Annotated in this window: 53 protein-coding genes (2 of these 53 running past the window's edge); 23 read left to right on the forward strand and 30 right to left on the reverse strand. The window is 63.7% G+C overall.

Annotation, left to right across the window (positions count from 1 at the left end; all coding sequences use genetic code 11):
- The 5 genes from EU803_RS01115 to EU803_RS01135 all read right to left on the reverse strand — a co-directional run.
- On the reverse strand, window positions 1-301 hold the 5' end (the start) of the coding sequence (locus tag EU803_RS01115) for a Crp/Fnr family transcriptional regulator (protein WP_165352744.1). Its footprint begins 377 nt before the window's first position; only the first 301 of its 678 coding nucleotides appear in the window; it begins with the start codon at window positions 299-301; its stop codon lies off the left edge, out of view.
- Window positions 298-3,195, reverse strand: a complete 2,898-nt coding sequence (locus EU803_RS01120) for an adenylate/guanylate cyclase domain-containing protein (protein WP_165352745.1) — start codon at window positions 3,193-3,195, stop codon at window positions 298-300. The genes EU803_RS01115 and EU803_RS01120 overlap by 4 nt, the downstream gene beginning before the upstream one ends.
- 25 nt (window positions 3,196-3,220) lie before the next feature.
- Window positions 3,221-6,187, reverse strand: a complete 2,967-nt coding sequence (locus EU803_RS01125; protein WP_129679013.1) for an NAD(P)-binding protein — start codon at window positions 6,185-6,187, stop codon at window positions 3,221-3,223.
- 557 nt (window positions 6,188-6,744) lie between these two features.
- Complete coding sequence (locus EU803_RS01130) at window positions 6,745-7,662, reverse strand: hypothetical protein (RefSeq protein ID WP_129679014.1); 918 nt, start codon at window positions 7,660-7,662, stop codon at window positions 6,745-6,747.
- Window positions 7,663-7,902: 240 nt separating this feature from the next.
- On the reverse strand, window positions 7,903-8,418 hold the full coding sequence (locus EU803_RS01135) for a tail fiber protein (RefSeq protein ID WP_129679015.1): 516 nt from the start codon (window positions 8,416-8,418) through the stop codon (window positions 7,903-7,905).
- Between the two features lie 272 nt (window positions 8,419-8,690).
- Between EU803_RS01135 and EU803_RS01140 the strand changes: the two genes are divergently transcribed.
- Window positions 8,691-12,713, forward strand: coding sequence for an Ig-like domain-containing protein (locus EU803_RS01140; protein WP_129679016.1), 4,023 nt, complete (start codon window positions 8,691-8,693; stop codon window positions 12,711-12,713).
- Window positions 12,714-12,776: 63 nt separating this feature from the next.
- Here the strand turns inward: EU803_RS01140 and EU803_RS01145 are convergent, their stop codons facing one another.
- On the reverse strand, window positions 12,777-13,091 hold the full coding sequence (locus EU803_RS01145) for a hypothetical protein (protein WP_129679017.1): 315 nt from the start codon (window positions 13,089-13,091) through the stop codon (window positions 12,777-12,779).
- Window positions 13,092-13,323: 232 nt separating this feature from the next.
- On the opposite strand from EU803_RS01145, the gene EU803_RS01150 reads away from it, so the two are divergent.
- From EU803_RS01150 to EU803_RS01200, 11 genes are all read left to right on the forward strand, one after another.
- Window positions 13,324-14,175: a CoA ester lyase gene (locus EU803_RS01150; RefSeq protein WP_129679018.1), complete on the forward strand. Its 852-nt coding sequence runs from the start codon at window positions 13,324-13,326 to the stop codon at window positions 14,173-14,175.
- On the forward strand, window positions 14,172-14,720 hold the full coding sequence (locus EU803_RS01155) for an NnrU family protein (RefSeq protein ID WP_129679019.1): 549 nt from the start codon (window positions 14,172-14,174) through the stop codon (window positions 14,718-14,720). The genes EU803_RS01150 and EU803_RS01155 overlap by 4 nt, the downstream gene beginning before the upstream one ends.
- A 5-nt stretch (window positions 14,721-14,725) precedes the next feature.
- A complete protein-coding gene (locus EU803_RS01160) occupies window positions 14,726-14,929 on the forward strand; it encodes a DUF1737 domain-containing protein (RefSeq protein ID WP_129679020.1) in 204 nt (67 codons plus the stop codon).
- Window positions 14,926-15,954, forward strand: a complete 1,029-nt coding sequence (locus EU803_RS01165) for a MaoC family dehydratase (RefSeq protein ID WP_129679021.1) — start codon at window positions 14,926-14,928, stop codon at window positions 15,952-15,954. The genes EU803_RS01160 and EU803_RS01165 overlap by 4 nt, the downstream gene beginning before the upstream one ends.
- Window positions 15,955-16,157: 203 nt before the next feature.
- On the forward strand, window positions 16,158-16,553 hold the full coding sequence (gene sdhC / locus EU803_RS01170; protein WP_129679022.1) for a succinate dehydrogenase, cytochrome b556 subunit: 396 nt from the start codon (window positions 16,158-16,160) through the stop codon (window positions 16,551-16,553).
- Between the two features lie 10 nt (window positions 16,554-16,563).
- Window positions 16,564-16,935: a succinate dehydrogenase, hydrophobic membrane anchor protein gene (sdhD, locus tag EU803_RS01175; RefSeq protein WP_129679023.1), complete on the forward strand. Its 372-nt coding sequence runs from the start codon at window positions 16,564-16,566 to the stop codon at window positions 16,933-16,935.
- Window positions 16,936-16,947: 12 nt separating this feature from the next.
- On the forward strand, window positions 16,948-18,753 hold the full coding sequence (gene sdhA, locus EU803_RS01180) for a succinate dehydrogenase flavoprotein subunit (protein ID WP_129679024.1): 1,806 nt from the start codon (window positions 16,948-16,950) through the stop codon (window positions 18,751-18,753).
- Entirely contained in the window at window positions 18,753-19,043 is a 291-nt protein-coding gene (locus EU803_RS01185; protein ID WP_129679025.1) for a hypothetical protein, read from the forward strand. The genes sdhA and EU803_RS01185 overlap by 1 nt, the downstream gene beginning before the upstream one ends.
- Before the next feature lie 12 nt (window positions 19,044-19,055).
- Window positions 19,056-19,430: a hypothetical protein gene (locus EU803_RS01190; RefSeq protein ID WP_129679026.1), complete on the forward strand. Its 375-nt coding sequence runs from the start codon at window positions 19,056-19,058 to the stop codon at window positions 19,428-19,430.
- Between the two features lie 29 nt (window positions 19,431-19,459).
- The gene (locus tag EU803_RS01195) at window positions 19,460-20,239 is read left to right on the forward strand and encodes a succinate dehydrogenase iron-sulfur subunit (protein ID WP_129679027.1); all 780 of its coding nucleotides are present in this window, start codon (window positions 19,460-19,462) and stop codon (window positions 20,237-20,239) included.
- A 205-nt stretch (window positions 20,240-20,444) separates the two neighbouring features.
- A complete protein-coding gene (locus EU803_RS01200) occupies window positions 20,445-21,287 on the forward strand; it encodes a DUF1989 domain-containing protein (RefSeq protein ID WP_129679028.1) in 843 nt (280 codons plus the stop codon).
- A 3-nt stretch (window positions 21,288-21,290) separates the two neighbouring features.
- Here EU803_RS01200 and EU803_RS01205 read toward each other — a convergent pair whose 3' ends face one another.
- On the reverse strand, window positions 21,291-22,610 hold the full coding sequence (locus EU803_RS01205) for an aminotransferase class I/II-fold pyridoxal phosphate-dependent enzyme (protein WP_129679029.1): 1,320 nt from the start codon (window positions 22,608-22,610) through the stop codon (window positions 21,291-21,293).
- A gap of 99 nt (window positions 22,611-22,709) precedes the next feature.
- On the opposite strand from EU803_RS01205, the gene EU803_RS01210 reads away from it, so the two are divergent.
- Window positions 22,710-23,588 (forward strand): LysR family transcriptional regulator, encoded by an 879-nt coding sequence (locus tag EU803_RS01210; protein WP_129679030.1) that lies wholly within the window; start codon window positions 22,710-22,712, stop codon window positions 23,586-23,588.
- On the opposite strand, the gene deoD is transcribed toward EU803_RS01210, so the two are convergent.
- Window positions 23,568-24,272, reverse strand: coding sequence for a purine-nucleoside phosphorylase (gene deoD, locus EU803_RS01215; RefSeq protein ID WP_129679031.1), 705 nt, complete (start codon window positions 24,270-24,272; stop codon window positions 23,568-23,570). The two genes, EU803_RS01210 and deoD, sit on opposite strands and share 21 nt — an antisense overlap.
- 64 nt (window positions 24,273-24,336) lie before the next feature.
- On the opposite strand from deoD, the gene EU803_RS01220 reads away from it, so the two are divergent.
- On the forward strand, window positions 24,337-24,849 hold the full coding sequence (locus EU803_RS01220; protein WP_165352746.1) for a DUF4329 domain-containing protein: 513 nt from the start codon (window positions 24,337-24,339) through the stop codon (window positions 24,847-24,849).
- Here the strand turns inward: EU803_RS01220 and EU803_RS01225 are convergent.
- The 3 genes from EU803_RS01225 to EU803_RS01235 form a co-directional block, all read right to left on the reverse strand.
- Complete coding sequence (locus tag EU803_RS01225; RefSeq protein WP_129679033.1) at window positions 24,846-25,193, reverse strand: H-NS histone family protein; 348 nt, start codon at window positions 25,191-25,193, stop codon at window positions 24,846-24,848. The two genes, EU803_RS01220 and EU803_RS01225, sit on opposite strands and share 4 nt — an antisense overlap.
- A gap of 121 nt (window positions 25,194-25,314) precedes the next feature.
- Window positions 25,315-27,282, reverse strand: a complete 1,968-nt coding sequence (locus EU803_RS01230; protein ID WP_129679034.1) for a protein meaA — start codon at window positions 27,280-27,282, stop codon at window positions 25,315-25,317.
- A gap of 167 nt (window positions 27,283-27,449) precedes the next feature.
- Window positions 27,450-28,604 carry a Hint domain-containing protein gene (locus EU803_RS01235; protein WP_129679035.1) on the reverse strand — a complete coding sequence of 385 codons (1,155 nt, stop codon included), beginning with the start codon at window positions 28,602-28,604 and terminating at the stop codon, window positions 27,450-27,452.
- Window positions 28,605-28,615: 11 nt separating this feature from the next.
- Between EU803_RS01235 and EU803_RS01240 the strand changes: the two genes are divergently transcribed.
- The 7 genes from EU803_RS01240 to EU803_RS01270 all read left to right on the forward strand — a co-directional run bounded on the left by EU803_RS01240 (window position 28,616) and on the right by EU803_RS01270 (window position 35,610).
- Window positions 28,616-30,025 (forward strand): 1-acyl-sn-glycerol-3-phosphate acyltransferase, encoded by a 1,410-nt coding sequence (locus EU803_RS01240; protein WP_129679036.1) that lies wholly within the window; start codon window positions 28,616-28,618, stop codon window positions 30,023-30,025.
- 120 nt (window positions 30,026-30,145) lie between these two features.
- Window positions 30,146-31,435, forward strand: a complete 1,290-nt coding sequence (gene ccrA, locus EU803_RS01245) for a crotonyl-CoA carboxylase/reductase (protein WP_129679037.1) — start codon at window positions 30,146-30,148, stop codon at window positions 31,433-31,435.
- Between the two features lie 184 nt (window positions 31,436-31,619).
- Complete coding sequence (locus tag EU803_RS18700; protein WP_129679038.1) at window positions 31,620-31,835, forward strand: hypothetical protein; 216 nt, start codon at window positions 31,620-31,622, stop codon at window positions 31,833-31,835.
- On the forward strand, window positions 31,780-32,577 hold the full coding sequence (locus tag EU803_RS01255; protein ID WP_129679039.1) for an autoinducer binding domain-containing protein: 798 nt from the start codon (window positions 31,780-31,782) through the stop codon (window positions 32,575-32,577). The genes EU803_RS18700 and EU803_RS01255 overlap by 56 nt, the downstream gene beginning before the upstream one ends.
- A gap of 95 nt (window positions 32,578-32,672) precedes the next feature.
- Complete coding sequence (locus EU803_RS01260) at window positions 32,673-33,308, forward strand: acyl-homoserine-lactone synthase (RefSeq protein ID WP_129679040.1); 636 nt, start codon at window positions 32,673-32,675, stop codon at window positions 33,306-33,308.
- Between the two features lie 41 nt (window positions 33,309-33,349).
- Window positions 33,350-34,885: an AAA family ATPase gene (locus EU803_RS01265; RefSeq protein ID WP_129679041.1), complete on the forward strand. Its 1,536-nt coding sequence runs from the start codon at window positions 33,350-33,352 to the stop codon at window positions 34,883-34,885.
- Window positions 34,882-35,610 (forward strand): SDR family oxidoreductase, encoded by a 729-nt coding sequence (locus EU803_RS01270; RefSeq protein ID WP_129679042.1) that lies wholly within the window; start codon window positions 34,882-34,884, stop codon window positions 35,608-35,610. Before EU803_RS01265 ends, EU803_RS01270 begins: the two co-directional genes overlap by 4 nt.
- Before the next feature lie 40 nt (window positions 35,611-35,650).
- On the opposite strand, the gene EU803_RS01275 is transcribed toward EU803_RS01270, so the two are convergent.
- From EU803_RS01275 to EU803_RS01345, 15 genes are all read right to left on the reverse strand, one after another.
- The gene (locus EU803_RS01275) at window positions 35,651-36,400 is read right to left on the reverse strand and encodes a TIGR02186 family protein (RefSeq protein WP_129679043.1); all 750 of its coding nucleotides are present in this window, start codon (window positions 36,398-36,400) and stop codon (window positions 35,651-35,653) included.
- On the reverse strand, window positions 36,400-37,320 hold the full coding sequence (locus EU803_RS01280; RefSeq protein WP_129679044.1) for a sulfite exporter TauE/SafE family protein: 921 nt from the start codon (window positions 37,318-37,320) through the stop codon (window positions 36,400-36,402). The genes EU803_RS01275 and EU803_RS01280 overlap by 1 nt, the downstream gene beginning before the upstream one ends.
- A gap of 135 nt (window positions 37,321-37,455) precedes the next feature.
- Window positions 37,456-38,259, reverse strand: a complete 804-nt coding sequence (locus tag EU803_RS01285) for a purine-nucleoside phosphorylase (protein WP_129679045.1) — start codon at window positions 38,257-38,259, stop codon at window positions 37,456-37,458.
- Window positions 38,243-39,229: an ABC transporter permease gene (locus EU803_RS01290; protein WP_129679046.1), complete on the reverse strand. Its 987-nt coding sequence runs from the start codon at window positions 39,227-39,229 to the stop codon at window positions 38,243-38,245. The genes EU803_RS01285 and EU803_RS01290 overlap by 17 nt, the downstream gene beginning before the upstream one ends.
- 18 nt (window positions 39,230-39,247) lie before the next feature.
- Complete coding sequence (locus tag EU803_RS01295) at window positions 39,248-40,342, reverse strand: ABC transporter permease (protein WP_129679047.1); 1,095 nt, start codon at window positions 40,340-40,342, stop codon at window positions 39,248-39,250.
- Between the two features lie 3 nt (window positions 40,343-40,345).
- Window positions 40,346-41,950 carry an ABC transporter ATP-binding protein gene (locus EU803_RS01300; protein ID WP_129679048.1) on the reverse strand — a complete coding sequence of 535 codons (1,605 nt, stop codon included), beginning with the start codon at window positions 41,948-41,950 and terminating at the stop codon, window positions 40,346-40,348.
- 101 nt (window positions 41,951-42,051) lie between these two features.
- Complete coding sequence (locus EU803_RS01305; RefSeq protein WP_129679049.1) at window positions 42,052-43,047, reverse strand: BMP family ABC transporter substrate-binding protein; 996 nt, start codon at window positions 43,045-43,047, stop codon at window positions 42,052-42,054.
- Window positions 43,048-43,321: 274 nt separating this feature from the next.
- Complete coding sequence (locus tag EU803_RS01310) at window positions 43,322-43,735, reverse strand: GNAT family N-acetyltransferase (RefSeq protein WP_129679050.1); 414 nt, start codon at window positions 43,733-43,735, stop codon at window positions 43,322-43,324.
- Window positions 43,732-44,313 carry a tRNA (adenosine(37)-N6)-threonylcarbamoyltransferase complex dimerization subunit type 1 TsaB gene (tsaB, locus tag EU803_RS01315; RefSeq protein ID WP_129679051.1) on the reverse strand — a complete coding sequence of 194 codons (582 nt, stop codon included), beginning with the start codon at window positions 44,311-44,313 and terminating at the stop codon, window positions 43,732-43,734. The genes EU803_RS01310 and tsaB overlap by 4 nt, the downstream gene beginning before the upstream one ends.
- Window positions 44,310-44,600, reverse strand: coding sequence for a hypothetical protein (locus tag EU803_RS01320; protein WP_129679052.1), 291 nt, complete (start codon window positions 44,598-44,600; stop codon window positions 44,310-44,312). Before EU803_RS01320 ends, tsaB begins: the two co-directional genes overlap by 4 nt.
- Window positions 44,601-44,604: 4 nt before the next feature.
- Window positions 44,605-45,171 (reverse strand): NifU family protein, encoded by a 567-nt coding sequence (locus EU803_RS01325; protein WP_129679053.1) that lies wholly within the window; start codon window positions 45,169-45,171, stop codon window positions 44,605-44,607.
- Between the two features lie 96 nt (window positions 45,172-45,267).
- Complete coding sequence (locus EU803_RS01330; RefSeq protein WP_129679054.1) at window positions 45,268-45,888, reverse strand: CPBP family glutamic-type intramembrane protease; 621 nt, start codon at window positions 45,886-45,888, stop codon at window positions 45,268-45,270.
- Window positions 45,888-46,343 (reverse strand): universal stress protein, encoded by a 456-nt coding sequence (locus EU803_RS01335; RefSeq protein ID WP_129679055.1) that lies wholly within the window; start codon window positions 46,341-46,343, stop codon window positions 45,888-45,890. Before EU803_RS01335 ends, EU803_RS01330 begins: the two co-directional genes overlap by 1 nt.
- An 88-nt stretch (window positions 46,344-46,431) precedes the next feature.
- A complete protein-coding gene (locus EU803_RS01340) occupies window positions 46,432-47,481 on the reverse strand; it encodes an AbrB family transcriptional regulator (protein ID WP_129679056.1) in 1,050 nt (349 codons plus the stop codon).
- Between the two features lie 13 nt (window positions 47,482-47,494).
- The gene (locus tag EU803_RS01345; RefSeq protein ID WP_129679057.1) at window positions 47,495-48,358 is read right to left on the reverse strand and encodes a branched-chain amino acid aminotransferase; all 864 of its coding nucleotides are present in this window, start codon (window positions 48,356-48,358) and stop codon (window positions 47,495-47,497) included.
- Window positions 48,359-48,640: 282 nt separating this feature from the next.
- Between EU803_RS01345 and yghU the strand changes: the two genes are divergently transcribed.
- Window positions 48,641-49,504 carry a glutathione-dependent disulfide-bond oxidoreductase gene (gene yghU, locus EU803_RS01350; protein ID WP_129679058.1) on the forward strand — a complete coding sequence of 288 codons (864 nt, stop codon included), beginning with the start codon at window positions 48,641-48,643 and terminating at the stop codon, window positions 49,502-49,504.
- A 72-nt stretch (window positions 49,505-49,576) separates the two neighbouring features.
- On the opposite strand, the gene trpS is transcribed toward yghU, so the two are convergent.
- The gene (gene trpS / locus EU803_RS01355; RefSeq protein ID WP_129679059.1) at window positions 49,577-50,596 is read right to left on the reverse strand and encodes a tryptophan--tRNA ligase; all 1,020 of its coding nucleotides are present in this window, start codon (window positions 50,594-50,596) and stop codon (window positions 49,577-49,579) included.
- A gap of 56 nt (window positions 50,597-50,652) precedes the next feature.
- Here trpS and EU803_RS01360 point away from each other — a divergent pair, with 56 nt between their 5' ends.
- Window positions 50,653-51,384: a rhomboid family intramembrane serine protease gene (locus tag EU803_RS01360; protein ID WP_242494249.1), complete on the forward strand. Its 732-nt coding sequence runs from the start codon at window positions 50,653-50,655 to the stop codon at window positions 51,382-51,384.
- A 62-nt stretch (window positions 51,385-51,446) separates the two neighbouring features.
- Here EU803_RS01360 and murJ read toward each other — a convergent pair whose 3' ends face one another.
- The 3 genes from murJ to EU803_RS01375 all read right to left on the reverse strand — a co-directional run.
- Window positions 51,447-52,988 (reverse strand): murein biosynthesis integral membrane protein MurJ, encoded by a 1,542-nt coding sequence (gene murJ, locus EU803_RS01365; protein WP_207209148.1) that lies wholly within the window; start codon window positions 52,986-52,988, stop codon window positions 51,447-51,449.
- 81 nt (window positions 52,989-53,069) lie between these two features.
- Window positions 53,070-55,835, reverse strand: a complete 2,766-nt coding sequence (locus EU803_RS01370; protein WP_242494271.1) for a [protein-PII] uridylyltransferase — start codon at window positions 55,833-55,835, stop codon at window positions 53,070-53,072.
- Between the two features lie 13 nt (window positions 55,836-55,848).
- On the reverse strand, window positions 55,849-56,396 hold the end of the coding sequence (locus tag EU803_RS01375; RefSeq protein WP_129680121.1) for a penicillin-binding protein activator. It continues 628 nt past the right edge of the window; only the last 548 of its 1,176 coding nucleotides appear in the window; its start codon lies off the right edge, out of view; the stop codon is at window positions 55,849-55,851.

Genomic DNA, 56,396 nt, shown 5'->3' on the forward strand with positions numbered 1-56,396 from the left:
GTGCCTTGGCATAGGCGGCAAGCGACCGGGGTTTGTTGTCGAAGGCCGACAATTCGCCCAGCATCGACCCGATGGGAAACCGGGTAAAGACGATCTCGCGCCCGTCTTCCGCCCAATAGACCGCCAGAAGCGCCCCGGAGAGAAGGAAGTAAACGTCGTGGCTGTCGTCTTCCTGCCCGAAGATGGATTGCCCGGCGTTGAAGGACTGTTCGCTCCAGCCCAGATCAAGGGGGTCAAGATCGGCGGCGCTGATCCCCCTGAACAGGGGCAGGTCGTAGGACAAAAGCTTGTCGGTGTTCACCGGGCGGCTCCTTCCCGGTCGGCAAGAAGCCGTTGTTCCCACAGCACCGCGCCCTGCGCGCGGGCCGCCGTCAGGCCGGTTTCGCGGGTCTCAGCGGCTTCGTCGGCCAATCCTGCGGCATCGCAATTGCGGGCGTGCAGTCGCAGGATTTCCGGATACCAGCACAGAAGGCGCGACGCGGCGCATTCCTTGGCCGCCTTGCGCGACATGGAGCAGGCGGTTTCGGTGTCGCCCGCGCGAGACAGGGCCTGTGCGTAGACCGCACTGAAGTAAGAGGCGCCGATCCCCGACCCGATCATGTCGAGCGTGTCCATCTGGGCCTTCATCGCGGCCCGGCCTTCGGCGCTGTCCTGCTGGGCTTCATCCATGATCCCCAGCCAGACCCGGCCAACGATCTGCCAGAACATCGCGCCTTGCGCGTCCGCTTCGGCGATGCCCTGTTGCAGTCGGGCAAGGGCCTTTTCCGTTTCACCGATATAGAACAGCGGGACCGCACCCCAGATCAGGGCGTAGGGGCGCATGACGGGGATGTTGAGAAGGTCCTGATGCCGGTCGGTTTCCTCGATCAGCGCGGGGACAACCTCGGGCGTGCCGCAGATCGCGCGGGCGACCGGTTCGAACATCTGCGCGGCGGCGAAGATATCCATGCCATAGCGGGTGATCATCACCCCATGCCGGGACAGATCGTACAGGTCGCGGATCACGGCGATATGGGTGAATTGTTCGGAAAAATCACCGGCATAGAAGCATTTGCAGTTCTTGGCGGCGAGCGAGGCAAGCTGAACCTCGCTCATGTCGGTTTCGTTCGACCGTCCCTCGGCGACCTCTTCCAGCAGATCGCAGAAGGATTCCGAGCGGTCCATATCGCCCGCGATGATCGCGTGAGAAAAGCTGCCAAAGAGGGCCGGGGCGCTGTTGTGCGACGGCCGTCCCGAGGCCCGGGCGATGTTCAGGACCGATTCAAAGGCGTCGCGCACCGGCGCGGCAGCAAAGCCCTGCATCTGCATTAGCACCGAGCCGAGCGAGGTCTGGCAGGCGATTTCAAGGTCGGTGGTGTCGAGGTCCGGCGGCGCGGTCCGGCACAGGTCCAGCGCGGTTTCGGTATGGGCCTGCGCGTCGGCCATGGCGCCCTGCAACAAGGCAACCTGGCTGGCCTGAAGAAAGCCAAGGATTGCCGGGACAAAGGCCCGCGCGCGGGCGTGGTGTTCGGCGATCATCGCCGGGTCCTGCGCCGCGATTTCGGGGAAATGTTCCCCGAGAACGCTGGCAAGCCGGGCATGCAGCCCTTCGCGCGTGCGCCGCAGGATGCCGTGATAGGCGGCCTGATGCAGCAACGCATGCGAGAACATCCATTCATCCGGGCCGATCCTGTCGATCACCCCAAGCTCGGCGGCGGCGTCCAGACGGGCGGCCATGTCGCCGGTGTCCGCCTCGAGCAGGCCAAGCACATCCGAGCGGAAACGTCGGCCGATGATCGCCGCCGATTGCAGCAGGCCGCGCGCCGGGCCGGTGTTGTCGATCCGTTCGGCAAGCAGGTCCGTCAGGGTCGCCGGAACGCCGGTGTCCGTGGCCGCCGTGCCCCGTTTGAACAGCTGTTCCAGAAACAGGGGCACCCCGCCCGCCGTGTCGATCAGGTGATCGGCGGTGTCAGAGTCAATCTTTCCGCCGCTCAGCACGGCGAGCAGTTGCCGGGCCTCGGTTTCGGACAGCGGCGACAGCGGCACAAGTTGCAGGCCGGTCAGGTCAAGGAACTGTTCCAGCTTCGGGTCGTCCCTGCTGGTCAGGATGATCCGTATCCTGTCGGCGTCGGGTGCCGAAAGGAAGGCCTGCAACACCCCGAAGGACGCATTGTCGAGCCAGTGCAGGTCTTCGACGATGATCATCCCGCCGGTGATCGGCAGACTGGATCGGACCGCCTGCCAGAGGCTTTGTTCGATCAGGGATTTCAGCGCGGTGTTGGCCTTTTCCAGCAAGAGGCGCTGACCTTCGGGAAGCCCGAGGATCAGGGCAAGGGCCTGGCGGGCCTCGTCAGACAGGGTTGGAAAGGTCTTTTCGATCCCGGCATAGGTGGCGCCCGCGTCCTCGAGGCTTTCCCTGAGCCATTGGCGGAACGGGAAGTGGCTGGAATTGAGGTGCAGGCCGTCTCCGCCGATGATGCAGGTGCGGGTCGCCTCGGTCCCGATGGCACGGGTCAGAGCCGTCTTGCCAATCCCGGCTTCACCCCGGATCAGGCTGGGCCGGTCGGCGCCGCGCAGCAGGGACAGCTGTTCGGTCCTGCCAACGAAATCCGCCTTGCGGGACCATTTGTGCGGCTGCCGCTTGGGCCCGGCGCGGTAGACCGGCCGCGCCTCTGCAAATCCCTTCAGGGTCTGGGGCGGAAGGGATTCGATGTGAAACCCGTCGCGCAGGAGGGCGCGGGTTTCTTCGGCGATCAGCACATCGCCGGGCGACCCCTTTTCCTGAATCCGGCTGGCAAGGGTGGTGACGACGCCAGTTGCGGCCGGGCGGCCCGTGGTGTCCTGTTCGGGCCGGGTTGCGACCTCCCCGGTGGCGACGCCCGCCCGCAGGATAACCGGTGCGTGCCCGCCCGGGGGCGGGGCAAGCGGCGCGACCGCCGCAATCGCGGCATCGACGGCGCGCGGCGCGGCAAGTTCATCGGCGCTGTGCAGCCCAAAGCAGGCAACGACCCCGTCGCCAAGGTATTCCGTTACGGTCCCGCCCCGCGTCTCGACGATGTCGCGGGTCCGGTCGTAATAGGCCTCGAGCCAGCCTTGCAGGTCTTCGGCATCCGTGCTGTTCGCCAATTGGCTGAAGCCGACGATATCCACGAACACCACGGTGATCTGACGGCGCTCTCCGGTCGCCTCTTTCGGTTTTTCCCTCGTCCCGGTCACATCTTCCCCCATACGACCACTGACCTTACGGCAGTCTGGACTGCGCTTTGGCTAATCGGGCAAGCCGTCCGCTGTCGAACGGGTTCGACAAGGTCCAGCTTGTCCAGATCCGGAAGGCCCCTGGCAAATGGTTCTCCGGATTGGCCTGATGTCCATCAAGCCGGATCGGATCGGCCACCATGCGCCCTGCCGGAATATCTGCACGTTCCCCGTCCTGCACGTCGATTTCGGCATGGACGCCCGCAACATAGGCGGAAGTCAGGTTGAAGTCGAAGGCAGAATATTGCCAGCCGCCGAATTTGCTTTGGGTCACCACGACCTGTTCGGCCAGTGCCTGAACATGGCCTGCGGTCGGAAAATCCGTCAGGGGCCGGGCAAAGTCGCGCTGATTGTAGCGGCCGGACCAGATCGGTGTCCCGTCGGGGCCTGCCACCTTGTAGCTGTTGTGCCCCATGTCCAACTGGCCCATCCGTTTGTTGTAACCATAGCACCAGACCCCGGTCAGCTGCGCCAGCCGGTTGTTGAGGTAGAGGTTCGGCAGATAGCTGAACACCCCCTCTTGCCCTTCGATCTGAACGTAGTTGATGGCGATGATCGCCTCGAAATAGTTCCGATATCCCAGCAGCTTCGGCAGAAGCGACAGCCGGACGCCCATCTGCTGGTTGGCAAGCATGGCGACAGGGTGGGTGCCTTCGGGGGTCAGGGCCTGCGGATGCAGGCTCATCCCCTTGGGCAGCACCGCCTGAAGTGCCTTTGCATCGACCGCGTGGAAGCTGAAGAACCCGTCGATCTGGCCGGTGGCAAAGACCGGCGTCAGCGGCCAGGGGGCGACCTGCGCATAGGGGCTGGCCAGCTTGGTTGCGTCGCTTGGGCCCGCATCGGGGCCAAGGTCGCCTTCGCCGACGATTTCAATGTCGGCCCCGGTCAGACCCCGGGCGCAGCCCAGCCCGGAAATCGTCGCGGCCTCGACACAGCCCGCGTTGATCCCGCAGCGGGTCCAGTCCCCGGCCAGATAAAGGTTGGCAAAGCCCGACCCATCGGGGGGAAGCCGGTATTGAACCGAGTTTGGAACCGACATGACATAGCGTTCGGAGCCATAGAAGTTTTCACGGAAATACTGGTTCTCGAACTTCTCGGCGGGGGTCTTTGCGTCGTTGTCGTGCAGCAGGGACATGTCGAACTTGCCCCCCTTCTTCGCCTTGGGCCACAGCCGGACCAGCTGTTCGTTGGCCCAGGCCTTTGTCCGTTCCTGCATGGTGCCATCGGCCACGCCCGCGTCTTCGGCGGGAGAGCAGAAATAGGCGATGGATTTCGGCGGCGGGTCGGTCCAGTCCTCGCGCCCGATCAGGTCGGTCATATCCGCCCATGTGTCCAGCGGTTCGGCAAAGCTGGTCATCACCGTCCGCAGGTCTGTCTGGTCGCCCTCGTTGTATTTGGCCACAAGGTCGTTCCAGCCCATGTCTTCGGGCGTCGTGTCCATCCAGAATTGGGCGGCATGGGTCGAAACGGTCTGAACCCGGTCCAGCATGGCGCGCCAGCGGGGCGAGGCAACGGCAAGTTCCGGCGTCATGTAGTGCAGCGACCCGAGCGAGGCGCCGAGGATCACATCGTCAAAATCCTCACCCCGTTTGAGGGTGTAACCGCGTCCGGTCGGCGCGGATTTCTCGCATTCGAAATCGACCCCGTCCTTTTCCAGCTTCTTGCCGTTCTTCAACTGGTCCCAGAACGGCTCTGACGGCCAGCAGGGCAACCCTTGCACATCGAACAGCGGGTCATAGTCGCCGCCCGTCACCTCGGCCTGTTCGACCATGTCGATGGCGTCGATCCGGTTGCCGCTGTCATCCAGCCGCAGGTTGGTGGCGGCGTTGAAGAATTTGAATTTGACCCCGCGATGTTTGAGGATCTGGTAGTAGGGCCCAAAGATGGTGTCGCCCATTCCGGCCATCATCTTGTAGAACAGCGCCCCCTTGAAGCAGAAGGCCAGCCGCAACAACCCGCGGATCGCGGTTCCGGCCCCGACGCTGCGGTCGTCGGTCACGCCGCCCGGATAGCCGAAGACATAGTCGTAGCAGCCCCGGAATACCGCGGAATAGACCGCGTCCTTGGGCGCGCCGTAGTGCAGTAGCCATTGGCTGATTTCCCAATCGTCGATGGCGTCGAACCCTTCACGGAACAGCCCACTGTGGATCGTCCCCCGGAAAAAGGCGGTCGACAGGCTGATCATGATGTGCAGGCGCCGGGACCAGTCGCTGGTGGTTCGGGCGTCCAGCCCCTGTTCGTGAAACCAGGTCTGGGTGTGGCGGGCAAGGTCGGCCATCGTCGCCTGATGCGACAGGCTGTGGTCAAAGGCGTTGCGCGGGATCTTGGTGGCATAGGCGTGCAGGGTATGGAACGGGGACCGGGCGGAATGGCTGGCCCCGACTGCATTCAGCGAGGTGTGGAACCGGTCCGGCACCTGATGCAGCATGTCGTGCCCGACTTCGTCGAGCATCTTTTCCATCTCGCCCTTGATGAAGTTCAGCAGCTCTATGAAGAACTCGAACGGGGTCGGGATGACCCCGCCGTCGCCGGGCTTTGCGCCGTTGCCATAGAAATCGACCCGCCAGGGGTGGAGTTCGGATGTCCCGTCCGCTGCCGGAACCTCTTCGGCCAGCATGAAATGGTTCAGCCCGGTAAAGGCCTTTTCCAGTGTTCCAAGCGGGGCGTCGGGGGACCGCAGGCCGGTCTTGTTCAATTGCTCGTAACAGTCGCGCATAAGGCGAAACCCGTTGTCGTAGAATCCGGCCCAGATATGCAGCCCGTGCTCCTCGATCCGGCCACCCTTCTTGGCGTTGCGGCCGCTGGCCCCCTTGCCGCCCAGTCGCCAGCCCATCTGGTAGAGGGTGATGTCGTAGTCGTCCTGCCAATTGGGCAGTTGGGTAATCGCATATGTCGCCGTGATCGCGCCGACACCGCCGCCAATGACCGCGATCTTCTTCGGAGTCTTTCCCATAACTTGTCCCCATCCCTGTCGTTCAATGTCCAGCGCTTCGACCCGTGCGGGCGGCGCCGGTTAAAATAGATGTTCCCTCGCGGCCTGCCGGCGTTGGCGCGGGGTCGAATGTTATTGCAACCTGACGCCCATCGGCATTTTCGATGCCTTGGGCCCGCTACTCGCCAACGCGGACTGCACCCGGCCCATTAGGTCGCTGCGGTCCGAAACGCCGCCCGGTCCGTCGGAAACACCCCGTCGGGCCCCCGGGGGCGTGAACACGACCTTGGGCGGATCGGCACGGGCCACACATGGCCGGGCTGGCTGTTCCGGTGACCGGTCTGCCCTGTCCCCCATGCGGGTCAACTGATGCCGCTTCGACAAAGTCTTAACGGACAGAGTGCCGGATTTTTCCAATGGAACCAAGATATTTATGGGTGTGTTCCGGGCGGCGCTTGCAACCGGAGCCACAATCGGACGCTGCCGTCCGGTCTGGTCGGTCGGGGCGTGGACCCGGGCCGTGATGGGCTGTCGTGGGTCGCAGGGCGGGCAGGCGTCGTTCCTGTCGTTGCGCGTCGTCATGGCAGCGGCCGCCCGTTTAGGGCCACCAGTCGCAACGATCCGGGGGCGGGGTGGTCGTCGCTCGGTTGCTGCTGGCAGCGGTCTTCGATTGCGGCAACCATCGCGGCCCAGGCCGCGCAGGCCTCGTCCAACTGGGCCAGGTCGATGATCCTACCGACGTCACGGGTCGGGCCTTCGGTCAGATCCTCCAGATGGGCGCGCAGAAGTCCGGTGGCATATCCCCAGATCCCGGGAAGCTGGCCCATCTCGGCGACGGTTTTTTCCGCGCCAAGCCCGGCCGAGGCAGCGACCGACAGGGCGAGCGCGTAGACTTTGCTGGCCGAGGTCAGATCCAGCGCCTGTTCGACCTCTGGCCGCAGGGCAATGGGCACTTTGCAGAACCCGATCTGGCGGATCACGCAATCATCGAGTGTCAGAGCGGGGCCGGACTGGTCGCAGGGCAGCGATTCAAGTGCGGCCCGGTCGAGCGCTGCGGCGGCGATGAGCCGGATCATCTTGCGGTTGCCGCGCCGCATCCGGTTTTCCATGTCGGCGACAAGGCTGCTGAGCCCCTCGAACAGGTTGATGGCTCTTCGGCGATGATGTTGCGTGGCGCCTGCGCTCGCCTTGGCAATATCGGCCCGCAGCGTGTGGATTGCATCGACCTGTCGCAGGAATTGTCGGTGGAACCCCGACACAAGAGGCGGAAAGTCCTGAGCGAGGCAATCGCAGACCTGCGCGACCCAATCCTGCCCGGTGTGGATCGCCCGTTGCAGGGTGGTGCTCTGCTGCTCGGTCAGATCGTGGTCCCGAACCGATGACAGCAAGACGGGCACAATATGACCGATCACCCCGGCATGGAAGGACACCGCCTCGCCCACCGCAGCGGCGCGGGACAGTGCAATGTCGACCTGTCTGGTATCGGGAGCAATCATCACAAACCTGCATCAACCTGCCGCCTGCGTCCAAACTGCCAGACCAGGGGTCACCGAGACGGGAGAAACAAGAAGCGACCCCTGGCCCAGGAGGCAGGCCCCCTTGATGCTAGGCATCTTCCGGGAGGACGTTTGTGACTCTCGACACATTTAGGGAATGAATTCGACCCACCGCTGGGGGCGGTGGGCCGAGGCTCATTGGGCGGCGGAGAGTGGAGCGAGATCGCCGCACCGATGAGATTAGCTGCGCGAGGGATAAACGCCTTCGAGCGCAATGATGTAGTTGATGCAGAGCGTCGGCTGCATGTTGTCATGCGAGGTGCTGCCACCGGCGGCGCCGATGCTGCGCGGGTTCAGGGCGGTATTCGGGGTTTCGGTCCCGGCAACGTAGATCTGTGCCGGCCCAAGGCTGCCGCCTGCCTGATCGCGCGGGCCGGGGGTTCCGGTGGTCGAGGTCATCAGGGCGTGGGTGTGATTGGGCATATTGGCTTCGGTCAGGGTCACGTGTTCCTCGCCAAAGCGCTGGCCGATCTGGCGCGGTGTCAGGCCCGGCCCGGATCCGGCGTGACAGGGCACCCGGCCCCGCAGGTCGGGCAGGCCAAAGGTTGTCCGGCCGTCGCCGCCGTAGGTGGTTCCAAGAATGCTGAACAGGGCGTTATAGCTTGCGATCGGAAGAAGCTGCCCGTCGCAGAAGGCCCAACCACGCGGCGCGAAGTTTCCACCAAACAGCATGATCTGTGCAATGAACGGTTCCATATTTTCTCCAATCCTGATTGCAGACCCGCCAGCCGGGTCCGGACTATCTGGGACCACTGTTGGCCGCGCCCGCGCCCGGATTCTGTGTTCCACCGCACAAAGCGCGAATTTTTCAGAGCAGCCGTGAAAATAGGGGTCCGACCGGGTCGGAGTGGGGCCGTTTGTGTCCTGTCGCACAGACCGTGGCCGCATGCCTGACTAGCCAAGAGAGCAAAGCCCGAAACATGTCTGCAAGTTCTGCGGGCGCCTTCGGTTCTATGGGGAGTTGGACGATGCTTGGTAAATTTGGACAGTTCGCGGTTCTGGGTGCCGCATTGGTCGGTGGCTTTGTCGCGCAAGAGGCGCAGGCCTTTGGGGGCGGAACGCCGGTGACCATGACCAACTACGGCGACGTGCCCGGAACCGGGGTCGATGATGACTGCCCCAACAGCTGGCTGGTCTATTATGATGGGTCGTCGGTTGACGCAGAAATCCTGCTTGCCCCCGCCACCGGATTGCAGGGGTCCTGGGTCGATGGGGAACGCTACTTCATCAATTCCTACAGCAGCGGTCTTCCGGCCATCACCGCAGCCGCGATTGATGCCACCTGCAGCAGCCTGTCCAACGTCACGATGATCACCTCGAACGGGATCGAGCCGGCCAATGAATCGGTCGCCGGCTTTCCTGCGGAAGACTATTACGGGATCGTCTTTGAGGCCGACCACACCAATGGCAATCGCTATCGCTATGAACTGGCGATCAGCGGGCAGTCCGGGACGACAGTAATCAACACCCGCACGCAGCTCGCGTCCAATACGGTGCCGACCGCCGATGCGGGGGGCAATCAATCTGTCGCCCCCGGTGCCTTGGTCACGCTTGACGGTTCCGCGTCGGACGCCAACGACGTCGGGCAATCCCTGACCTACGCCTGGAGCCAGACCGGCGGAACCAATTCGGTTTCCCTGTCCAGCACGACGGTGGTGCAGCCGACCTTTACCGCGCCGGTCATCGGTTCGGGCGATCCGGACGACACGTTGATCTTCACGCTTGTGGTCAATGACGGGGCCGATGATTCACTGGGCGATTCCGTGTTGATTACCGTTCAGAAATCGTTGAACGCCGGGCCGACCGCCAGTGCCGGGTCGGATCAGTCGGTTGCCAGCGGGGCTGGCGTGACATTGAACGCCAGTGGATCGACCGACGTGGAGCCGGGCCAGACCCTGACCTATGCCTGGGTCGAACAGAGTTCCGAAGGGATATCGTTGACCGGGGCCGCGACCGCCGCGCCCACCTTTACCGCGCCGACCCTGAACATCGGCGACCCGTCCAAGATCCTGACCTTTCAGGTGACCGTGACGGACCCCTATGGCCTGACCTCGACCGATACGGTGCAGGTGACTGTCAACGCGCCGGGCAATACGCCCCCAACGGCGAATGCCGGGTCGGACCAGAACGTCGCCTCGGGCGCGTCTGTCACGCTTGACGGGACCGCGTCGGACCCGAACGACACGGGCCAGACCCTGACCTATGCGTGGTCGCAGACCGGCGGCACCTCTGTCAGCCTGTCCAGCACCACCGCCGCGCAACCTACGTTCACCGCGCCGACGCTGGCAATTGGGGCAGTCGATGATGTGCTGACATTCCAATTGATCGTGAATGACGGGTTTGCGCCCTCTGTCGCGGATGTCGTGCAGGTTACGGTGACAGCCCCGGCCAACACGGCCCCGACGGCCGATGCCGGCACGGATCAGCTTGTCGCATCTGGGGCCAATGTCACGCTTGACGGGACCGCATCAGACCCGAATGACGCGGGCCAGACCCTGAGCTATCTATGGTCGCAGACCGGTGGCACCACTGTGACCTTGTCCAGCACGACGGCAGCACAGCCGACCTTTACGGCGCCGACACTGGTTATCGGTGATGCCGATGCGGTCCTGACCTTCCAGCTGATCGTGAACGATGGGATCGCCCCCTCGGTCGCCGATACGGTGACCATTACGGTTGATGCGCCGAACAACACGGTGCCCACGGCGAATGCGGGGACGGATCAGCTGGTTCTTCCCAACGCGACGGTGACCTTGGATGGCACCGGGTCCAACGCCAATGATGCGGGCCAGACCCTGACCTATACTTGGTCCCAGACCAGCGGCACCACAGTCACCCTGTCCAGCACCACGGCGGCGCAGCCGACCTTTACCGCGCCCAACCTTGTGATCGGGGATGCGGATGCGGTTCTGGTCTTCCAATTGATCGTGAACGACGGCTTTGACAATTCGCTGGCGGATACTGTGCAGATCACGGTGGATGCGCCGACGAACACCGCGCCCACGGCGAATGCGGGGCCGGACCAAAGCGTTCCTGCCGGGTCGGTCGTCACGCTTGACGGGACCGCCTCTGCCGCCAATGACGTGGGTCAGTCGCTGACCTACGGCTGGAGCCAGGCCAGCGGCACCACCGTGACCCTGTCCAGCACCACGGCGGCGCAGCCGACCTTTACCGCGCCTAGCTTGAACATCGGTGACGCGGATGTGGTCATGACCTTCGATCTGATCGTGAATGACGGGTTCGACAATTCGGTGGCCGATACTGTTCAGATCACGGCGCTTGCGCCGCTGGATACGGAGGCGCCGGTGATCACGCCCCCGGCCAATCTTGCGGGCGAAGCGGGCCCTGGCGGCACGCGGTCCTTTGCCTTCTCGGCGACCGTGACCGACAACCACGATCTTGTCGTGACACCGGTCTTCACGCTTGCGGGGCAGGTGATCACCAGCCCGCATGACTTCCCGGTCGGGGTGAATACCGTGCTGATCAATGCGCAGGACGTTGCAGGGAACCCTGCGGCCGAACAGTCGTTCACCGTGACGGTGACGGCTGCGGTGGCCCCAGCGACGCCTGTCATCACCTCGACCAATGTAAACGGGGATCAGTCGATCACCGTACAGGGCACGGCAGAGGCGGATAGCACGGTGCGCGTCACCTTCCCGGGCGGGACCTTTGTGGAATTGACGGCGACGGGCGGCGTGTTCTCGGCAACCTCGGCTGCCAATATGCAAAGTGGGACCGTTTCGGTGACGGCGGCGGATGAACTCGGCAATACCTCTGGTACCGCGACCGTGGCTGTGATTGTGGATACGACACCGCCGGGGGTTACTGTGTCAGGCGTGCCCGCGACCTTCACCGGCACCACGCCGTTCGACGTGACCATCGCATTTGACGAAGAGGTGGTCGGCTTTGATATCGGCGATATCACGGTGGTCAATGGCACCGCGACCAACCTGACGGGCGGGCCGGTCTCGTTCGGTGCGACCATCACGCCCAGTGGCACCGGTGATGTCTCGGTCTCGGTCGCGGCGGCAGTGGCGACTGACCTTGCGGGCAATGACAATATTGCCTCCTCGGTCGAGACCTCGTCCAATTCCACCCCATCCGAAACCGAGGCCCTGTTGCTGGCCGATGCCGAGACCCGTGGTCGGCAGTTGATCGGGGCGCAGCCGAACCTGAACGGGTTCCTGTCTGGCCGTAATGGCGGGTTCCAGGCGCAGGCGACGCGCGGGGTGGGCACCTTCAGCCTGACGACCGACACCAGCCACCCGGTCTGGGTCTACCTGCAAGGGGCGTGGAGCACCTCTGGCACGGCCGAGAGCCAGTATCTGCACGGGGCCTTCGGTGGCCACATCATCAACCGCGACGACCTTGTCATGGGGGCGATGGTGCAGCTGGATCAAAGCGGGTCCGAGGATGGCGTGGCGTCGATCGACACCCGTGGCTGGATGGCTGGACCCTATATGGTGGTCCGCGCCGCGAACCAGCCGCTGGTCTTCTCGGGGTCCTATCTGATCGGGCAGGCGGATGTGTCGATCAGCCCGCTGGGCACCTACACCGACACGGTCACGACCGACCGTACCTTGTTGACCCTTGGTATCGCGGGAGAGTTCGACGCCGGACGCATGACCATTATGCCGAGCCTTGATCTGGCCCATCTGACCGAGGATCAGCCCGCCTATATCGACGGCGCCCTGAATCCGATCTCGGCCCAGTCGCTGGCGCTGACAGAGGCCGCCGCCGGGCTGCATTTCAGCCTGCCCATCGCGGTGGCGTCGGGGGATATGACGATGACCGGCGGGATCAGCGCGATCCTGTCCAGAAGCGATCTGGATGGCACGATCAGTGAAAGCAGCCGGGGCCGCGTCGACATCGGGTTCGTCCATGCCTCGGACAACGGTGTCCGCACGTCCCTGCGGGCCTATCTGGATGGTCTTGGCGACGATGCCTATGAAAGCGTCGGGGCCGAATTCCTTGTGCAGTTCGAGTTCTAGTTCATCGTTCGAACAGAGGGTGGCCGGTCTGTCCGGCCACCCGACCCTTTTGGGGCCAAGGGATCAGGCCGGGGCGTCGGTGTTGGGCAGCCCTTCGGCGATCTGCTGGTGCCCCTCGCCCGAGGCGACAAGGCAGGTCGGGCCGCCGGGCGCGGTCATGGTGATCGTCCAGGTGCCACTGTCGAGGTTGGCAAAGACCTCGACCACCATGTTGTTTGAGGCCAGACCGATCGACTGCCTGCTTTCCCCATAGCTTTCGGCAAGGAAGGTCACGACCCTTTCGTGGTCGGCGCAGCGCGCGGATTGGGCGGGGGCGGGCAGGGCGGCAAGGGCCGCGATACCAAGGCCGAGGGAGAGGGTCATCAAGGTCCGGTTCATCTGGGCGGCTCTGTGTCATATGGTTCGGTCCGGACGCCTGATGGCCTGATGCCGATGCGCCGGAAGATGCATTGACTGTCCCCCGAGCATCGCAAATTAAGGTAAATCGCCCGTTACGGTGGGTCTGCAACAGAGGTCCTCCCGCGAATTTGCTGCACTGCGGCGATTTTCCGGTTGAACGATCCGAAAAATTCTGGCCTTTTGCGCGCAACAAAGTTTCAAGGAGGATGTCATGTCGATCCGGCCGTTCCGATCTGCCCTTTATATCCCCGGGTCAAAGGACCGGGCGCTGGACAAGGCGCGAGGCCTGCCTGTCGATGCGATCCTGTTCGATCTGGAGGATGCGGTGGCCCCGGACGACAAGGCCAACGCCCGCGCGACCCTTGCGACCGCATTGGCCGAAGGCGGCTATGGAAGCCGCTACCGGATCGTGCGGATCAACGCGCTGGATACTGACTGGGGCCGGGACGATGCCGCCGCCGTGGCTGCGATGGACTGCGATGCGGTGCTGCTGCCCAAGGTGTCGGGCCCGGCGGATGTGGACGCGCTGGCCGCGCTGGTGCCGGACAAACCGATCTGGGCCATGATGGAAAGCCCGCTGGGCGTGTTGAACGCCGCCGCCATTGCCGCACACCCCCGGATCGAAGGTTTCGTTCTGGGCACCAACGACCTTGCCAAGGATCTGAACACCCGCAAGGCGCCCCGGCGCGAACCGCTGTTGTTCGCGTTGCAGGCCTGCCTGATGGCGGCCAAGGCACATGGGGTGATCGCCATCGACGGTGTCTATAACGCCTTCAAGGACGATGACGGGTTGATCGAGGAATGCGAACAGGGCCGCGACATGGGGTTCGACGGGAAATCCCTGATCCATCCGGCGCAGGTCGAGATCACCAACCGCACTTTCGCCCCGACCGAGGCCGAGATTGAACTAGCCAACCGGCAGATCGCCGCCTTTGAAGAGGCAGAGGCACAGGGGCTGGGCGTGGCTGTCGTGGATGGCCGCATCGTCGAGAACTTGCATATCGTCACCGCCCGCGCGACGCTGGCCAAGGCAGCGGCAATCGCGGAACTGGAGACACAATGACACTACTTCTTCTCGGGCTGGCCCTGTGGTCCGGCGCGCATCTTTTCAAACGGCTGGCCCCGGCTGCCCGTGGCCGATTGGGCGACAAGGGCAAGGGGCCGATCGCGCTAGCGCTTCTGGCCGGGCTGGTCCTGATGGTGATCGGCTATCGGGGCTGGGATAGCGCGCAACTGTGGTATCCGCCCGCCTTCCTGACCCATGTGAACAACCTGCTGATGCTGGTGGCGGTCTATCTTTTTGCCGCCGACGGGATGAAGACGCGGGCCTGGGCCGCAATCCGGCACCCGCAATTGACGGCGGTGAAGATCTGGGCGCTGGCGCACCTGCTGGTCAACGGCGATCTTGCCTCGGTCGTGCTGTTTGGCGGGCTTCTGGCCTGGGCGGTGGTGTCGGTGATCCTGATCAAACGGTCCGAACCGCGCCCCGTCCGCGTGGCCACCGGCGCGATGGCCAAGGAATTGGGCCCGGTTGTCGGCGCGGTGCTGGTCACCGGTGCAATCGGCGGCCTTCACTATCTGTTCAACCTGCAAGCCTTCGGGGGGTGACCGGAATGAAACTCTATCGGCTTCTGACGGAAGAGGACACGTCGGCCTTTTGCCACAAGGTGTCCGAGGCGCTGTCGAAGGGCTGGGAGCTGTATGGCGACCCGACCTATGCCTTCGATCAGGCCAAGGGTGTCATGCGCTGCGGTCAGGCCGTGGTGAAAGAAGTGCCGGGCGACTACCATCCCGATCTGAAACTGGGGCAGCAATGACCAAGACCAATCCGGGCCGTTTTTTCGAAGACTATCACGTCGGGCAGGTGATCCGGCACGCCGTGCCACGCACCATTTCGGGGGGCGAGCGGGCGCTGTATCACGCGCTTTATCCGGCCCGGCATGCGTTGCATTCCTCGGACGCCTTCGCGCTGGCCTGCGGGCTGGACCGGGCGCCGCTGGACGATCTGATCACCTTTCACACGGTGTTTGGAAAAACTGTCCCGGATGTGTCGCTGAACGCGGTGGCAAATCTTGGTTATGCGGAAGGGCGCTGGCTGCATCCGGTCTATCCGGGTGACACGCTGACCGCCCGGTCCGAGGTGATCGGGCTGAAGCAGAATTCGAACGGCAAATCTGGCGTCGTCTGGGTGCGGACCACCGGCAGCAACCAGCATGGGCGCGATGTGTTGTCCTATGTGCGCTGGGTGATGGTGCGCAAGCGCGATGCGGACGCTCCGGCCCCTGACACGGTGATCCCCGATCTGGCCGGCGTGGTGAAGGCCGAGGATCTGATCATTCCCGCCGGTCTGAACTTTGCCACCTATGATTTCGACCTTGCCGGAGAGCCGCATCGCTGGGGCGACTACGAGGTGGGCGAGGTGATCGACCATGTGGATGGTGTCACCTTGGAAGAGGCGGAGCACATGATGGCCACCCGCCTGTGGCAGAACACTGCCAAGGTGCATTTCGACGCCACCAACCGCGAGGACGGGCGGCGGCTGATCTATGGCGGGCATGTGATTTCACTGGCGCGGGCCTTGTCGTTCAACGGGCTGGCCAATGCGCAGGTGATTGTCGGGTTGAACGGGGGGGCACATGCGAACCCCTGTTTCGCGGGCGATACGGTGCGCGCCTGGACCGAAGTTCTGGACAAGGCCGACACAGGCGCGCCGGGCGTCGGCGCGATCCGGCTGCGGCTGGTGGCGACGAAAGGGGCGGCCGGGGCCCTGAAAACAGAGGACGGGAAATACCTGCCCGAGGTCCTGCTTGATCTCGATTACTGGGCCCTGATGCCCGTCTAGGGCGCCTCGGTCGGTCACGTTGACATTTGTGATCACACTTTGGAAAAATGTGATCACAAGCTGGTATTTTATCGCTATCGCCCGTCGAATTCGTGGGATTTCGCCCGACTCCGTGCGTGACTCGGGCGGGAAAATCCTTCAGAAACGGGAAGACGGTGGGCGGCCTGCGTGTCGCCTGCGACGAAGCCGAGAAGGAAACCGACATGGCTGAGCAGACTTCGGGGCCGGGCGGGGTAGAGCGCCCTCTTTCCCCCCACATCCAGATTTACCGCTGGCACATCCCCATGCTGACCTCGATTCTGACCCGGATCACCGGCAATGCGCTGATCGTCAGCGCCGTTCTGGTCGTCTGGTGGCTTCTGGCGGCGGCGACAAGCCCGGAATATTACGCCCTGGCTGACGCCGTGATCACAAGCTGGCTGGGGGATATCGTGATGACCCTGTCGCTTTGGGGGATCTGGTATCACTTCCTCGCCGGGTTGCGGCATCTGTACTACGACGCGGGCCACGGGCTGGACATTCCGACGGCGGAAAAGCTGGGCTGGGGCCTGCTGATCGGCTCGGTCGTCCTGACCGTTCTGACGATCATCATCATCTAAGGGGGCCGATATGCGTTATCTGACAGACCGCAAGCGCGCCGAAGGCAAGGGCGCAGGCCACAGCGGGACCGAACATCACTGGCATATGCAGGTCAGCGCGGTGGGGCTGGCCCTGATCGTTCCGACCTTCCTTTATGTCTTTGGCTCGGCCCTTGGCGGCACCCATGACGAGGTACTGGCCACCTTCGCCCGCCCGATCCCGGCGATCCTGACCGGGCTGGTTCTGGTCTTTGGCCTGCTGCACTTCAAGAATGGCGCGCAGATCATGATCGAAGATTACTGGCGGGGTACCACCCGCAAGGCGGCGCTGATGTTCACGACCGCATTCACCTATGGCCTGATCGCGACCGGGCTGTTCGCGCTGGCGAAAATGGCGCTGTAAGGAAGACGACCGATGGCAGCTTATGAATACGAGACGCACGAATATGACGTGGTCGTTGTGGGGGCCGGCGGGGCCGGTCTGCGCGCCACCCTTGGCATGGCCGAACAGGGGCTGCGCACCGCCTGCGTGACCAAGGTCTTCCCGACCCGGTCGCACACGGTTGCGGCGCAGGGCGGCATTGCTGCCAGCCTGGGCAACATGGGCCCGGACAGCTGGCAATGGCACATGTATGACACCGTGAAGGGGTCTGACTGGCTGGGCGACACCGACGCGATGGAATACCTCGCGCGTGAGGCGCCCAAGGCGGTTTACGAGCTGGAGCATTACGGCGTGCCGTTCAGCCGGACCGAAGAGGGCAAGATCTATCAGCGCCCGTTCGGCGGCCACACGACCGAGTTTGGCGAAGGCCCGCCGGTGCAGCGCACCTGCGCCGCCGCCGACCGAACCGGCCACGCGATCCTGCACACGCTGTATGGCCAGTCCCTGAAGGAAAAGGCCGAGTTCTTCATCGAATACTTCGCCATCGACCTGATCATGTCGGACGATGGCGTGTGTCAGGGTGTCGTCTGCTGGAAGCTGGACGATGGCACCATGCATGTCTTCAATGCCAAGATGGTGGTGTTGGCGACCGGCGGCTATGGCCGCGCCTATTTCAGCGCGACCAGCGCCCACACCTGCACCGGCGACGGTGGCGGGATGGTGGCGCGTGCGGGGCTGCCGCTTCAGGACATGGAATTCGTCCAGTTCCACCCGACCGGCATCTATGGCGCGGGCTGCCTGATCACCGAAGGCGCGCGCGGCGAGGGCGGCTATCTGACCAACTCGGAAGGCGAACGGTTCATGGAGCGCTATGCGCCCAACTACAAGGACCTTGCCCCGCGTGACTATGTCAGCCGCTGCATGACCATGGAAATCCGCGAGGGCCGGGGCGTGGGTGCCAATGGCGACCACATTCACCTGAACCTGAACCACCTGCCCGCCGAGGCGCTGGCCGAACGCCTGCCGGGCATTTCGGAAAGCGCGAAGATTTTTGCGGGCGTCGATGTGACCAAGGAACCGATCCCGGTTCTGCCGACCGTCCATTACAACATGGGCGGGGTGCCGACGAACTACTACGGCGAGGTTCTGAACCCGACCAAGAAAGACCCCAACGCCGTGGTCCCCGGCCTGATGGCCGTGGGCGAGGCGGGCTGCGCGTCGGTCCACGGGGCGAACCGCCTTGGGTCCAACAGCCTGATCGACCTTGTGGTCTTTGGCCGCGCCGCCGCGATCCGCGCCGGCGCCGTGGTGGACCGGTCCAGCGCCATCCCGACCCCGAACACCGCCAGCGTCGACAAGGCGTTTGACCGGTTCGACGGGCTGCGCCATGCCAATGGCACCGTGCCCACCGCCGAACTGCGCCTTGAGATGCAGAAGACCATGCAGGCCGACGCTGCCGTCTTCCGCACCGACAAGACGCTGAAGGAAGGGGTCGAAAAGATGACCGCCGTCGCGGCCAAGTTGGATGACCTGAAGGTCACCGACCGGTCGCTGGTCTGGAACAGCGACCTGATGGAAACGCTGGAACTGACCAACCTGATGCCGAACGCGCTGGCCACCATCGTCGGCGCCGAGGCCCGCAAGGAAAGCCGGGGCGCCCACGCGCATGAGGACTACGCCGAACGTGACGACAAGAAATGGCGCGTCCACACGATTTCCCGTGTTGATGGGAACAAAGTGGACCTGTCCTATCGTCCGGTGATCACCGATCCGCTGACCACCGAGGCCGAGGGCGGGATCAGCCTGAAAACCATTGCCCCGAAGGCGCGGACCTTCTGATGCGCGGCCTGGTTGTCATTCTTGCCTTGCCGGTGCTGGCCGCTGCCTGCACCCCGCAGCCGATGTCGCCGGAACGCGCCCATGAGGTCTGTTCCGAGCGGGCCCGCGAGGCCGCCGGGCCGACCGGCCGCGTCACCATCGGGGCAAATTCCAACTCTGGCCCCTTCGTTGGGGCCGAGATCGGGCTGAGCGCGGATTACCTTGCTGGGCGTGACCCGGTAGCGGTCTACGCCGAATGTTACCAGAGCCGGACCGGGGGGCAGTCCCCGACCCGGCAGCCGGATCTGTAGGGGAGAGTGCCGATGCGTTTGATCCTGTCCATGACCCTTGCCGCCGCCGTCGCGGGCTGCGCGATGCAGGATGGGGCCGAGGACGCGTCCCGGGCGGAGGACACCGCGACATTTGAGGCTCCGGCAGAGGTCGCAGCCGCACCGCTTGATGGCGAGGCCGACGCGTCTGTGCAAGATCAGGCCCGCGTGGTTGTGTCGCCGCTGGTGCAGGCGCAGGCCCCCGGCCCGGTGGGCGAGGCGCTGACCGGCTGCATCCTGCAAAGTGCGACCGGCGACGAGCTTGATCTGCTGGCCGCGAATGAAGACCCGGAGGCCACGCTAGCGCTGACCCAGACGCTGCTGAACCGCGACGATACAATTGCCTGCGCCACCGCGGCGCTGACCTGAACGAACGAACCAAGGCAGGAGCCTGAGACATGGTCCAACTGACGCTTCCCAAGAACAGCCGGATGACGGTGGGCAAGACATGGCCGAAACCCGAAGGGGCGAAGAACCTGCGCAAGGTGCAGATTTACCGCTGGAACCCCGACGACGGAAAGAACCCGCGTCTGGATACCTATTGGGTGGACATGGACAGCTGCGGCCCGATGGTTCTGGACGTGCTGATCAAGATCAAGAACGAGATCGACCCGACCCTGACCTTCCGCCGGTCCTGCCGGGAAGGAATCTGCGGGTCCTGCGCGATGAACATCGACGGGCGCAACACGCTGGCCTGTATCTTCGGCACGGATGAGATTAGGGGCGATATCAAGATCTACCCGCTACCGCATATGCCGGTGGTCAAGGACCTGATCCCCGACCTGACCCATTTCTACGCCCAGCACGCCAGCATCATGCCGTGGCTGGAAACCAAGACCAACCGCCCGGCCAAAGAGTGGCGCCAGTCGATCGAGGACCGCAAGAAGCTGGACGGTCTGTATGAATGCGTCATGTGCGCCTCTTGCTCGACCTCTTGCCCGTCCTATTGGTGGAACGGCGACAAGTATCTTGGGCCGGCCGCGCTGCTGCACGCCTACCGCTGGCTGATCGACAGCCGCGACGAGGCGACGGGCGAACGACTGGATCAGCTGGAAGACCCGTTCAAGCTGTATCGCTGCCACACCATCATGAACTGCGCCAAGACCTGCCCGAAGGGTCTGAACCCGGCCAAGGCGATTTCGCACATCAAGAAGATGATGGTGGAGCGTCACGTCTAGGGGCAGTTGCCAAAAGGTGCGCTACCGCGCGTTCTTATTCTGAAATCGGCACAGCGACGCCCCGGACCCCGGCGGCGTCGCTTCTGCATTGGGCGGGTGCCTCCGGCGGGGATATTTTTGGACCCAAAGAAGGGGTGTGTTCGCCCTTGCCAAATCCACCTTGCCGGGGTGATCTTGCCGCACCCAAGACCGGAGGCCCGAACCCATGACCGAACCCGCTGATGCCGCAGCCCGCCGGGCCATTGCCCCGGTGATCTGCTATCCGACCGACACGCTGCCGGTGCCGCCGATGGGCCTTTATACGGCGGCCCGTGCCACGGCGCGAAAGCTGGCCGAGGTGATCGTTCCCGCCCGCGATGCCGCCAGTATTGAGGTGCCCGCCGGGTCGTTTCTGCGCATTGAAAGCGTGGAGGGGCCGCAAGTGGGCGACCTGAACCTGTTCAATCTGCACGACCTGTCAGAGCGGTTCTATTCCGGCAAGACCCGCGCGCTGCACGGCACTCATGTCACTACGGGCGATCGGCTTTGGTCCAACTTTCCGACCCTGCGCCCAATGGCGACGGTGACGGCGGATAGTCTGGGCTGGTATGGGATCGATGCCTTCGGCGGGTCGGTGCATGATGTGATCGGCACCCGCTGCGATCCCTATACCGGCAACCTTCTGTCGGGCAGTCAGTATCACCACTGCTGTCATTCCAACCTGACCCGCGCGCTGGCCGATGCGCGGGGGCTGACCCTGTCCGAGGCGGAGGCCCATGTGCATGACGTACTGAACGTCTTCATGTGCACCGGATTCACCCGCGACACGGGGCAATATTTCATGAAGGCTAGCCCGGTTCGCCCCGGCGACCATATCGAGTTCTTCGCCGAGATCGATCTTCTGGCAGTTCAAAGCGCCTGTCCCGGTGGCGACTGTTCGTCGGAACATTCCTCCGATACGGCGGCTTGCTATCCCCTGAAGATGGAGGTCTGGGCGCCGGACGCCGCCGCGCTGGAGGGGTGGGAACCGCCCGCGGTCAACGGATATGACCGCAGTCACGGGCGGTAGTTTCTAGCCGTTGACATAGTGCAGCCGGTCGAACCAGCCGCGCAGCTCTGCCGTGCGGGGGGCGATGGCGGCGGGGTCGTTGGCCTGAAGCGCCTCGGCCACCAGCGCGGCAATGGCGGGGATATCCTTGACCGTGACACCCCAGCGCACCAGTTCCGGCGTGCCGATCCGCAGCCCGTTCATGTCGCCCGCAACCTCCTCGACCGGGAGACCGATGCCGCAGGCAAGGAACCCCGCCTTTTCGAGGGTCTTTGACGCCGCTTGTCCGCCGCCGTAGGGGGCGGCCAAAACTGCGAACTGATGCGAGGTGGTGAAGCCGCCCTTGCCCCGGAATACAGGTATGCCCAGCCGGTCCAGCTCTGCCGCGAAGGCCTGCGCGGTGTCGATCATCGCACGCGCATAGGCCCGGCCATGATCCCGCCAGTCCAGCAGGCTGAGCGCAAGTGCGGCCGATTTCGCCGCGTCGAAATTCGCGGTCATCCCCGGAAAGGCGATACTGTCCAGCCGCTGGGCAATCTCGGCTTCATTGGTCACGATAAGCCCGCCCGCCGGACCGCCGAGGGATTTATAAGTGCTCATCGTCATCAGATGCGCACCTTCGGCCAGCGGGTTGGCCCATGCCCCGCCCGCGATGATCCCGCATTGGTGGGCTGCGTCGAACAGGACCTTGGCCCCGACCTTGTCGGCGATGGCCCGGATTTCGCGCACCGGATGGGGAAAAAGGTTGAGCGAGCCGCCGATGGTGATGACTTTCGGGCGTAGGTCGAGCGCCAGCTTTTCCAGCGCATCCAGATCGACAGTGTAGCCGTCTGCGTTTACCGGGGCGGGGTGGGTCGTGAGCCCGTAGAGCCCGGCGCAGCCGTCGGCGTGATGGGTGACATGGCCGCCAACCGCGGCGGGTGGGGCGATGATTGCGTCGCCGGGCTTTGCCAGCGCCATGAAGCCATAAAGATTGGCGATGGCCCCCGACGGCACCCGGATTTCGGCATAGCGCGCGCCGAAGATCTCACAGGCCAGTTCGGCGGCCAGCACCTCAATCTCCTCGATCGCTTGCAGGCCCATTTCGTATTTGTCGCCCGGGTAGCCGAGCGAGGGCCGCGACCCCAGACCGCGGGCCAGCGCGGCCTCTGCCTTGGGGTTCATCACGTTTGTGGCGGGGTTCAGGTTGAAACAGGCCTTGGTGTGGATGCGATCGTTTTCGGTGATCAACGCTTCGATCCGGTCCGCGACGGTGGCGGAGGGGGCAGAGGCGGTGGCGGCGATGTCCTGAACGCGGGTTTCGCAGTTGGCGGGCACCCAGGGGCGGCGGGCAAGGTGGATCATGGCGGGCTCCTTTTCGTTGAAGACAAGATCGGCGGGGGGCGGGCTTGCGTGCAAATCAGTTTTCTGAAAATTTAGGGTTAGAAAAATTAAGGCTATGCCATGACCCTTGCCCCGCCCCCCATGCGCCTGCCCGCGCTGAATGCCCTGCGTGCCTTCGAGGCGGCGGCGCGGCTCGGCGGGTTCGCGGCGGCGGCCGAGGAGTTGGGCGTGACCCCCGGCGCGGTCACCGCCCATATCAAGGGCTTGGAGGCCGATCTGGGCGCGCCCCTGTTCGAGCGGCAGGCCAAGGGGGTGCAACTGACTGCGTTGGGCGCGCGCTGCCTGCCCGCGCTGTCCGAGGCCTTCGACAGTCTGGGCATCGCGGTGCAGACGCTGCGGGCCGAGGCGGCGCCGCAGGTTGTCCAGATCGCGGCCCTGCCGGCGGTGGCGCAGCTTTGGCTGTCGCCGCGCCTGCCGGGTCTGCGGGCGGCATTCCCCGGCCTGTCGGTGTCAATCACCGCGATGGAACGGCCGCCGAACCTGAAGCGGGCGCCCTATGACATGACATTGTTCTATGAGGCTGCGGGTGGCGTTGTGGTCGCGCGGGACGAGATTTTTCCCGTCTGCGCCCCGACCCTGGCCAGGCATGTCAAGGCGGCGTCCGACCTGTCGTTAGTGCCCTGCCTGTCCGACGCGGTCTGGTCTGAGGATTGGCAGGTCTGGGCCGCCGAACATGCGCCCGGTCTGGTGCCGCGCGGGCCGGTGCATTCCCTGTTCGCGCTTGCGGTCGAAGAGGCCGTGAACGGGGCGGGGGTGCTGATGGCACACGGGGCGTTGGTCGAACGGCATCTGGACAGCGGCGCCCTTGTCGCGCCCCTGCCGGGCCGTGTGCGGCTGGATCGGGATTTGCGGCTTGGCTTTGCCCGCCCCCCGCGCCCGGGGTCTGCCGTGGCGCGGGTTGCGGATTGGCTGCGCTCGTCAGGCGAAGGCGGCCTTTAGGGCGATCTCGACCATATCGCCAAAGGTCTTTTCGCGGTCTTCACTGGGCAGGGCCTCGTGCGTCAGAAGGTGGTCGGACACGGTGAAGACGGCCAGCGCGCGGGCCTTGTGACGGGCGGCGAGGATGTATAGCTCTGCCGCTTCCATCTCGACCCCCAGAACCCCGTGGCGGATCATCTGTTCCTGAAGGTCGTTGCGTTCGTCATAGAAGGTGTCGGAGGAATAGATGTTGCCGACATGGGTCGCCACATCGACGGATTTCGCAGCCTCGACCGCGGCGGCCAGAAGACCGTAGTCGGCGCAGGGGGCGAAATTCAGGTCACGCAGGATGCCGCGGGATGGGGTCGACATGGTAGTGCAGGTCATGGCGATGATTACGTCGCGAACCTTGACGTGATGTTGCATCCCGCCACAGGACCCGATCCGGATCAGCGTCTTGGCGCCGTAGTCACGGATCAGTTCGTTGGCGTAGATGGAAAAGGACGGCATCCCCATGCCCGACCCCTGCACGGTCACGCGGTGGCCGTTCCATGTTCCGGTGAACCCCAGCATTCCGCGCACCTGATTGATGCATTCGGCGTCCTGCAGGAATGTCTCGGCGATCCATTTGGCGCGATAGGGGTCGCCGGGCATCAGCACGGTTTCCGCGATCTGGCCGGGCTGTGCCCCGATATGAACGGTCATTTGGATGACTCCTTGGTTATTTTGATTATCCTGACAGGGGTAAGGCCAAGTCGGGAAAATGCCAATGACCAGATTCTTATGGGTCCTTTTGCTGTTTCCAGCAAATCTCTGGGCGCAGGACCTTGCGGAAATGGAGCTTGCACGGGAAACGTTGCGGGCGTTGCAGGCCCCGTCTTTTGCCAAGCGGCGCGAGTATTGCGGGTTTATCGGATATGACGCGCGCGGCGTTCTGATCGCGACCGATCCGTCACCCGGAACGCAGGCCACCTGTTATTCGGAAATACCCGAGAATTTCGCCCCGGTCGCATCCTATCATACCCACGGGGCATTCGATGTCGGGTATATCAACGAGGTGCCCAGCGATACCGATTATCGCAGCGATGCGGCGCTCTACCTGAATGGCTTTGTCTCCACCCCCGGCGGGCGGCTTTGGTATGTGGATACCCGCAATCGCGAGGTGCGTCAGATTTGCGGGGTCGCCTGCCTCCCCGTTGCGCCCGGGTTTTACAAGGGGCTCAACGGAGAGATTCAGGACGTCTATTCGGTCGAGGAATTAATGCGGTTGATGGAGGATTAAAGTTCCATCGTCGACGGGTCGGCCCCGCCTGCGATCGCGTCCTTGAACCATTGCGGCTGTCGGCCTTTCCCGGTCCAGGTCTGGCTGGAATCCGAAGGGTTTGCGTATTTCGCAACACCGGCGGTTTTCGGGGCTTTTGCAGCTTTGGGTTTGCGGCCGCGTTTTTTCGGGGCCCCGGCACCGGTCAGGTCATCCAGAGAAAAGCCGAAATCGCGGGCGGCTTTCTCGGCTGCTTCAAGGGCCAGCTTCTTTTCGGACTCGGCCACTTTTGCAAGGGCCTTGTCCACATCCGCCCGAAGCTTTTCAAGCTCCTTGCGGGACAGTGACTTCAGATTGAATTTCATGTTCTCGCTCCTTCGAAATTCGTTTGGAACTCGTGCCATAGAAATCACTGACAAAAAACAAAAATGCCTTGAAACCCTGAATAATGCAATTCAGGGGCGAGAAATTGAATCGGAGCTGTCGTTATTCGGCAGCTACGGCCTTTGGTTCGGCGAGATCGGCAATATCGGCCATGATCCGGTTCAATTCGAAATCCTTCGGCGTATAGACCCGGTCTACCCCCATCGCGCGCAGTTTTGCGGCGTCATCTTCGGGAATGATCCCGCCCGCGATGACCGGGATATGCCCCAGCCCGGCGGCTTTCATCTTTTCCAGAACCTCGGCGATCAGCGGCAGGTGCGATCCAGACAGGATTGACAGGCCGACGACATGGGCGTCGTCCTCTGCCGCTTGGGCCACGATCTCATCGGGGGTCAGGCGGATCCCCTGATAGGTGATGTCCATGCCCACGTCGCGGGCCCGGGCGGCAATCTGTTCGGCCCCGTTGGAATGGCCATCCAACCCCGGCTTGCCGACAAGAAATTTCAACTTGCGGCCCAGCTTGCGGCTGACCTCGTCCACGCGGGCACGGATATCGTCCAGCCCTTCGGTCCGGTTCGACGGGTTCGGGGACACGCCGGTTGGTGCGCGGTATTGGCCAAAGGCAGTGCGCACCTCTTCGGCCCATTCGCCGGTGGTGACCCCCGCCTTGGCACAGGCGATCGAGGCGGGCATGACGTTTTCGCCCGATAGGGCAGCGGCGCGCAGATCGGCCAGTGCCCGGGCGACCGCGCCCGCATCCCGCCCGGCCTTCCATGCGGCAAGGCGGGCGAGCTGATCCGCCTCGGCTGCCGCGTCGACGGTCATGATCGCGTCGTCGCCCGCGGTCAGCGGCGAGGGTTCGCCCTGCTGCCATTTGTTGACGCCGACAACGGTGGTTTCGCCGGATTCGATATTGGCGATGCGGGCGGCGTTCGAGTCCACCAGTCGTGACTTCATATAGTCGATGGCCTTGACCGCGCCGCCCATCGCGTCGATCTGGGCCAGTTCGGCGCGCGCGCCGTCTTTCAGCGCCTCGACCTTGGCGGTGACGGCGGGGTTGCCATCGAACAGGTCGCCGAATTCCAGAAGATCGGTTTCATAGGCGAGAATCTGTTGCATCCGCAGCGACCATTGCTGATCCCAGGGGCGGGGCAGGCCAAGCGCCTCGTTCCAGGCGGGCAATTGAACGGCGCGGGCGCGGGCGTTCTTTGACAGGGTTACGGCCAGCGTTTCCAGAAGGATGCGGTAGACGTTATTCTCTGGCTGCTGTTCGGTCAGCCCAAGGGAATTGACCTGCACCCCGTAGCGGAAGCGGCGGAACTTCTCTTCTTCGACGCCATAGCGATCGCGGCAGATTTCATCCCACAGTTCGACAAAGGCCCGCATCTTGCACAGTTCGGTGACAAAGCGGATGCCCGCGTTCACGAAGAAGGAAATACGGCCGACCATGGCCGGAAATGCTTCGGTCGGAACCTTACGCTTCAGGTCGTCCAGAACCGCAATGGCGGTGGCTAGGGCGAAGGCAAGCTCTTCCTCCGGCGTCGCGCCCGCCTCTTGCAAGTGGTAGGAACAGACGTTCATCGGGTTCCATTTGGGCAGGTGTTCGCGGGTGTAGGCGGCCACATCCGTGATCATCCGCAAGGACGGTTCCGGCGGGCAGATATAGGTGCCCCGCGACAGGTATTCCTTGATGATGTCGTTCTGAACCGTGCCCTGAAGCGCGGAAATGTCGGCGCCCTGTTCCTCGGCCACAGCGATATAGAGCGCCAGAAGCCAGGGCGCGGTCGCGTTGATCGTCATCGAGGTGTTCATCTGCTCCAGCGGGATCTGATCGAACAGCGCCCGCATGTCGCCCAGATGGCAGACGGGCACCCCAACCTTGCCGACCTCGCCACGGGCCAGCGCATGGTCGCTGTCGTATCCCGTCTGTGTGGGCAGGTCGAAGGCCACGGAAAGCCCGGTTTGGCCCTTGGCCAGATTGCCCCGGTAAAGCGCATTGGACGCGGCGGCAGTCGAATGCCCGGCGTAGGTTCTGAACAGCCAGGGGCGGTCTTTCTGCATCTGCGACATGAACGGGCCTCGTGAATCTATGGGGTAATTTTCTTACGTCACGAGGTAAATACTTGGAATTTTCTGGCGCGTCAATTCGCTGCGTTGCGGCGCGTGGTTTGTGCTGCGTTGCAGCTTCGCTCTTTTGGGTGGGAAGGTAGGCCGTGTTTCGGCGCTGAACGATCAGGCTAGAGATCGACCAGAGACAAAGGCCCCCTGTAAGGGGTCGCCAATGTGTCCATCTCCCGCAGCAGAACCGAGGTTTCACGCGCCGTCAAAGACAGGCGCGCTGTCACCATCGGCGCGGCATTCGGGATCAGTTCGGGGAATGCCAAGGCTGCGGGGCTGCCGGGAAGAAAGCTCTCGCTCGGGGTGCCATTGGCCCAGATGATTTCATGCTGGTCGAACAGAAGATGGTAGTAATCGACGGTCGGCATCAACTTGCGCCGGATCTGATTCACGCCGACCATGGCCTTCGCCGGGCACAGGACCTCGTTTGCGCCAAACATCAATTCCGCCATCGGAGACGCCAGCAACATGCGATGTTGGGGCGAAACGAGCAGGTCACGCGTGTTGCCGACAGAACCGCGTGGAAAGAGAACCGGAGCACCGTCCGCCAAGGCAATGCGCCGGGTGAAGCCGACCCAGCGCAGCGCTTGCAGCCCGTGGTCAAGCGTCGGGATCAGGCAACCCTTGCGCAAAGCCTCGATAGGGATGGGCCCGGACTGCGTTTCAATCTGCGTCCCTTTCGCAAAGCACGGCGTCAGTTCGAGATTTGAAATGTAGTAGCTTCCGCCCGGCTGCCAGCCGGAAATGCCAGAGCCGCCGCCGGTATCGCCGACGTCGATAATTTCAATGGATCGATAGGTTCCTTCGATCCGGTCGACGAGGTCGGTTATATAGACATCGCCGTTGTCCAACTGGAAGGCGACGACCAGCGTCGTAAAGGTCGTACCGTCGAGGTTGGTGACAAGCAGGCTGACGACCATGAAGGTGTCGATGGCAGAGGTCACGCCCCCGACCGTCACCGTGTCGATCGACCCGGTTTCCGAGATAGAGCCGTTGTTATCGACATCTTCGAGGACAAAGCTGTCGATGACGGCGCTGGGGTCGCTGATGACCGTCCCGATCAGGCCGTCATAATTCTCCGCAGCATTGTTGCTCTCGTCCGTGTCAAACTCGGCAAAATTGCCAGCATATAAAAGCTGCCCGGTATTGGAAATTATGGCCATTTGGCGCTCATTTTGCTTAAAGAGAACACCAAGTTTGTAGGGGCCGAGCCTTTCAATAGTGCTAATCGGCGGCCGAGAATGGCTATTGTCCCATGTGGCAGGATGCTGCAAAGCTTCGTGTCATGGGCACGACTGTCACATTACCGCTCTGGCTGTTTCTGTTGGTTCTGCTCTTTGCGGCCGTCACCTTTGCATCGCATTTCCTGTTTCCTTCGGTCCGATGGTTTTTTCGCCGCCGGGCAGAGAAGGTCATTGCGCGGCTGAACGAACGGCTGGCCCGCCCGATCGAGCCGTTCAAGCTGGCCCGCCGCTATGACATGATCCAGCGGCTGATCTACGACCCCGAAGTCAGTCAGGCTATCGTGGATTATGCTGCCGAAGAAGGAGTTCCCGAGAACGTCGCCTTTGAAAAGGCCCGCCGCTATGCCCGCGAGATCGTGCCGGGGTTTTCCGCGACCGCCTATTTCACGGTCGGGACGCGATTGGCACGCTGGCTGTCCCGGTCGCTGTACCGGATCAGGTTGGGGGCGTTTGACCGGGATGCGCTGGAAGACATCGACGCGGATGCCGCCGTGGTCTTTGTGATGAACCACCGGTCGAACATGGACTATGTTCTGGTGACCTATCTGGTGTCGCGGGCGTCTGCCCTGTCCTACGCGGTGGGCGAATGGGCGCGGGTCTGGCCGCTGTCGGCGGTGATCCGGTCAATGGGCGCCTATTTCATCCGGCGCAAATCGCGGGGCGCGCTGTATCGCCGGGTGCTGGCCCGCTATGTCCAACTGTCCACGCAGGGCGGGGTCACACAGGCCATGTTCCCCGAGGGTGGGCTGTCGGTCACCGGGCGGGTGATGGAGGCGAAGCTGGGCTTGCTAAGCTATATCGTGGAATCCTGGTCGCCCGGCGGGCGCGAGGTGATCTTTGTCCCCGTGGCGCTGAACTATGATCGGGTTCTGGAAGACAGGTTTCTGATCAAGGCGGACAAGACCGGGGTGCGCCGGTTCCGGCCCCCGCTGGGCACCGTGGTGAGGGCGGTTCTGGGCCATCTGTGGCAGCGGGTCACCTTCCGGTTCAAGGGGTTTGGCACGGCGTCGGTCGGGTTTGGGCAGCCCCTGCGTCTGTCAACCTTTGCCGGGGCTGGTCAGTCGGAAGAGGTGACATCGGCCGTTGCCGCCGAATTGATGGACCGGATCCGGGCAGTGGTGCCGGTGATGCCGGTGCCGCTGGTGTCCCGGATGATCCTGCAGGGGGTGACCGAGCGTGGGGCGCTGAAGGTCGCGGCCCAAAGCGCGATTGACATGTTCCGGTCCAACGGGGTCACGGTGCCGCGCCGGGATGCCCGCACGGTGACCCAGGACGCGCTGGAAATCCTGTTTCAGCGCGGCCTTGTTCGCGAAGAAGACGGGCGCATCCTTGTGGAGGACGGGGCCGAGGACGTGCTGGCCTATTATGCCGCCTCGATCGCGCATCACTTCAAGTCAGGGACGCGGAAAGTCCCGAATGCCGTGGAAAGTGACGCTGCGGTGCGGCAGTAATAAAATTACAAAAATACCGGCATTCGCGATTGCATTGTTTCGCGCAGAATAATATCTCTGCGGTGTAGCGCCGATTCTGCGGCGCGGCAAAATGGTGCCCGAAAGCCGATGGAGAAACAGATGGCCCTCGACGAAACTACCCCCGCTGCGACCTACAGCGCGCCGAAAAAGGACCTCTATGAGATCGGGGAAATCCCGCCGCTCGGCCATGTGCCGGAAAAGATGTACGCTTGGGCCATCCGGCGCGAACGTCACGGCGAACCCGAGACATCGTTCCAGAAAGAGGTTGTCGACACCTGGAAGATCGACAGCCACGAGGTGTTGGTTCTCGTGATGGCGGCGGGCGTCAACTATAACGGCGTCTGGGCAGGCCTTGGCAAACCGATCAGCCCCTTTGACGTGCACAAGCAGGATTATCACATCGCCGGGTCCGATGCGTCGGGCATCGTCTGGGCCGTGGGCGACAAGGTGAAGACCTGGAAGGTCGGGGATGAGGTTGTCATTCACTGTAATCAGGACGACGGCGACGACGAGGAATGCAACGGCGGCGACCCGATGTTCAGCCCGACCCAGCGCATCTGGGGTTATGAAACCGGGGACGGGTCGTTCGCGCAGTTCACCCGCGTGCAGGCGCAGCAGTTGATGCCGCGCCCCAAGCACCTGACCTGGGAAGAAAGCGCCTGCTACACGCTGACGTTGGCCACCGCCTACCGGATGCTGTTCGGCCATCACCCGCACGAGCTGAAGCCCGGTCAGAACGTTCTGGTCTGGGGCGCGTCAGGCGGGCTCGGGTCCTATGCGATCCAGTTGGCCAATACGGCCGGGGCGAATGCGATTGGCGTGATCTCGGATGAATCCAAGCGTCAGTTCGTGATGGATCAGGGGGCCAAGGGTGTCATCAACCGCAAGGACTTCAACTGCTGGGGGCAACTGCCCACGGTGAACAGCCCCGAATACAATGAATGGCTGAAAGAGGCCCGCAAGTTCGGCAAGGCGATCTGGGACATCACCGGCAAGGGCGTCAACGTCGACATGGTCTTCGAACACCCGGGCGAGGCGACCTTTCCCGTGTCGACCCTTATCGTGAAGAAGGGCGGGATGGTGGTGATCTGCGCCGGGACCAGCGGGTTCAACTGCACCTTCGATGTCCGCTATATGTGGATGCACCAGAAGCGTCTTCAGGGATCGCATTTCGCCAACCTCAAGCAGGCCGCTAGCGCCAACCGCCTGATGGTCGAGCGGCGTCTGGACCCCTGCATGTCCGAGGTCTTCGGCTGGGATGATATCCCGCAGGCGCATACCAAGATGCTGCGCAACGAACACAAGCCGGGCAACATGGCGGTGCTGGTCCAAAGCCCGCGTCCGGGCATTCGCACCTTCGAGGACGTGATCGCCGAATCGCGCCAGTAGCAACCGGCAGACAGCGAAATGGGGGCGTGGTTCACGGGGACCGCGCCCCTTTTTGATTCAAATGCTTGAGAAATCGCCCTCCCCCCATTTCTGGGGGGATAAGATTGGCGAATATTTCTTTTACCTTCGCCGTGCTACCATTGGTTGTTAAGGAAACGTTAACCCTTACTCACGAGGCTATCCCATGGGAAATGAGTGGATCATCGACGTTCTGGAAGACCTGAAGACCTTCGCCCGGATGAATGGCCTGGACACCCTGGCCAGTCAGCTGGACGACACCGCAGAAGTCGCCCGGATCGAGATTGAGTCCACCATGACGGGGGCGCCGCTATCGGTGGTGGGTGATGGGACCAAATTTGGACGACTTCCTGCACAGACTGGAACAGGCCACCGGGCTTGACCAGCTACAAGACCTGATCGTCGCGCTGCGCGACAGGTTTTCCGTAGATCACATCGTCTATCACTGGGTTAGTGCCGACGGCGAGCAATATGGCTGCGGCACCTACAGCCCGGAGTGGGTACAGCGTTACGTCGATCTGGACTACCTGCGCATCGACCCGGTGGTTCTGGGCTGTTTCAGCCGGTTCCACCCCGTCGACTGGAAGCGGCTGGACTGGAGCGGGAAGGCCGCGCGCGCCTTTCGCCGTGACGCCATCGACCACGGGGTCGGAAATCAGGGCTATTCCATTCCGATCCGGGGCCCGAACGGGCAATTCGCGCTGTTCACCGTGTCCCACAATTGCGACGACGAAACCTGGGCCGAATTCGCGCGGGACAATCAGCGGACCCTCATATTGGTGGCGCATTTCTTCAATCAAAAGGCGCTGGAGTTTGAAAAGAACCGCACCCCGCCGCCTGTCAAGCTGCTGTCGCCGCGGGAAACCGATGCGCTGACCTTTCTGGCGATGGGCTATGCCCGGGGGCAGGTGGCCGAGATGCTGGACATCTCGGAACACACCCTGCGGGCCTATATCGAAAGCGCGCGGTTCAAGCTGAACGCGCTGAACACCACCCATGCCGTTGCCCGTGCCCTGACCGAGGGACTGATTGTCGTGGGTGGCAGCGCCCGGGCGGCCTCGGGCGACTGGCCGGGGCGGGGCAGCGTTCCTTCGGCGCGACCGGCCGCAAACGCGGCGGAGTAGCCTTTCGTTAACCTGTCCGTCACGCCGCCGTCGGCGGATGTTAACCATTTCCGTCCTACCCTTTTGACCGGGATCGCTGGCGAAAGGAACGGATGATGCTTCGGTATATCTATGGAACGGATCTGGGGAACTATCCGCGGCTGGCCGCGACCATGTTCAGGGATCGGGCCACGCAGTTTCAGGATCGGCTGGGCTGGGATGTCAGTGTCGACGATCAGGGGTTCGAACGGGATGAATACGACGCGCTCAACCCGCTTTACGCGATCTGGGAAAAGGCCGATGGCACCCACGGCGGGTCCATGCGGTTTCTGCCGACCACCGGGCGGACTATGGCGCGTGATCATTTCGGGCATCTGGGCGGCGCGGAAATCGCCTCTCCGCATGTCTGGGAATGCACTCGGTTCTGCCTGTCCCCCGAGGCGGATGGCAAGGTGGCAGCCGCGCTGATGCTGGGCGGGGGCGAGTTGATGCGAGCCTTCGCCGTGGATCATTTCCTGGGCATTTTCGACGCAAGGATGGTTCGGATCTACCGGATGATCGGCGCCTCGCCCGAGGTGCTGGGCAGCGAGGGGACGGGCATGGGCCGGATCAGCATTGGCCTGTGGTCCTATTCGCCCGAGGCGCGGGCGCGGGTCATCCGCCGGGCGGGTCTGTCCTCGGCCCTGTCCGAGACCTGGTTCGCGCGGTCGTTCGGGCATTCGGTTCGCCCGGAACTGGCAAGAACCGCCTGACGCATCTGGTCCTGTCTGGCGCGCCCCTGTAGGGTCGCGCCATGACCGCGACCGCACTTACATTCTCCGACGATCAGGCGCAGGCCTGGGACACGATTGCCGAGCTATTGCGGGGCAGTGGCGTGGACCTAGACGACAGTCTGCTGACCCCGCCGCGATCGGATCAGATGGCCGTAATGGCGGTGATCGGCAAGGCCGGGTCGGGAAAGACCCTGCTGCTGGCCGAGTTGACGAAGGCGCTGAAAGAGGCAGGTGTCGACATCGTGTCGGGCGATTGGGAAGGCAAGCGCCGCAAGGACCGCCGCACGCTGGCCATTCTTGCCCCGACCAACAAGGCGGCAAGCGTGTTGCGCAACCGGGGCGTTCCGGCAACGACCATCCACCGCATTCTTTATACCCCAGTCTATGACCCCGAATACGAGAAGGTCGCGGAATGGCTGGCCGGGCAGGGTGAGAAGCCCAGCATCGAAGGGCTGACCGAGGTGGCGCTGGACCGCGCCTGGGAAAGCTATCAGACCCATACGTCGATCCCGGCGGCGCTTGCCGCGGCGGGGCTGCGCGGGTCGGACTTCATCACCGGCTGGAAGCGCCGGGAGGACCCTCTCGACATCGGGCTTGTCGATGAAAGTTCGATGCTGGACAAGCGCCAGTTCGAAGACCTTCAGGAAATCTTTCCGACGCTTCTGTTGTTCGGCGATCCGGCACAGTTGCCCCCGGTTCAATCCGAGGGCGGGATGGTGTTCGACCAATTGCCCGAGAACCGGCGGCTGGAATTGCATCGGGTCCACCGGCAAGAGGCGGACAGCCCGATCCTGGACCTTGCCCATGCGTTGGCCGATCCGCAGCTGGATTTCCACGGCTTTGAACAGATGGTGCAAGAGGCTGCCCGGACGGACGACCGCGTGGTCTGGGCCGAACGGGTGGAAAGCGATCTGATGGCCCGGTCGCCGGTGCTGGTCTGGCGCAATGCCACGCGCATCCGCCTGATCCATGCGTTCCGCGCGGCCTATGGCGCGCCGGTGGATGAATTGCTGCCCGGTGAACCATTGATCTGCGACGGGATCGAACTGCCCCTGAAACACCGCAAGAAACGGCTGGATCTTGAGGCGCGCGGCCTGATCAAGGGCGCGCAGGTGGTCTATCTCGGGCCGGGCCGCAAGCCGGGCTTTTCGCGGCTGCATGTCATGGGCGCGGAAGACCCTCAGGTCTCGGCCGCCTCGATCGTGAAAATCGAAAGCCAGGAAGAGGATGAGGAACCCTTCATTCCCTTTGCGGCCCGCATGGGCGCGGTGTTCCTGCATGGCGCGGCGGTGACCATTCACAAGGCCCAAGGGTCGCAATGGGATACGGTGCAGGTCTTTGCCCCCGACATCTATGCCGCAAGCCGCATGGGCCGGGTCGAAGCCGGTCAGCCGCTGTGGAAACGGCTGGCCTATGTGGCGATCACACGGGCCGAGACTCAATTGCGCTGGGTCGTCCGCAACCGTCTGGCCCGCCCGACCGATGCGCTGCGGGTGGATGATCTGCGCGTGCCCGCGACCGCATTGGAATTGACGGCAGAGGAGCTTGAGGCATGAAATCCATCATCGTCACCGGGGCCAGCGCCGGGATCGGGCGGGCCGTGGCGGACCGGTTCCTGTCCGGCGGTTGGCGGGTGGGGCTTCTGGCCCGCCGCGCCGGGGTGCTGGAGGAGATGGCCGCGGGGCATGAGGGAGCGGTGGTGCTGCCCGCCGACGTGGGCGACCCGGCGGCGGTGCAGGCGGCCTTTGACAGCTTTGCCGCGCAGGCCGGTCGGATTGACGTCTTGTTCAACAACGCCGGTATCTTCACCCCCGCCGCGCCGATTGATGAGGTGCCCCTGTCGGACTGGGAAAAGGCCGTGCGCGTGAACCTGAGCGGCATGGTCTATTGCGCCCGCGCTGCCTTTGGCCAGATGCGGCGGCAGAAGCCGCAGGGCGGGCGGATCATCAACAACGGGTCAATCTCGGCCCATGTGCCGCGCGAAGGGGCGGTGACCTATACGGTGACCAAACACGGGATCACCGGGCTGACCCGGCAGTTGGCGCTGGACGGGCGGGCCTTTGGGATCGCCTGCGGCCAGATCGACATCGGCAATGCCATGACCGATCTGCTGGCCGGGATCGCCGAACGCGCCCGGGCCGAGGGGCAGCCGGAACCCCCCAGCTTTGACGTGGCCCATGTGTCCGAAGCGGTCTGGCAAATGGCCGCCCTGCCACCCGAGGCGAACACCCTGTTTCAAACGATCATGGCGACGAAAATGCCCTATGTCGGGCGGGGCTGATTTCCAAGACTAGCGGATGGTGGGTCAAGACCCACCGACACTATCGCCGCAGAAGCGCGAAGGCGGCAGAGGCGGCCCAGCCCGACGCAATGGCGATGATCAGGGCGAGGATCCCGTAGACCGGGGCATTGTCGCGCGACAGTTCATATAGCCAGCGTTCCAGCCCCACCTTATTGACCGGTATCACGGTCTGGTATTCGTCGATGACCTTCCCGTTGCGGGTCAGGAAGATCCGGGTGGAATAGTCGCCTTCGGTCAAGTTCGCAGGCAGAACGACCTCGGTCCGGAACAAGGTCTGTTCCTCGACGTCAACCGCCCCTTCCAAAAGCTGATAGTTGTCCGACGCGCTTCTGATCCGGATCAGCGCCTCGGTAAAGTTTTCCGTGCCGCTGATGTCTGCCCCGACGGACCGGATCGCGCGGGGGATCGACACAGAACGGCGCAGGTCTTCGACGTGGGTCAGCACTTCTTCCAGCGGGCCCGAGGTCGCGACGGCATAGAAGGACGGGGCGGCGTCAACCTCGACCACATCGGTATTGACCCAGATCCCCAACCGCCGGTCCTTGCGCCGGACCGTGACCGGCAGGGAGGGGCCGGAGACGGTGACGATCACCCCAAGCGTGCTGTCTGAGGGCATCGGGGTTTCGCGCCGAACCGCGCCAAAGATCAGGATTTCGGATCCGGTGAAATTCGCGGTGATTGCCACCTCGTCCTGGCTGAGGCCCAGCACAACGCGCTCGGCCTGCGCGGGCAGGGCGAAGAGCAGAAGGAAGACAAGAAGCCGGGCCATCAGTGCTCTCCCGCGTCGGCAAGAGAGTAAAGCTCGGACGGGGTGATCAGAAGATCGAAGGCCAGCTTTAGGCAGACCAGAAGGACGAGCGCGGCGAGCAGAACCCGAAGTTGTTCGGCCTTCATCTTGACACCGATCCGGGTCCCGATCTGCGCCCCGACCACGCCCCCGATCAGCAGGATGACCGCAAGGACGATATCCACGGTGTGGTTCGTGACCGCATGCAGGAAGGTGGTGAAGGCCGCGACAAAGATGATCTGGAACAGCGAGGTGCCGACCACGACCTTGGTTGGCATCCCAAGCAGGTAGATCATCGCGGGGACCATGATGAACCCGCCGCCAACCCCCATGACGGCGGCCAGAACCCCGACGAGCATCCCGACAAGGAGCGGCGGAATGACCGAGATATAGAGGCCCGACACCCGGAATTTCACCTTGAGCGGCAGGTTATGCACCCAGTTATGTTTGTGCCGCTTTGCCCGCACGCCGCCGGAGCGCGATGCGCGGATCATCGCCCGGATGCTTTCGGCAAGCATCAGGGCGCCGACGATCCCGAGGAAGACGACGTAGCAAAGGTTGACCAGCAGATCGACCTGCCCCAGCGCCTTGAGCATGTTGAACAGCCAGACGCCCAGCCCGGACCCGATCAGGCCGCCCACCAGCAGAACCGTTCCCATCCAGAAATCCACGCCGCGCCGTTTGACATGGGCCATCAGCCCGGAGACGGAGGACGCAACGATCTGGTTGGCCGAGGTTGCAACGGCAACCGACGGTGGGATGCCAACGAAAAACAGCAAGGGCGTAATCAGGAACCCCCCGCCCACGCCGAACATCCCCGACAGCACGCCGACCAAGCCCCCCAATCCAAGGATCAGGAAGAAATCGACCGAAACCTCGGCGATGGGGAGGTAGATTTGCATGTCAGGTCAATTGTCTACGCGGGGTTTGTCCCAAACAACGCCTTTCCGCCGCCAGTGTCAAATGCCCGGCGGTCACCGGGCGGGGAAAACTCTGTGATTCTCTGCGCTGGACCGCGCCGTCGCGCGAATCTGGACTTATGACAGGCCCCGCAGGTAGCGCCGCAGCACCTTTTCCAGCTTGGCCGCGCCCAAGGGCGCCATCGCCTTGGTGTGTTCGTGGCTGATCTTTTCGCTGCTCATTCCCGCCGCCATGTTGGTGATGGTCGAGATCGCCGCGCAGCGCAGCCCGAGGAACCGGCCAAGGATCACCTCTGGCACGGTGGACATGCCCACTGCATCCGCGCCCAACATCTTGATCGCCCGGATTTCCGCCGGGGTTTCGAAGGACGGGCCGGAATACCAGGCGTAGATGCCCTGTGCCATCGGCACCTTGTCTTCGGCCGCGGCCGCGACCAAGCCTGTGCGCATCTCTGCGTCGTAGGCCTCGGTCATCGGGACAAAGCGGCTGTCTGTCGCCTCGCCAATCAACGGGTTCAGCCCGGAAAAGTTGATGTGGTCGGACAGGCACATGATGGACCCGGTCGCCATGTCGGGCCGCAGCGATCCGGCGGCATTGGTGGCGATCATCATTTCCGCGCCCAATTCGCGCAGCACCTCAAGCGGGGTGCGCATGGCCGATGGGTCGCCCTTTTCGTAGTAATGCGCCCGCCCGCCGAACACGGCGACCCGCACCCCTTCCAGCGTGCCGATCACAAGGTTGGGGTTGTGGCCGCTGACGCCTGCGTGCGGGAACCCCGGCAGTTCGGAATAGGGGATGGCAATCCCCTCGACCGCGCCTGCAAGGTGGCCAAGGCCGGACCCGAGGACCAGACCGAGGCGAACAGGTTCCGACCCGACCCGTTCCCGGATCAGGTCGGCGATATCAGCGCTCTTTGACATAGGGTTCTCCGCCCGCGCGCGGCGGGATCGCCTTACCGACAAACCCGGCAAGGATGACGACAGTCAGGATGTAGGGCAGAGCGTCCAGCAACTGCACCTGCACCCGCACACCAAAGGCCTTTTCAAGGATGTCGGGCCGCAGCGCCAGCGCCTGAAGATAGCCGAACAACAGGGTCGCCCCCAGTGCATACCATGGCCGCCACTTGGCGAAGATCAGCGCGGCAAGCGCGATATAGCCCCGGCCTGCCGTCATATCCTTGGTAAACCCGGCCTGAAGCGAGGTGGACAGATACGCCCCGGCGATGCCGCACAAGATCCCGCAGATCAGCACGGCGGAGTAGCGCAGCCGCACCACGGAGATGCCGGCGGTATCGACGGCAGCAGGGTTTTCGCCCACGGCCCGCAGCCGCAACCCGAACCTGGTGCGGAACAGGATCCACCAGGTCAGCGGCACCGCAAGGAAGGCGATATAGGTGATCGTCGTGTGCCCCGACAGAAGTTCGGAATAAACCCGCATCGGAAAGTTCGCTTGCGCGATTTCCCGGATCTTGGTCAGCGCACCGGGGAACACCCAGGGTTCAAACCGGGCCCCACCGGACAATTGCGGCGTCCGCCCACCCTGCGCGAACCAGCTTTGCGCAATCACGACGGTGATCCCGGCCGCGAAGAAGTTGATCGCCACCCCCGAAATCAGTTGGTTGCCCCGAAAGGTGATCGAGGCCAGCCCGTGCACGACCGACAGCACAAGCGATCCGGCGATGGCGGCCAGAAGCCCGACCCAGACCGACCCGGAGACGGCAGCAAATGCCCCGGCAAGGAAGGCCGCGGCCAACATCTTGCCCTCCAGCCCGATGTCGAAGATCCCGGCCCGTTCTGAAAACAGGCCGGCAAGGCAGGCCAGAAGCAGCGGCACGGCAAGGCGGATGGTTCCGTCGAGGACCGCGATGTCAAAGAGCGAAAGAATGTTCATGTCTGTGTTTCCCTTCGCTTATGCCTGACCGCGTCGAAAGGCCATGAAGGCCCGTTCGATCGGCGCGCGCACCATGTCATCCAGCGCCCCGGTGAACAGGATCACCAACGCCTGAATGACGATGACCATTTCCCGGGGGATCGAGGTCCAGAGCGACAACTCCGCGCCACCCTGATAGAGAAACCCGAAGAGGATCGCGGCAAGGAAGACGCCGAAGGGGTGGTTGCGCCCCATCAGCGCCACGGCGATCCCGATAAAGCCCGCGCCCTCGACCGCATTCAGGACCAGCCGTTCGGCCTCTCCCAGCACGTTGTTGACCGCCATCATCCCGGCCAATCCACCCGAGATGAGCATGGAAACGACGATGATCTTGGTGGGGTTGATGCCCGCGTATTTCGCCGCCGGTTCCGATTTCCCGAAGGCCCGGATGGCATAGCCAAGCCGGGTTTTCCAGATCAGCGCCCAGACCGCGAAACAGGCCGCGACCGCAACGAGGAAGGCCACATTGGCGGGCGAGGTATGCGAGAAGGGGATACCGACCGCACCCAGAACCTCGGACAGGTTCGGAAGATAGGTGGCTTCGGGGAATTTCGCGGTCGCCGGTTCCATCATCCCTTCGGCCTTGATCGGGCCGATCAAGAGAAAGTTCAAAAGCGCCGCGGCGATGAAGTTGAACATGATCGTGGTGATCACGATATGGCTGCCCCGTTTGGCCTGAAGATAGGCGGGGATCAGTGCCCAGGCCGCCCCGAAAAGGGCCGCGCCGACGGCCGACCCGATCAGCGCCAATGTCCAATGTGGCCAGGGGATATAAAGGCAGACAAGCGCCACGCCCAGACCTCCGAGCATCGCTTGCCCTTCCCCGCCGATGTTGAACATCCGCGCGTGAAAGGCGACCGATACGGCCAGCCCGGTGAAGATGAAATTGGTGGCGTAATACAGCGTATAGCCCCAGGCATAAGTCGACCCGAGCGCGCCGTTGACCATGAGCTTGAGCGCGGTCCACGGGTTTTCACCGATGGCAAGGATCACCAATGCCGACAGGATGGCGGCAAGGATCAGCGAGACGAGGGGCACCAGAACGATATCGGCCCATTTCGGCATTCTTTCCATCGGTCAGACCTCCTTGCCCGCGTCGCCGCCTGCATAGGCAAGCTGTTGTTGGATCTCGTGGACCGAGTGTTCGGAACCGGTATCGGTGATCCCGGCCATCAGCAGCCCCAGTTCCTTTTCGTCGGTCTGGTCCGGCAACCGTTCGCCCATGATCTTGCCGTCGAACATCACGGCGATCCGGTCGGACAGGGACATGATTTCGTCCAGTTCGACGCTGACTAGCAGGATCGCCTTGCCCTGATCGCGCAGGGCGACGATCTGCTTGTGAATGAATTCGATTGCGCCAATGTCCACGCCGCGGGTGGGCTGGCCGACCAAGAGCAGGTCGGGATTGCGTTCGATTTCACGCGCGACGACGATCTTTTGCTGGTTGCCGCCAGAAAACGACTTGGCCGCCAGCATCGCGTTGGGCGGGCGCACGTCGAAGGTTTCCATCTTCTTTTCCGTGTCCGCCTTGATCGCCGTGTTGTCCATGAACAGGGCGTTCTTCTGGTACTTCGGGTCGTTGTGATAGCCGAAGGCCACGTTTTCCCATGCCGCGAAATCCATGATCAGACCTTCGCGTTGCCGGTCTTCGGGGACGTGGGCGATGCCGCGCGCGCGTCGGGTCTGCCCATCGGCATAGCGCCCGGTCAGGTCGATCGGTTGTCCGTTTACCCGGATATCACCCGTAGCGATTTCGTAGCCACCCAGCACTTCCAGCAGCTCGGACTGGCCGTTCCCGGCCACCCCCGCGATGCCGAGGATTTCCCCCGCCCGGATGGTCAGCGACACATCTTTCAACCGGTGCACCCCGGCGCTGTCGGTGACGTTGAGGTTCTGAACCTCAAGGATCGGCGCGCCCGGTTGCGCAGGGGTCTTATCCACCTGCAACAGAACCTTCCGCCCGACCATCAGCTCGGCCAGTTCCGGCGGGCTGGTCTCGGATGTCTTGACGGTGGCTGTCATCTCGCCCCGCCGCATGACCGACACGGTGTCGGTGATATCCATGATCTCGCGCAGCTTGTGGGTGATCAGGATGATCGTCTTGCCCTCTTCCCGCAGGCGGCCAAGGATGCGGAACAGCTGGTCCGCCTCGGCCGGGGTCAGAACGCCGGTCGGTTCGTCAAGGATCAGGATCTCGGCCTGCCGGTAAAGCGCCTTGAGGATCTCGACCCGCTGTTGCATGCCGACGCCGATTTCCTCGATCTTGGCGTCCGGGTCCACGTTCAGACCGTATTCTGCGGCCAGCGCCTTCAGTTCGGTCCGGGCCTTGGCCAGCGACGGGCGGAGAAGCGCGCCGTCTTCGGCCCCGAGGACCACGTTTTCAAGGACGCTGAAATTCTCGACCAGTTTGAAATGCTGGAACACCATGCCGATGCCGGCGGAAATCGCGGCCTGGCTGTCTGGGATGACCGTCTTCTTTCCGTTGATGAAAATCTCGCCCGAGTCGGCCTTGTAGAAGCCGTAGAGGATCGACATCAGTGTCGATTTCCCGGCCCCGTTTTCACCGATGATCCCGTGGATCGTGCCGGGCATGACCCGGATCGAGATATCCTTGTTCGCCTGCACCGGACCGAAGGCTTTGGATATGCCTTTCAGTTCGATGGCGGGTGCGGTCTCGCTCATCACTGGTATCTCCCCTGACGGCCCTCTGCCGGGGCCTTGGTGCATAAGGGCCGCGCCGATCTCTCAGCGCGGCCCCTTTTTCACTGAACCTGATGGGCCGATCAGAAATCGATGGCCGGGCAGGTTTCGTCCGACATGTAGTCGTGGACAGACAGCTCGCCCGAGGTGATCTGGGCGGCAGCGGCATCCACGGCGGCCAGCATGTCGGCGGAAACCAGGCTGGCGTTGTTGTCGTCCAGCGCATAGCCGACGCCACCGTTTCCGACGCCCATCACGTTGAAGCCGGCCTCAAGCTCCATACCCGCGGTGAAGCTGTCATAAACGGCGTTGTCCACGCGCTTCATCATCGAGGTCAGCACCTGACCCGGGTGCAGGTAGTTCTGGTTGCTGTCGACGCCGATGGACAGGATGTCCTGGTCGGCGGCGGTTTGCAGAACGCCCACGCCGGTGCCGCCAGCAGCGGCATAGACCACATCGGCGCCCTGGCTGATCTGGGCCAGCGTCAGTTCGGACCCTTTCACCGGGTCATTCCATGCGGCGGGGGTGGTGCCGGTCATGTTGGCGATCACGGTCGCGTCGGGGTTCACGGCCAGAACACCCTGCGCATAGCCGCAGCCAAAGCGACGGATCAACGGGATATCCATGCCGCCGATAAAGCCGACGGTGCCGGTTTCCGAGGCCATCGCGGCCATCATGCCCACAAGGTAGGACCCTTCATGTTCGTTGAACACGATCGACCGCACGTTCGGCTGATCGACGACCATGTCGATGATGGCGAACTTGGTGTCCGGGTAGTCCTGCGCAACAGCTTCCAGCGGGGTCGCCCAGGAGAAACCGGCCATCACGATCGGGTTGTTGCCGGCTTCGGCAAAGCGGCGGATCGCCTGTTCGCGCTGCGCGTCCGAGCTGATCTCGAACTCGGCATAGCTGCCGCCGGTTTCATCGGCCCAACGCTGCGCGCCGTTGAAGGCAGCTTCGTTGAAGGATTTGTCGAACTTGCCACCAAGGTCGAAAATGATCGCCGGGTCGGCCAGCGCCGCGCCCGTCGTCAGGGCAAGGGCAGCGGTCGCGCCGAGGAATTTCTGCATGAGGCTCATATGGATCTCCCAGTTTTGTTTTTCTTGGCAAAGCCAGCCGGAACCGTTCCGGCCCTGTCGCCAAGTAACAGACATCTTGCGTGCCAGAGTCAATTTAGCGCGGGAAGATTCTGTTGGGTCAACAGGATTTCCGTTGCGGCAGCCATTATTTTGACCATTTAGTCAGAAAAAAGGAAGAATTCCCGATTTGGCGTTCCGCTCGGCGGTCACATCCGTGAAGGAAACCGGGCAACCACCACAGCCCGCATCGATTCGTTTGGGTGGCGAGGGGTCGCTAAAGCGTCTTGCGAAGAATCAACGCGGCCACCGGCGCGGCGCCGCTGCGGGCGTAGTACCCCGCCCGCTTGCCAACGGCGTCGAAACCGGCCTGCGCATAAAGCGCCCGTGCCGGACCGTTGTCTTCCGCCACTTCAAGGAAAAGATATCTGGCGCCCCGGTCTTTGGCAGCAGTTTCGAAGTCGGACAGCGTTTCCCGGGCAAGTCCGGCACGCCGATGATCGGGGTGGGTTGCCAGGGTCAGAACCTCGGCCTCGTCCAGAATGATCCGTCCCAGCACGAAGGACCGTGCCGTTCCCGACAGAATGATGGCGGGGTCAGCAAGAAGCGCGTCGATCTCGGCCTCGGTCCAGCCGCGTTCGGGGGCGAAGGCCAGCGCGTGGGTCGCGGCCAGATCGGCGGCCAGGCTCATGGCAGCAGGATCGGGCCCGTATCGCGGGCCGGTGCCGCGTTGGCGGGCCGGATATAGAGCGGGGCAGGGCGGGGCAGCGCAGGATCGTGTCGCCGGGTTGCGGCGATCTGGGCGACGGCCTCAATCCGCGCCTCTGACGTCAGCGCGTCAGGCGTCAACACATCCGCAGGAAGGGCCGTTTCCGCGACCAGAAGCGCCGGGCCATCGCCCTGCATCAGATAGGCTTGGCCGCGTGGGGCCGGAATGGCGAGCGCCCGGCAGGTATCAGCGAGCCCAAGCACATCGAAGCCCGAAATACCGACTGCGGGGATGCCAAGCCCCAGCGCGAGACCCCGGGCGGCGCTGACCGAGATACGGATGCCGGTGAAATTGCCCGGCCCGATGCCGACGCCGACCGCGTCCAGATCGCGCCAGCCGATCCCGGCGGCGGCCAGAACCTCTTCCAGCATCGGCATCAGGTGCTCGGCCTGCCCGCGCGCCATATCGTCGATCCGGGTGGACATCTGACCCCGGTGCAGCAGCGCAGCGGCGCAATAGGGCCCCGAGGTGTCGAAGGCCAGGATCGTCGGGTCGCTCATGCCAGAGAGAAGGTCAGCGGTTTGGTTGCGTGGCGTTGCACCACGCCTTTCGCTTCAAGATCAAGCTGCACGCATTTCAGCCACCAGCCTGATGTCGCGCCACCGGGAAACAGATCGTCGGGAAGATGGGCCTTTGCGGCCTTCTTGATCGCGGATGCGGTCATCGGGTCCGCCCCGGTCATGACAGTCAGCATCGCGGATTTCATCGCGCCATACTTCGCGGCGTCGACCCGGGTCACCTGACCCGGGGTATTGACGTTCTCAACCTCGATCTTGTCGCCGGACATGGGATCAGGCCGCGACGGGCCGGACCTCGGTCACTTCGGGGATGTAGTGGCGCAGCAGGTTTTCGATGCCCATCTTGAGCGTGAGTGTCGACGACGGGCAGCCTGCGCAGGCGCCCTGCATGTGCAGGTAGACGATGCCACGGTCAAATCCGTGGAACGTGATGTCGCCCCCGTCCTGCGCGACGGCAGGGCGGACGCGGGTATCCAGCAATTCCTTGATCTGGGCGACAATCTCGCCGTCTTCGCCGTCGTGATCCGCGTGGCCACCGGCAGAGGTGCCGTCCTCGCCGCTGATCACCGGCGCGCCGGACTGGAAATGTTCCATGATCGCGCCAAGGATCGCCGGTTTCAGATGGTCCCATTCGGTGCCGTCGGCCTTGGTCACGGTCACGAAATCCGACCCGAAGAATACGCCGGTCACGCCAGAGACGGCAAAGATCCGCTGGGCCAGTGGCGATGTCGCCGCGGCCTCGGCCGAGGGGAAATCGGCGGTGCCGGTCTGCAGCACGGTCTGTCCCGGCAGGAACTTGAGCGTGGCGGGGTTCGGGGTGCTTTCGGTCTGGATGAACATAGCGGGCCAACCTTTTCTGTCAGATATCCGATATGCGCCTGCACCCGGCGCAAGTCAAGGTTTGGAACGGTTCTAAACTGGGGGCGCGGGCCGGGATCAGCCGATATTGTCGGCGGCAAGCATGGCGAAGGCCGGGATGTTGAACCCCGCATGGATCAGCGCCCCGAACCCGGCGGTGCCGGTGCGCAACCGACACGCCATGAGGATCAGCCCAAGGATGAAGGCCCCGCCGATCAGCCCCAGTGCGCCCCCGGTCAGCGATATGCCCCGCGCAGCCAGAAGCGCGACATGCCAGCCGGTGAACAACAAGAGGGCCGCGCCGATCTGGTTGGGCCGGTCCGTCCGGTCAATCAGCGCCCCGCGCCAGAACGCCTCTTCCAAGGTGCCATTCACGATGCCGCCGATGACCACCGCCCCGATAACAAGCGCAGGCAAGGCCGCGAAGGCCCCCGTCAAAAGCGCCGCCGCCCAAAGCGCGATGACGGGCAGGGCGGCCACCAGCAAGAGGCCCGGCCCGGGGCGGCCCGGCACGAGGATCTGCCGAAATCCGGCCGGCCCGAGTTTCCAAAGCGTCAGCGGCAGCAGGATCAGGACCCAATAGATCGCCAGCCCAATTCCATAGCCCACAATCGGGCGCAGCCACCCCGTCAGCCACCACAGCAGCCCGGCAAGAATCGCGACAAGAATCGAGATCTCGCGGGCAAGGCGGCGGTCCATCAGGTGATCGCTTCGAGTTTTTCTTTGGACAGTTCGCCCGGAACGATGGTGACCGGGACAGGCAGGCTCCCCGATTCCCGGCTTAGTTGGGACACCAGCGGGCCGGGCCCCTTCTTGTCGGTTCCGGCCCCAAGGACCAGAACGCCGATCTCATCGTCCTCGCGGATCTGCGACAGGATTTCCGGCACCGCCTCGCCCTCGCGGATCACAAGTTCAGGGTCGACGCCCTGTTTGTCCCGCATCCATTTGGCGAAGACCTCGAAATGGGCATGGATCCGTTCGCGGGCCTCTTCGCGCATGATTTCGCCCACGCCGATCCAGTGATTGAATTCATCGGGGGGAATGACCGACAGGATTTGCACACCGCCGCCGGTTCGGGCAGCGCGCATGGCGGCAAAGCGCATGGCGTTCAGGCATTCCCGGCTGTCATCCAGCACGACGAGGAACTTGCGCATTGGTATCTCCGTTTCGGTTCTGGTGGATATTGGCGCATGGGCGGCGGGCTGGCAACAAGTGGCCGCGACAGGATGGGCAAGATCCGCGTCACCCGGTGCCGCGCCGGGCACCGCGGGCCAGCAGGGCCGGCACCAGCGCCGACAGGATCAAAAGCCGTAGAACATGCGCGGCGGCGACGAATCCGGGGTTCGCGCCGATGGCTACCCCGATCACGGCCATGGTTTCCAGACCACCCGGCGCAAAGGCCACGAGGACACGCAGAAGCGGCATGTCCACCAGACCGGCGGCAAGGGCCGCGGCGACAAAACCCGTTGCCGCGATGACAAGCGTGGCGACCAACCCGACCACGCCGTAGCGCCGCAGTTCGCCCAGCCGGATACCGGCAAAGCGGCTGCCGATCAGGGTGCCGATCAACGCCAGCGCCGGAAAGCTGATCCAGTGGGATAGGCCGCCCGGGGCCAGCACGGACAGCCGGGCCGCCGCGCCCACGACCATTCCTGCCATCAGTACCGGGGCGGGCACGCCGGTGCGCCGGACAAGCGGGTAAAGAAGCGTGGCCGCCCCCACGCTGGCCGCCGTTTGAACCAGTGTCATTTCCTGAAACGCTTGCCCGGGCAGGGACAATCCCGGCCCCGTGTCGATCCCGGCAAGGCCTGCCGCAATGGGAACCAGCAGCGTCAGTGCCAGCAGTCGCACCGCCTGCACCACGACGATGATCCGGCTGTCCGCCCCTAGATCCTCGCCCAGCCCGATGACAAAACTCAGGTGACCGGGGGTGGCGGCCAGCAGGGCGGTCGTTCGGTCGGTTCCCAACCCACGCCGGATGACGGCCTGTGCGCCCAGCATCATCACCACCAGCGACACCCCGAGGACGGCAAAGGCAAGGGGCCATGTGGCGATGGCCGACAGGCTGTCGCGGGACACGCCCGCCCCGATGGTGATCCCGGTCAGCAGAAAGACGATATTGCGCAGCCAGACGGGGAAGGGTTGTCCCAGCCCCGCAAGCGCCAGCAAAGTGGCCAGAAGCGCCGGACCAGTCAGAAGCGGCACCGGCACGCCGAGCGCGACCGCCGCAAGCGACCCGACAAGGGCGGTCGCCCCAAGGGTTCCAAGCTGCCGGGCAAGCGCCAAGGGCATGGTTCGTGCCTTTCTAGCCTGCGCTGCGCGCCCAGTCCCAATACATCTCGCGCACCCGGCGGGTGACCGGGCCGACCTGATACTGCCGGTCGTCGAAGGCCGTGACCGGGGTCACCTTGGACATGTTCCCGGACAGGAATACCTCGTCCGCATCGCGGAAATCATCGAAGGTCAGGACGGTTTCGTTTACACGGACCCCGTCAGCGGCAAGGTTGCTGATGTGGCGGGCGCGGGTGATCCCGGACAGGAAGGTGCCATTGGCGATGGGGGTAAAGACCTCGCCGTCCTTGACCATGAAGACATTGGCTGTGGCGGTTTCGGCGACATTGCCCATCGCGTCGGCGACCAGCGCGTTGCCAAATCCCTTCGCCCGCGCCTCGGCCAGCATCCGGGCATTGTTGGGGTAAAGGCAGCCGGCCTTTGCGTTGACCACCGCGCTTTCCAGAACCGGGCGGCGGAACCGGGTCGTGGTCAGGGTCGTCGTGGCGTCCGGGCCGGCCATCGGGATCGCCTCGAGGCAGATGGCAAAGCCGGTTTCTTCGGGGCCGGGGATGATCGCGGTCGGGTCGCCGTGGATACCCCAATACATCGGGCGGATATAGACGGCGGTGCCGGGGGCAAAGCGGCGGACCCCTTCCATCACCATCTGGACCATGTCGTCGGACGACACGGTGGGCGTCAGCATCAGGGCCTTGGCCGAGCGGTTCACGCGGGCGCAGTGCGCCTCAAGATCAGGCGCCAGCCCATCGACCCAGCGCGCGCCGTCAAACACCGTGCTTCCCAGCCAGCTGCCGTGGTCGGCGGCCCGCATCACCGGGATATCGCCGCTGTGCCATGCGCCGTTGAAGTAGGTGTGAATCTCGGTTCCGACGGCCATTCCGCGTCCTCCTTTTTCGCGGACGGTAGGCCCATGTGGCGGGAAGGTCCAGACGCGGAAAAGCGCCCGGGCGGGGGCGGCCAGCGGGGTATTGATAGACCGTGCCGTTATGTTCGTGTTCCTTGGGCCCAACACAGCGGCTCTCGGTGCGCGCACAAAAACGCGAGTTTCGAACCAGTTCGGTTCAGAAATGCATAGCCCGACCTGCGGCATCGCCGATTGAATGTGCTGTCCGGGCGATTAGGTTGTGTCGCAACCGAAATGTAAACGCAGGCCCCAACGATGAGTGACCCTACCCCCTATACCCCGCCCAAGGTCTGGACATGGAACAAGGACAGCGGGGGCAGGTTCGCCTCCATCAACCGTCCCATCGCCGGTCCGACCCATGACAAGGACTTGCCGGTGGGCGATCATCCGTTCCAGCTTTATTCGCTGGCCACGCCGAACGGGGTGAAGGTCACGGTCATGTTCGAGGAATTGCTGGCCGCGGGGCACAGTGATGCCGAATATGACGCCTGGGTTGTCAACATCAACGAGGGCGAGCAGTTCGGGTCGGGATTTGTCGCGGTGAACCCCAATTCGAAGATCCCCGCGCTGCTGGACCGGAGCGGGCCCGACCCTGTGCGGGTTTTCGAGTCCGGTTCGATCCTGCTGCATCTGGCCGAGAAATTCGGGGCGTTTCTGGCACCGGAAGGGCCGGAGCGGACCGAAACCCTGAACTGGCTGTTCTGGCAGATGGGTGCCGCGCCCTATCTCGGCGGCGGGTTCGGCCATTTCTATGCCTATGCGCCCGAAAAGTGGGAGTATCCGATCGACCGTTTCGCGATGGAGGCGAAACGACAGCTGGATGTGCTCGACCGGGCCCTGGCAGAGCGGCCCTTCCTTGCCGGAGAGCGTTACACGATTGCGGATATGGCCAATTGGGCGTGGTTCGGGCAACTGGCGCTTGGGCGGCTCTATAACGCGGCCGAGTTTCTGGATGTGGCCAGCTATGCCCATGTCATGCGCTGGGCGACAGAAATTGATGCCCGTCCGGCGGTCAAACGCGGCCGGATCGTGAACCGGGCCTGGGGCGCGGAACACGAACAGGTGCCGAACCGGCACAGCGCGGCGGATATCGACGAGGCTCTGGCCAAGGCGCCCTAGTCGAATGGTGGGTTAAAACCCACCTTACCGGACCGGAAAGTAAGGTGGGTCTTGACCCACCTTCACCCGGCCTTAGCCGCGCAGCATTCCGACGATGTCGTAGGTCTGTTCAAGGATAGGGGCCGCAATGGCGCGGGCGCGTTCGGCACCGCGGGCCAGCGTCCGGTCAATCTCGGCCGGGTCGTCCATCAGCCGCTTCATCTCGGTCGAGATGGGGCCGAGTCTGTCCACCGCCAGATCGGCCAGCGCCGGTTTGAACCGGCCCCAGCCCGCGTTTGCGTATTCGGCGATCACCGCCTCGGGGCTTTGATCGGACAGGGCGGCGTAGATATCGACAAGGTTGCGCGCCTCGGGCCGGTCGGCCAGCCCGTCCAGCGTTTCAGGCAGCGGTTCCGGGTCGGTCTTGGCCTTCTTGAACTTCTTCGCGATCGTATCCGCATCGTCGAGCATGTTGATCCGCTCCATGTCGGATTCGCCCGATTTTGACATCTTCTTGGTGCCGTCCCGCAGGTTCATTACCCGCATGGCCGGCCCTTCGATGACCGGGGTGGTCAGCGGGAAGAAATCGACCTTGTAGTCATGGTTGAACTTGGCCGCGATGTCGCGGGTCAACTCCACATGCTGTTTCTGGTCCTCACCAACGGGGACGTGGGTCGCGTGATACAGCAGGATGTCGGCGGCCATGAGCGAAGGGTAGGCATAAAGGCCCAGCGATTGCTTTTCTGCGTTCTTCCCGGCCTTTTCCTTGAACTGGGTCATCCGGTTCATCCAGCCCACCCGCGCGACGCAGTTGAAGATCCAGCCCAGTTCGGCGTGCTGGCTGACCTGGCTTTGGTTGAACAGGATGGATTGTTCCGGGTCGATGCCCGAGGCGAGGTAGCCCGCCGCAACTTCGCGCGTGGCGGTTCGCAGCTCTGCCGGGTCCTGCCAGACGGTGATCGCGTGCAGGTCCACCACGCAATAGACGGTCTCGAACGCGCCGCCCTGCATGCCGACGAACCGCTTGATCGCGCCAAGGTAGTTGCCAAGGGTCAGCCCGCCGGAGGGCTTGATCCCGGAAAACACACGGGGGGTAAAGGTCGTTTCGGTCATGGGGGCCACGCGGAGTGTCTGGATTTCAGGTCCCGGCTGGCTTAGCTAGGGACGCAATGGGCGTCAACCACAAGGGCGCGGGGCAGGGGGCAGGAATGGACGAAGAGACAAGATACGAAAGCCCGTTCAACAGCATTCCACCGGTGGTGCTGATCCTCGTCTTTGCGGTGATCGGGGTCGAAGCGGTGTTGACCCTTGCAGGGTCCGGGGTCTTGCCGCAGCCGGGCGCGTTGGGTTGGCGGCTGGACCTTGTGGAACGGTTTGCCGTGTCGCCGGTGGTGCTGGACCGGGTCGTGTCCGGTGCGGACCGCAGCCTCGACATGCTGCTGCGCTTCGTCGCTTATCCCTTTGTTCACCTTGGTCTGACCCATGCGGCCTTTGCCGCTGTCATGCTGCTTGCACTGGGAAAATTCCTTGGTGACGCGTGGAGCGCGCTGTCGCTGATCGTCCTGATGCTGCTGGCGACACTGGCCGGGGCGGTGGCGCATGGGTTGTTTGCCAGCCATCCGCAGATGCCGCTGGTCGGGGCCTACCCGGCGATTTACGGGCTGATCGGGGGCTTCACCTATGTCCAGTGGCTGCGGGCCGGTCAGGACGGGGGCAGCCGTTGGCTGGCCTTCCGGCTGATCGGGGTGCTTTTGGGGCTGCAACTGGTGTTCGGGCTGATGTTCGGCTCGATCCCGCATTGGCAGGCGGATGTGACCGGCTTCGTCGTCGGGCTGGTCGCCTCGCCCATTCTGGGGCCGGGCGGCTGGGCGCATTTCCTGTCCCGCATTCGCCAGCGCTAGGTTTGGTGGGTCAAGACCCACCTTACGCAGGTTGGCACGGGTAAGGTGGGTTTCAACCCACCCTAGCGGCGCAGCGCGCGCCGGAAGTCCCCCAGACGGAACGCCCCGACAAGGTGACCGACCCCGAAATAAACCACGATCCCGACCGTGACGAGGATTGCCAGCGCGCCATAACGGGTGCCCGCCGCCCCAAGGAACGGTTGCAACGCGGCGGCAAGCCACCACAGCGCCGCCCCCATCACCGCCGAGGCAAGGCAGATCCGCCAGAACCGCCGCCGGAACCGCGCGTCGGTCTGCGCGGCAGGCCCCATCCCGCGCGACGCCAGCCAAAGGATCACCACGGTCGACCATCCGGCGATGGTCGTTCCGATGGCCGCCGCAAGATAGCCGATGACCGGGGACAGGCCGATGGCAAGCCCGGCGTTCACCGCAAGCGCGACAAGGGCGATGTAGAAGGGCGTGCGCGTATCTTCGCGGGCGAAGAACAAGGGCTGCAGCACCTTTTGCAGCACGAAGGCCGGAAGCCCCATGCCATAGACCGCCACCGCCAAAGCCGTGGCCATCGTGTCGTCCGTGCCAAAGGCCCCGCGTTCGAACAGCACGCTGACCAGCGGGACGGGGATCGCCACCAGCGCCACAGCGGCGGGGATGGTCAGGGCCAGCGACATCTCGGACGCGCGGTTATAGGCGTTCTGGCCGCCGTCGGTGTCACCCGCGCGCAGGCGTCGGGACAGGTCGGGCAGAAGGACAACCCCGACCGCAATCCCCACGACGCCCAGCGGAAGCTGATACAGCCGGTCAGCATAGGACAGCCAGGCGACCGCACCATCGTAAAAGCTGGCCACCTGCCGCCCGATCAGCAGGTTCACCTGCACCACTCCCCCGGCAAGGGCGGCGGGGGCGGCGATGATCGCCAGCCGTTTCAACTCTGGCGTCATCCGGGGGCGGCGCGGGCGCAGATCGAACCCGGCCCGGCGCGCGGCGATCCAGACCAGCCCCATCTGGGCGATCCCGGCCAGCGGCACGGCCCAGATCAGCGTATCCCCCACCGGCCAGCCCATGGCAGAGGCGAGGGCCATTGCGCCGATGAACAGGATGTTCAGCAGCACCGGCGCCGCCGCGGCCGCCATGAACCGCCCCGTCGCGTTCAACACGCCCGAGAGCAGCGCGGCGATCGAGATGAACAGGATGTAGGGAAAGGCGATCCGCCCGAAGTGAACCGCAAGATCGTACCGTTCGTCGCCAAGAAATCCGCTGGCCATGGCAATCACCAGCCAGGGCATTGCGAAATGGGCCACGACCGAAAAGATCACAAGGATGAAGGCCAGCCCCGACAGGGCATCGCGGGCAAAACTTTGGGCGTCTTCGCCGGCCTCCAGCCGCTTGGAGAACATCGGCACGAAGGCCATGTTGAACGCCCCTTCGGCAAAGAAGCGGCGGAACATGTTGGGCAGGGAAAAGGCGATCAGGAACGCCTCGGCCACCGGGCCGGTGCCAAGATAGGCGGCAATCAGGATATCGCGGACAAAGCCCAGAAGGCGGCTGATCAGGGTCCAGAACCCCACAGTCAGGAAACCGGATACAAGTCGGATCTGTTTCGCCACGGGTTGCCCTGCCTACCCAGAATTGTCTTGGGCCTTCCTACCGCCTCGGGCCGTTCAGGGCCATCGGGAATTGCGCGGGGCCTAGCTGGTCGCCCGTTCCACGCCGGCCGTAATCGCCTCGCGCAGCTTCTTTTCCAGCGTGGCCCGTTTCGATTCCGCGTGGAATTTCAGCCCGAACATATCCTTGACGTAGAAGGTATCGACCACCTGCTCGCCATAGGTCGCGATCACCGCGCTGGCGATATAAACGTTGCTGATCGCAAGGGTCCGGGTCAGGTCAAACAAAAGCCCGGGCCGGTCGCGGGTATCGACCTCGATGATGGTGTAGATCTCGGACCCTTCGTTGTCGAAGGTAATCGAGGTCGGCACCCGGAAGGCGCGTTCGCGTTTCTTGATCTTGTCCCGGTCCTTGAGCGCCTCGCGGGCCACGACCTCGCCCTTCAGGGTTCGTTCGATCATCTGCCGCAGGCGGGGCAGGCGGGCAGTTTCATAGGGGTGGCCTTCCGCGTCCTGAATCCAGAAGATCGCGGTCGCGTAACCGTCCTTGGAGGTATAGGTGCGGGCGTCCACCACGTTCGCGCCGACCAGCGCCAGCGCGCCTGTCATCCGCGAGAACAGGCCCGGATGGTCGGCCATGGCGAAACAGGCGCGGGTGGCGTCCCTATCGGCGTCTGGCGTGATGTCGATGCGGATCTCGTCATCCGTGATGCCGCGCAGAAGATGGGCAAAGACCACATGCGCGGCTGCCGGAAGACCCTGCCAATAGGGGCCGTAGTGGCGCTGGGTTTCGGTGCGCAGATCCTTGGCGTCCCAATTGGTCAGGGCGTCGCGCAGGGCCTTGCGGGCTTCGTTTTCGCGGGTGTCGCGGTTGAGGTCTTCCAACCCGTTTTCAAGGGCCGCGCGGGTTTCCTTGTAAAGACCGCGCAGCAGCATGGCCTTCCAGTTGTTCCATGTCGTCGGCCCGACGCCCCGAATGTCGCAGACGGTCAGCACGGTCAGCAGGTCCAGCCGTTCGACGGATTTCACCGCCTTGGCGAAGTCGCGCACGGTGCGGGGTTCGGCGATATCGCGTTTCTGTGCCGTATCGGACATCAGCAGGTGATAGCGCACCAGCCATTCGACGGTATCGCATTCCTTTTGCTTCAGGCCCAGACGCGGGGCCACCTTGCGGGCGATCTGGGCACCCAGAACCGAATGATCCTCGTCCCGGCCCTTGCCGATGTCATGCAGCAGCAGGGCGACGTAAAGAACCTTTCGGTTGATCCCGCGCTTGAGGATGCCGCTGGCCACCGGCAATTCCTCGATCAGCTCTTCCCGTTCGATCTGGGCAAGGTGGCTGATGCATTGGATGATGTGCTCGTCCACGGTGTAGCTGTGGTACATGTTGAACTGCATCATCGCGACGATGGGTTCGAATTCGGGGATAAAGGCCGACAGCACCCCAAGTTCGTTCATCCGGCGCAGGGCACGTTCCGGGTTGCCGTGTTTCAGCATCAGGTCAAGGAAGATGCGAATCCCTTCCTTGTCGCTGCGCAGGTCATCGTCGATCAGGTCAAGGTTGGCGGCAAGCAGCCGCATGGCATCCGGGTGCAGCAATGTCCCCGTGCGCAGCGCCTCTTCGAAGATGCGCAGCATGTTGACCTTGTCCGCAAGGAACCCTTTTTCATCCTCGACCGTCAGGCGGTTGTGCTTGATCGCATAGGGCGGCCGGGCCTTGCGCTTGCGGCGCAGCAGCCGCTGCAGCATCGGGGCGGATTTCGTGTGCGTCGCTTCCAGCGAGGTCAGGAAGATGCGGGTCAGTTCGCCTACGCGGGTGGCCTGACGGAAATACTCTTGCATGAAATGCTCGACCGCGCGGCGTCCGCCGTGGTCGCGGTAGCCCATCCTGTCCGCCACCTCGACCTGAAGGTCAAAGGTCAGCTGGTCCTGCGCCCGGCCGGTGGCAAGGTGCAGCTGGCAGCGCACGGCCCAAAGGAAATCCTCGGCCTTGCGGAAGGTGGCGTATTCGTCGGCGGTGAACACGCCACGCCCGACCAGTTCCTTGGCCTCGCGCACGCCATGGACGTATTTGCCGATCCAATAGAGCGATTGCAGGTCGCGCAGCCCGCCCTTGCCCTCTTTCACATTCGGTTCGACCACATAGCGTTGCCCGCCCTGTTTGCGGTGCCGTTCGGCCCGCTCTTCCAGTTTCGCCTCGACGAATTCCCCGGCGGTGGATTTGAACAGTTCGGACCAGAGCCGTTTGCGAAGCGTCGCGAACAGGGTTTCGTCGCCGGCAAGGAAACGGGCTTCGATCAGGGCGGTCCGGATCGTGTAATCCTCGGCCCCCATGCGGATGCAATCCTTCACCGTGCGGCTTGCATGACCGACCTTCAGTTTCAGATCCCAGAGCATGTACAGCATGCTTTCGATCAGGCTCTCGGCCCAGGGGGTGATCTTGTAGGGGGTCATGAACAGCAGATCGACATCGGATTGCGGCGCCATCTCGCCCCGGCCATAGCCGCCGACCGCGACCAGCGCCATGCGTTCCGCCTCGGTCGGATTGGCAAGCGGGTGCAGATGGTCGCGCGCGACCATCAGGACAGTCATCACCACCTGATCCGTCAGAAAGGCATAGCTGCGGATTGCGGCGCGGGCGTTGAACGGGTCGGCCGCCAGGGCGGCGGCGATGGCGGCGCGCCCGGTTTTCAGCGCCTCTGACAGGGTGGTGACAGTTTCCTGCCGCTTGGCCCGGTTGTCCTCTGCCGCATCAAAGGCGGCGGCAAGACCCGCCTCAACCGCGGCGCGGTCAAAAATATCCTGCGCCGGGCAGATCAGCCCGCCCGGCGCATCGATGGTTTCGTCCAATGTGGCAGCGGCGCTAGAGGCCGGCACCGCCGAAGGCTCTGGGAGCAGGGTCAAGGATTACCACCTGATTGTTCTGGATCGTGGCCACCGCCAGCCCGCGGGTGTTGGTGCCATTGGCGTTCAGCCGGAAAATGCCCGACGTGCCTTGGAACCCCTGCGCCTGGGTCAGCGCGGACCGGGTCAGGGCATCGCTGTTTCCGGCCGCGACAAGCGCGCCAATGGCGGCGATCCCGTCATAGGCCAGACCGGCCAGCGGGTGGGGCGTGCCACCATAGGCGGCGGCATAGCGGGCCTCGAAATTGGCCTGCATTGCGGTGTCAGGCACCGCGAAGATGCCACCCTGAACACCGGGAAGGGCCAAAGTTTGCGGCAGGCTGTCCCAACGGGTCAGGCCGATATACTGGGTGTCCGCCGGGTTCAGCCCGTTTTCGGGAAGGACTGTGGCAAGGATCGGCAGGTCGGCGTTCACACCGGCGGTCATGAAGATCGCCTCGCCGCCGTTCGACCGGGTGGTCGAAACGATGCCCCGGGCCCCGTTCAGGATACCCTGCTGCGACAGCG

The sequence above is a fragment of the Loktanella sp. IMCC34160 genome (assembly GCF_004145845.1).
Taxonomy (GTDB): Bacteria; Pseudomonadota; Alphaproteobacteria; order Rhodobacterales; family Rhodobacteraceae; genus SELP01.

Excerpts from the sequence above, each read along its gene's own strand:
- EU803_RS01125 (WP_129679013.1), bottom strand. The coding sequence starts at position 6,187 with ATGGGAAAGACTCCGAAGAAGATCGCGGTCATTGGCGGCGGTGTCGGC.
- EU803_RS01130 (WP_129679014.1), bottom strand. The coding sequence starts at position 7,662 with ATGATTGCTCCCGATACCAGACAGGTCGACATTGCACTGTCCCGCGCC.
- EU803_RS01135 (WP_129679015.1), bottom strand. The coding sequence starts at position 8,418 with ATGGAACCGTTCATTGCACAGATCATGCTGTTTGGTGGAAACTTCGCG.
- EU803_RS01140 (WP_129679016.1), top strand. The coding sequence starts at position 8,691 with ATGCTTGGTAAATTTGGACAGTTCGCGGTTCTGGGTGCCGCATTGGTC.
- EU803_RS01145 (WP_129679017.1), bottom strand. The coding sequence starts at position 13,091 with ATGAACCGGACCTTGATGACCCTCTCCCTCGGCCTTGGTATCGCGGCC.
- EU803_RS01150 (WP_129679018.1), top strand. The coding sequence starts at position 13,324 with ATGTCGATCCGGCCGTTCCGATCTGCCCTTTATATCCCCGGGTCAAAG.
- EU803_RS01155 (WP_129679019.1), top strand. The coding sequence starts at position 14,172 with ATGACACTACTTCTTCTCGGGCTGGCCCTGTGGTCCGGCGCGCATCTT.
- EU803_RS01160 (WP_129679020.1), top strand. The coding sequence starts at position 14,726 with ATGAAACTCTATCGGCTTCTGACGGAAGAGGACACGTCGGCCTTTTGC.
- EU803_RS01165 (WP_129679021.1), top strand. The coding sequence starts at position 14,926 with ATGACCAAGACCAATCCGGGCCGTTTTTTCGAAGACTATCACGTCGGG.
- sdhC (WP_129679022.1), top strand. The coding sequence starts at position 16,158 with ATGGCTGAGCAGACTTCGGGGCCGGGCGGGGTAGAGCGCCCTCTTTCC.
- sdhD (WP_129679023.1), top strand. The coding sequence starts at position 16,564 with ATGCGTTATCTGACAGACCGCAAGCGCGCCGAAGGCAAGGGCGCAGGC.
- sdhA (WP_129679024.1), top strand. The coding sequence starts at position 16,948 with ATGGCAGCTTATGAATACGAGACGCACGAATATGACGTGGTCGTTGTG.
- EU803_RS01185 (WP_129679025.1), top strand. The coding sequence starts at position 18,753 with ATGCGCGGCCTGGTTGTCATTCTTGCCTTGCCGGTGCTGGCCGCTGCC.
- EU803_RS01190 (WP_129679026.1), top strand. The coding sequence starts at position 19,056 with ATGCGTTTGATCCTGTCCATGACCCTTGCCGCCGCCGTCGCGGGCTGC.
- EU803_RS01195 (WP_129679027.1), top strand. The coding sequence starts at position 19,460 with ATGGTCCAACTGACGCTTCCCAAGAACAGCCGGATGACGGTGGGCAAG.
- EU803_RS01200 (WP_129679028.1), top strand. The coding sequence starts at position 20,445 with ATGACCGAACCCGCTGATGCCGCAGCCCGCCGGGCCATTGCCCCGGTG.
- EU803_RS01205 (WP_129679029.1), bottom strand. The coding sequence starts at position 22,610 with ATGATCCACCTTGCCCGCCGCCCCTGGGTGCCCGCCAACTGCGAAACC.
- EU803_RS01210 (WP_129679030.1), top strand. The coding sequence starts at position 22,710 with ATGACCCTTGCCCCGCCCCCCATGCGCCTGCCCGCGCTGAATGCCCTG.
- deoD (WP_129679031.1), bottom strand. The coding sequence starts at position 24,272 with ATGACCGTTCATATCGGGGCACAGCCCGGCCAGATCGCGGAAACCGTG.
- EU803_RS01220 (WP_165352746.1), top strand. The coding sequence starts at position 24,337 with ATGACCAGATTCTTATGGGTCCTTTTGCTGTTTCCAGCAAATCTCTGG.
- EU803_RS01225 (WP_129679033.1), bottom strand. The coding sequence starts at position 25,193 with ATGAAATTCAATCTGAAGTCACTGTCCCGCAAGGAGCTTGAAAAGCTT.
- EU803_RS01230 (WP_129679034.1), bottom strand. The coding sequence starts at position 27,282 with ATGTCGCAGATGCAGAAAGACCGCCCCTGGCTGTTCAGAACCTACGCC.
- EU803_RS01240 (WP_129679036.1), top strand. The coding sequence starts at position 28,616 with ATGGGCACGACTGTCACATTACCGCTCTGGCTGTTTCTGTTGGTTCTG.
- ccrA (WP_129679037.1), top strand. The coding sequence starts at position 30,146 with ATGGCCCTCGACGAAACTACCCCCGCTGCGACCTACAGCGCGCCGAAA.
- EU803_RS18700 (WP_129679038.1), top strand. The coding sequence starts at position 31,620 with ATGGGAAATGAGTGGATCATCGACGTTCTGGAAGACCTGAAGACCTTC.
- EU803_RS01255 (WP_129679039.1), top strand. The coding sequence starts at position 31,780 with ATGGGACCAAATTTGGACGACTTCCTGCACAGACTGGAACAGGCCACC.
- EU803_RS01260 (WP_129679040.1), top strand. The coding sequence starts at position 32,673 with ATGCTTCGGTATATCTATGGAACGGATCTGGGGAACTATCCGCGGCTG.
- EU803_RS01265 (WP_129679041.1), top strand. The coding sequence starts at position 33,350 with ATGACCGCGACCGCACTTACATTCTCCGACGATCAGGCGCAGGCCTGG.
- EU803_RS01270 (WP_129679042.1), top strand. The coding sequence starts at position 34,882 with ATGAAATCCATCATCGTCACCGGGGCCAGCGCCGGGATCGGGCGGGCC.
- EU803_RS01275 (WP_129679043.1), bottom strand. The coding sequence starts at position 36,400 with ATGGCCCGGCTTCTTGTCTTCCTTCTGCTCTTCGCCCTGCCCGCGCAG.
- EU803_RS01280 (WP_129679044.1), bottom strand. The coding sequence starts at position 37,320 with ATGCAAATCTACCTCCCCATCGCCGAGGTTTCGGTCGATTTCTTCCTG.
- EU803_RS01285 (WP_129679045.1), bottom strand. The coding sequence starts at position 38,259 with ATGTCAAAGAGCGCTGATATCGCCGACCTGATCCGGGAACGGGTCGGG.
- EU803_RS01290 (WP_129679046.1), bottom strand. The coding sequence starts at position 39,229 with ATGAACATTCTTTCGCTCTTTGACATCGCGGTCCTCGACGGAACCATC.
- EU803_RS01295 (WP_129679047.1), bottom strand. The coding sequence starts at position 40,342 with ATGGAAAGAATGCCGAAATGGGCCGATATCGTTCTGGTGCCCCTCGTC.
- EU803_RS01300 (WP_129679048.1), bottom strand. The coding sequence starts at position 41,950 with ATGAGCGAGACCGCACCCGCCATCGAACTGAAAGGCATATCCAAAGCC.
- EU803_RS01305 (WP_129679049.1), bottom strand. The coding sequence starts at position 43,047 with ATGAGCCTCATGCAGAAATTCCTCGGCGCGACCGCTGCCCTTGCCCTG.
- EU803_RS01310 (WP_129679050.1), bottom strand. The coding sequence starts at position 43,735 with ATGAGCCTGGCCGCCGATCTGGCCGCGACCCACGCGCTGGCCTTCGCC.
- tsaB (WP_129679051.1), bottom strand. The coding sequence starts at position 44,313 with ATGAGCGACCCGACGATCCTGGCCTTCGACACCTCGGGGCCCTATTGC.
- EU803_RS01320 (WP_129679052.1), bottom strand. The coding sequence starts at position 44,600 with ATGTCCGGCGACAAGATCGAGGTTGAGAACGTCAATACCCCGGGTCAG.
- EU803_RS01325 (WP_129679053.1), bottom strand. The coding sequence starts at position 45,171 with ATGTTCATCCAGACCGAAAGCACCCCGAACCCCGCCACGCTCAAGTTC.
- EU803_RS01330 (WP_129679054.1), bottom strand. The coding sequence starts at position 45,888 with ATGGACCGCCGCCTTGCCCGCGAGATCTCGATTCTTGTCGCGATTCTT.
- EU803_RS01335 (WP_129679055.1), bottom strand. The coding sequence starts at position 46,343 with ATGCGCAAGTTCCTCGTCGTGCTGGATGACAGCCGGGAATGCCTGAAC.
- EU803_RS01340 (WP_129679056.1), bottom strand. The coding sequence starts at position 47,481 with ATGCCCTTGGCGCTTGCCCGGCAGCTTGGAACCCTTGGGGCGACCGCC.
- EU803_RS01345 (WP_129679057.1), bottom strand. The coding sequence starts at position 48,358 with ATGGCCGTCGGAACCGAGATTCACACCTACTTCAACGGCGCATGGCAC.
- yghU (WP_129679058.1), top strand. The coding sequence starts at position 48,641 with ATGAGTGACCCTACCCCCTATACCCCGCCCAAGGTCTGGACATGGAAC.
- trpS (WP_129679059.1), bottom strand. The coding sequence starts at position 50,596 with ATGACCGAAACGACCTTTACCCCCCGTGTGTTTTCCGGGATCAAGCCC.
- EU803_RS01360 (WP_242494249.1), top strand. The coding sequence starts at position 50,653 with ATGGGCGTCAACCACAAGGGCGCGGGGCAGGGGGCAGGAATGGACGAA.